Annotated in this window: 58 protein-coding genes, 1 tRNA gene, 1 pseudogene and 1 riboswitch (1 of these 61 only partly in view); of the genes and pseudogenes, 29 read left to right on the forward strand and 31 right to left on the reverse strand. The window is 67.7% G+C overall.

The genetic code is table 11. The features are described from left to right. From ACE3OG_RS12595 to ACE3OG_RS12630, 8 genes and pseudogenes are all read left to right on the forward strand, one after another. Window positions 1–109 (forward strand): annotated as a pseudogene (locus ACE3OG_RS12595) (IS5/IS1182 family transposase); the annotation flags it as partial. Window positions 110–137: 28 nt separating this feature from the next. Further along, on the forward strand, window positions 138–341 hold the full coding sequence (locus ACE3OG_RS12600) for a helix-turn-helix domain-containing protein (RefSeq protein ID WP_374309328.1): 204 nt from the start codon (window positions 138–140) through the stop codon (window positions 339–341). Beyond that, complete coding sequence (locus ACE3OG_RS12605; RefSeq protein WP_374309161.1) at window positions 338–2605, forward strand: DUF5906 domain-containing protein; 2268 nt, start codon at window positions 338–340, stop codon at window positions 2603–2605. Before ACE3OG_RS12600 ends, ACE3OG_RS12605 begins: the two co-directional genes overlap by 4 nt. Window positions 2606–3340: 735 nt before the next feature. Then, on the forward strand, window positions 3341–3856 hold the full coding sequence (locus ACE3OG_RS12610; protein WP_374309163.1) for a hypothetical protein: 516 nt from the start codon (window positions 3341–3343) through the stop codon (window positions 3854–3856). Next, window positions 3822–4103 carry a hypothetical protein gene (locus tag ACE3OG_RS12615; protein ID WP_374309165.1) on the forward strand — a complete coding sequence of 94 codons (282 nt, stop codon included), beginning with the start codon at window positions 3822–3824 and terminating at the stop codon, window positions 4101–4103. Before ACE3OG_RS12610 ends, ACE3OG_RS12615 begins: the two co-directional genes overlap by 35 nt. A gap of 110 nt (window positions 4104–4213) precedes the next feature. Further along, entirely contained in the window at window positions 4214–4453 is a 240-nt protein-coding gene (locus ACE3OG_RS12620; RefSeq protein WP_374309167.1) for a hypothetical protein, read from the forward strand. 152 nt (window positions 4454–4605) lie between these two features. Continuing rightward, window positions 4606–5352 carry a hypothetical protein gene (locus tag ACE3OG_RS12625; protein ID WP_374309169.1) on the forward strand — a complete coding sequence of 249 codons (747 nt, stop codon included), beginning with the start codon at window positions 4606–4608 and terminating at the stop codon, window positions 5350–5352. A 3-nt stretch (window positions 5353–5355) separates the two neighbouring features. After that, on the forward strand, window positions 5356–5610 hold the full coding sequence (locus ACE3OG_RS12630) for a hypothetical protein (protein ID WP_374309171.1): 255 nt from the start codon (window positions 5356–5358) through the stop codon (window positions 5608–5610). Between the two features lie 20 nt (window positions 5611–5630). On the opposite strand, the gene ACE3OG_RS12635 is transcribed toward ACE3OG_RS12630, so the two are convergent. Then, window positions 5631–5978 (reverse strand): helix-turn-helix domain-containing protein, encoded by a 348-nt coding sequence (locus tag ACE3OG_RS12635; protein WP_374309173.1) that lies wholly within the window; start codon window positions 5976–5978, stop codon window positions 5631–5633. A gap of 130 nt (window positions 5979–6108) precedes the next feature. Here ACE3OG_RS12635 and ACE3OG_RS12640 point away from each other — a divergent pair, with 130 nt between their 5' ends. Together ACE3OG_RS12640 and ACE3OG_RS12645 are read left to right on the forward strand one after the other, a co-directional pair. Beyond that, window positions 6109–6399 carry a hypothetical protein gene (locus ACE3OG_RS12640; RefSeq protein ID WP_374309175.1) on the forward strand — a complete coding sequence of 97 codons (291 nt, stop codon included), beginning with the start codon at window positions 6109–6111 and terminating at the stop codon, window positions 6397–6399. Window positions 6400–6533: 134 nt separating this feature from the next. Then, the gene (locus tag ACE3OG_RS12645) at window positions 6534–6992 is read left to right on the forward strand and encodes a DUF2786 domain-containing protein (protein WP_374309177.1); all 459 of its coding nucleotides are present in this window, start codon (window positions 6534–6536) and stop codon (window positions 6990–6992) included. Here the strand turns inward: ACE3OG_RS12645 and ACE3OG_RS12650 are convergent, their stop codons facing one another. From ACE3OG_RS12650 to ACE3OG_RS12670, 5 genes are all read right to left on the reverse strand, one after another. After that, window positions 6993–8183: a GIY-YIG nuclease family protein gene (locus tag ACE3OG_RS12650; protein WP_374309179.1), complete on the reverse strand. Its 1191-nt coding sequence runs from the start codon at window positions 8181–8183 to the stop codon at window positions 6993–6995. Further along, window positions 8176–10245, reverse strand: coding sequence for a DEAD/DEAH box helicase (locus tag ACE3OG_RS12655; protein WP_374309181.1), 2070 nt, complete (start codon window positions 10243–10245; stop codon window positions 8176–8178). Before ACE3OG_RS12655 ends, ACE3OG_RS12650 begins: the two co-directional genes overlap by 8 nt. Further along, window positions 10242–11021: a hypothetical protein gene (locus ACE3OG_RS12660; RefSeq protein WP_374309183.1), complete on the reverse strand. Its 780-nt coding sequence runs from the start codon at window positions 11019–11021 to the stop codon at window positions 10242–10244. The genes ACE3OG_RS12655 and ACE3OG_RS12660 overlap by 4 nt, the downstream gene beginning before the upstream one ends. Beyond that, window positions 11018–13786 (reverse strand): class I SAM-dependent DNA methyltransferase, encoded by a 2769-nt coding sequence (locus ACE3OG_RS12665; protein ID WP_374309185.1) that lies wholly within the window; start codon window positions 13784–13786, stop codon window positions 11018–11020. The genes ACE3OG_RS12660 and ACE3OG_RS12665 overlap by 4 nt, the downstream gene beginning before the upstream one ends. 33 nt (window positions 13787–13819) lie before the next feature. Further along, window positions 13820–13896 (reverse strand) — tRNA-Arg (locus ACE3OG_RS12670). 457 nt (window positions 13897–14353) lie between these two features. Between ACE3OG_RS12670 and ffh the strand changes: the two genes are divergently transcribed. Genes ffh through ACE3OG_RS12685 form a run of 3 tightly spaced genes read left to right on the forward strand, consistent with a single transcriptional unit; the run spans window position 14354 to window position 17400 of the window. Further along, complete coding sequence (ffh, locus tag ACE3OG_RS12675) at window positions 14354–15979, forward strand: signal recognition particle protein (protein ID WP_374309187.1); 1626 nt, start codon at window positions 14354–14356, stop codon at window positions 15977–15979. A gap of 53 nt (window positions 15980–16032) precedes the next feature. Continuing rightward, complete coding sequence (rpsP, locus tag ACE3OG_RS12680; RefSeq protein ID WP_374309189.1) at window positions 16033–16395, forward strand: 30S ribosomal protein S16; 363 nt, start codon at window positions 16033–16035, stop codon at window positions 16393–16395. Between the two features lie 21 nt (window positions 16396–16416). Beyond that, window positions 16417–17400: an asparaginase gene (locus ACE3OG_RS12685; protein WP_374309191.1), complete on the forward strand. Its 984-nt coding sequence runs from the start codon at window positions 16417–16419 to the stop codon at window positions 17398–17400. On the opposite strand, the gene ACE3OG_RS12690 is transcribed toward ACE3OG_RS12685, so the two are convergent. Beyond that, on the reverse strand, window positions 17373–17942 hold the full coding sequence (locus tag ACE3OG_RS12690; RefSeq protein WP_374309193.1) for a DUF4142 domain-containing protein: 570 nt from the start codon (window positions 17940–17942) through the stop codon (window positions 17373–17375). The two genes, ACE3OG_RS12685 and ACE3OG_RS12690, sit on opposite strands and share 28 nt — an antisense overlap. Before the next feature lie 141 nt (window positions 17943–18083). Here ACE3OG_RS12690 and ACE3OG_RS12695 point away from each other — a divergent pair, with 141 nt between their 5' ends. Further along, window positions 18084–18482 (forward strand): cupin domain-containing protein, encoded by a 399-nt coding sequence (locus ACE3OG_RS12695; RefSeq protein WP_374309195.1) that lies wholly within the window; start codon window positions 18084–18086, stop codon window positions 18480–18482. Window positions 18483–18491: 9 nt separating this feature from the next. On the opposite strand, the gene ACE3OG_RS12700 is transcribed toward ACE3OG_RS12695, so the two are convergent. From ACE3OG_RS12700 to fabI, 4 genes are read right to left on the reverse strand one after another with little or no spacing between them, the layout of a single operon-like run. Next, the gene (locus ACE3OG_RS12700; RefSeq protein ID WP_374309197.1) at window positions 18492–19691 is read right to left on the reverse strand and encodes an acetate/propionate family kinase; all 1200 of its coding nucleotides are present in this window, start codon (window positions 19689–19691) and stop codon (window positions 18492–18494) included. Further along, window positions 19688–21103, reverse strand: a complete 1416-nt coding sequence (locus tag ACE3OG_RS12705) for a bifunctional enoyl-CoA hydratase/phosphate acetyltransferase (protein ID WP_374309199.1) — start codon at window positions 21101–21103, stop codon at window positions 19688–19690. The genes ACE3OG_RS12700 and ACE3OG_RS12705 overlap by 4 nt, the downstream gene beginning before the upstream one ends. Next, window positions 21100–23478, reverse strand: a complete 2379-nt coding sequence (locus ACE3OG_RS12710) for a DUF3141 domain-containing protein (protein ID WP_374309201.1) — start codon at window positions 23476–23478, stop codon at window positions 21100–21102. Before ACE3OG_RS12710 ends, ACE3OG_RS12705 begins: the two co-directional genes overlap by 4 nt. A gap of 53 nt (window positions 23479–23531) precedes the next feature. Further along, complete coding sequence (fabI, locus tag ACE3OG_RS12715; protein WP_374309203.1) at window positions 23532–24356, reverse strand: enoyl-ACP reductase FabI; 825 nt, start codon at window positions 24354–24356, stop codon at window positions 23532–23534. Window positions 24357–24577: 221 nt separating this feature from the next. Between fabI and ACE3OG_RS12720 the strand changes: the two genes are divergently transcribed. From ACE3OG_RS12720 to ACE3OG_RS12735, 4 genes are all read left to right on the forward strand, one after another. Continuing rightward, window positions 24578–24874 (forward strand): hypothetical protein, encoded by a 297-nt coding sequence (locus ACE3OG_RS12720; protein ID WP_374309205.1) that lies wholly within the window; start codon window positions 24578–24580, stop codon window positions 24872–24874. Between the two features lie 100 nt (window positions 24875–24974). Further along, window positions 24975–25640, forward strand: a complete 666-nt coding sequence (locus ACE3OG_RS12725; RefSeq protein ID WP_374309207.1) for a TetR/AcrR family transcriptional regulator — start codon at window positions 24975–24977, stop codon at window positions 25638–25640. 13 nt (window positions 25641–25653) lie between these two features. Further along, entirely contained in the window at window positions 25654–26523 is an 870-nt protein-coding gene (locus ACE3OG_RS12730) for an aminotransferase class IV (RefSeq protein WP_374309209.1), read from the forward strand. A 192-nt stretch (window positions 26524–26715) separates the two neighbouring features. Then, the gene (locus tag ACE3OG_RS12735) at window positions 26716–27462 is read left to right on the forward strand and encodes a ComF family protein (RefSeq protein WP_374309211.1); all 747 of its coding nucleotides are present in this window, start codon (window positions 26716–26718) and stop codon (window positions 27460–27462) included. Between the two features lie 6 nt (window positions 27463–27468). On the opposite strand, the gene ACE3OG_RS12740 is transcribed toward ACE3OG_RS12735, so the two are convergent. Together ACE3OG_RS12740 and ACE3OG_RS12745 are read right to left on the reverse strand one after the other, a co-directional pair. Then, window positions 27469–28131: a 3-oxoacid CoA-transferase subunit B gene (locus ACE3OG_RS12740; RefSeq protein WP_374309213.1), complete on the reverse strand. Its 663-nt coding sequence runs from the start codon at window positions 28129–28131 to the stop codon at window positions 27469–27471. Between the two features lie 22 nt (window positions 28132–28153). After that, window positions 28154–28858, reverse strand: a complete 705-nt coding sequence (locus tag ACE3OG_RS12745; RefSeq protein WP_374309215.1) for a CoA transferase subunit A — start codon at window positions 28856–28858, stop codon at window positions 28154–28156. A gap of 160 nt (window positions 28859–29018) precedes the next feature. On the opposite strand from ACE3OG_RS12745, the gene ACE3OG_RS12750 reads away from it, so the two are divergent. The 3 genes from ACE3OG_RS12750 to ACE3OG_RS12760 are packed head-to-tail and all read left to right on the forward strand — an operon-like array spanning window position 29019 to window position 30396. Beyond that, the gene (locus ACE3OG_RS12750; RefSeq protein ID WP_374309217.1) at window positions 29019–29897 is read left to right on the forward strand and encodes a methyltransferase domain-containing protein; all 879 of its coding nucleotides are present in this window, start codon (window positions 29019–29021) and stop codon (window positions 29895–29897) included. Further along, window positions 29894–30202 (forward strand): DUF4424 family protein, encoded by a 309-nt coding sequence (locus tag ACE3OG_RS12755; protein ID WP_374309219.1) that lies wholly within the window; start codon window positions 29894–29896, stop codon window positions 30200–30202. The genes ACE3OG_RS12750 and ACE3OG_RS12755 overlap by 4 nt, the downstream gene beginning before the upstream one ends. A 17-nt stretch (window positions 30203–30219) precedes the next feature. After that, window positions 30220–30396, forward strand: coding sequence for a DUF4424 family protein (locus ACE3OG_RS12760; RefSeq protein WP_374309221.1), 177 nt, complete (start codon window positions 30220–30222; stop codon window positions 30394–30396). 13 nt (window positions 30397–30409) lie between these two features. On the opposite strand, the gene ACE3OG_RS12765 is transcribed toward ACE3OG_RS12760, so the two are convergent. Then, window positions 30410–31150, reverse strand: a complete 741-nt coding sequence (locus ACE3OG_RS12765; RefSeq protein ID WP_374309223.1) for an SIMPL domain-containing protein — start codon at window positions 31148–31150, stop codon at window positions 30410–30412. A 91-nt stretch (window positions 31151–31241) separates the two neighbouring features. Here ACE3OG_RS12765 and rlmN point away from each other — a divergent pair, with 91 nt between their 5' ends. Then, window positions 31242–32447 carry a 23S rRNA (adenine(2503)-C(2))-methyltransferase RlmN gene (gene rlmN / locus ACE3OG_RS12770; RefSeq protein ID WP_374309225.1) on the forward strand — a complete coding sequence of 402 codons (1206 nt, stop codon included), beginning with the start codon at window positions 31242–31244 and terminating at the stop codon, window positions 32445–32447. Between the two features lie 9 nt (window positions 32448–32456). On the opposite strand, the gene ACE3OG_RS12775 is transcribed toward rlmN, so the two are convergent. From ACE3OG_RS12775 to ACE3OG_RS12785, 3 genes are all read right to left on the reverse strand, one after another. Next, entirely contained in the window at window positions 32457–33479 is a 1023-nt protein-coding gene (locus tag ACE3OG_RS12775) for a hypothetical protein (protein ID WP_374309227.1), read from the reverse strand. A 239-nt stretch (window positions 33480–33718) separates the two neighbouring features. After that, a complete protein-coding gene (locus ACE3OG_RS12780) occupies window positions 33719–34264 on the reverse strand; it encodes a disulfide bond formation protein B (RefSeq protein WP_374309229.1) in 546 nt (181 codons plus the stop codon). 7 nt (window positions 34265–34271) lie between these two features. Then, window positions 34272–34853, reverse strand: a complete 582-nt coding sequence (locus tag ACE3OG_RS12785) for a YqaA family protein (protein ID WP_374309231.1) — start codon at window positions 34851–34853, stop codon at window positions 34272–34274. Window positions 34854–35049: 196 nt separating this feature from the next. Here ACE3OG_RS12785 and ACE3OG_RS12790 point away from each other — a divergent pair, with 196 nt between their 5' ends. Continuing rightward, window positions 35050–35604, forward strand: a complete 555-nt coding sequence (locus ACE3OG_RS12790; protein WP_374309233.1) for a hypothetical protein — start codon at window positions 35050–35052, stop codon at window positions 35602–35604. 19 nt (window positions 35605–35623) lie between these two features. On the opposite strand, the gene ACE3OG_RS12795 is transcribed toward ACE3OG_RS12790, so the two are convergent. Beyond that, on the reverse strand, window positions 35624–36826 hold the full coding sequence (locus tag ACE3OG_RS12795; RefSeq protein ID WP_374309235.1) for a pyridoxal phosphate-dependent aminotransferase: 1203 nt from the start codon (window positions 36824–36826) through the stop codon (window positions 35624–35626). Window positions 36827–37132: 306 nt separating this feature from the next. On the opposite strand from ACE3OG_RS12795, the gene ACE3OG_RS12800 reads away from it, so the two are divergent. After that, window positions 37133–37354, forward strand: coding sequence for a hypothetical protein (locus ACE3OG_RS12800; RefSeq protein ID WP_374309236.1), 222 nt, complete (start codon window positions 37133–37135; stop codon window positions 37352–37354). 136 nt (window positions 37355–37490) lie between these two features. Here the strand turns inward: ACE3OG_RS12800 and dapB are convergent, their stop codons facing one another. Beyond that, window positions 37491–38303 carry a 4-hydroxy-tetrahydrodipicolinate reductase gene (gene dapB / locus ACE3OG_RS12805; protein ID WP_374309237.1) on the reverse strand — a complete coding sequence of 271 codons (813 nt, stop codon included), beginning with the start codon at window positions 38301–38303 and terminating at the stop codon, window positions 37491–37493. A 182-nt stretch (window positions 38304–38485) separates the two neighbouring features. On the opposite strand from dapB, the gene ACE3OG_RS12810 reads away from it, so the two are divergent. The 5 genes from ACE3OG_RS12810 (at window position 38486) to ACE3OG_RS12830 (ending at window position 41598) form a co-directional block, all read left to right on the forward strand. Continuing rightward, on the forward strand, window positions 38486–39430 hold the full coding sequence (locus tag ACE3OG_RS12810) for a metallophosphoesterase (protein WP_374309238.1): 945 nt from the start codon (window positions 38486–38488) through the stop codon (window positions 39428–39430). Window positions 39431–39446: 16 nt separating this feature from the next. Next, a complete protein-coding gene (locus ACE3OG_RS12815; RefSeq protein WP_374309239.1) occupies window positions 39447–39800 on the forward strand; it encodes a cupredoxin family copper-binding protein in 354 nt (117 codons plus the stop codon). Next, the gene (locus ACE3OG_RS12820; RefSeq protein ID WP_374309240.1) at window positions 39797–40468 is read left to right on the forward strand and encodes a sigma-70 family RNA polymerase sigma factor; all 672 of its coding nucleotides are present in this window, start codon (window positions 39797–39799) and stop codon (window positions 40466–40468) included. Before ACE3OG_RS12815 ends, ACE3OG_RS12820 begins: the two co-directional genes overlap by 4 nt. After that, on the forward strand, window positions 40465–41241 hold the full coding sequence (locus ACE3OG_RS12825; protein ID WP_374309241.1) for an anti-sigma factor: 777 nt from the start codon (window positions 40465–40467) through the stop codon (window positions 41239–41241). The genes ACE3OG_RS12820 and ACE3OG_RS12825 overlap by 4 nt, the downstream gene beginning before the upstream one ends. A gap of 114 nt (window positions 41242–41355) precedes the next feature. After that, window positions 41356–41598, forward strand: a complete 243-nt coding sequence (locus ACE3OG_RS12830) for a hypothetical protein (protein WP_374309242.1) — start codon at window positions 41356–41358, stop codon at window positions 41596–41598. 155 nt (window positions 41599–41753) lie between these two features. On the opposite strand, the gene ACE3OG_RS12835 is transcribed toward ACE3OG_RS12830, so the two are convergent. The 12 genes from ACE3OG_RS12835 to ACE3OG_RS12890 all read right to left on the reverse strand — a co-directional run. Beyond that, on the reverse strand, window positions 41754–42953 hold the full coding sequence (locus ACE3OG_RS12835; RefSeq protein ID WP_374309243.1) for a PHB depolymerase family esterase: 1200 nt from the start codon (window positions 42951–42953) through the stop codon (window positions 41754–41756). A 55-nt stretch (window positions 42954–43008) separates the two neighbouring features. Further along, the gene (locus tag ACE3OG_RS12840; RefSeq protein WP_374309244.1) at window positions 43009–43428 is read right to left on the reverse strand and encodes a CopG family transcriptional regulator; all 420 of its coding nucleotides are present in this window, start codon (window positions 43426–43428) and stop codon (window positions 43009–43011) included. Window positions 43429–43752: 324 nt separating this feature from the next. Continuing rightward, on the reverse strand, window positions 43753–45309 hold the full coding sequence (gcvPB, locus tag ACE3OG_RS12845; RefSeq protein WP_374309245.1) for an aminomethyl-transferring glycine dehydrogenase subunit GcvPB: 1557 nt from the start codon (window positions 45307–45309) through the stop codon (window positions 43753–43755). Between the two features lies 1 nt (window position 45310). Then, complete coding sequence (gene gcvPA, locus ACE3OG_RS12850) at window positions 45311–46651, reverse strand: aminomethyl-transferring glycine dehydrogenase subunit GcvPA (protein WP_374309246.1); 1341 nt, start codon at window positions 46649–46651, stop codon at window positions 45311–45313. Between the two features lie 51 nt (window positions 46652–46702). Next, complete coding sequence (gene gcvH, locus ACE3OG_RS12855; protein WP_374309247.1) at window positions 46703–47083, reverse strand: glycine cleavage system protein GcvH; 381 nt, start codon at window positions 47081–47083, stop codon at window positions 46703–46705. Then, window positions 47083–48213: a glycine cleavage system aminomethyltransferase GcvT gene (gene gcvT, locus ACE3OG_RS12860; RefSeq protein ID WP_374309248.1), complete on the reverse strand. Its 1131-nt coding sequence runs from the start codon at window positions 48211–48213 to the stop codon at window positions 47083–47085. The genes gcvH and gcvT overlap by 1 nt, the downstream gene beginning before the upstream one ends. Window positions 48214–48397: 184 nt before the next feature. Continuing rightward, window positions 48398–48489: riboswitch (glycine riboswitch) on the reverse strand. A 109-nt stretch (window positions 48490–48598) separates the two neighbouring features. Further along, window positions 48599–49261: a hypothetical protein gene (locus ACE3OG_RS12865; RefSeq protein ID WP_374309249.1), complete on the reverse strand. Its 663-nt coding sequence runs from the start codon at window positions 49259–49261 to the stop codon at window positions 48599–48601. Between the two features lie 157 nt (window positions 49262–49418). Then, window positions 49419–50735 (reverse strand): glycosyltransferase family 2 protein, encoded by a 1317-nt coding sequence (locus ACE3OG_RS12870; protein WP_374309251.1) that lies wholly within the window; start codon window positions 50733–50735, stop codon window positions 49419–49421. A gap of 180 nt (window positions 50736–50915) precedes the next feature. Continuing rightward, entirely contained in the window at window positions 50916–51740 is an 825-nt protein-coding gene (locus ACE3OG_RS12875) for an SDR family NAD(P)-dependent oxidoreductase (protein ID WP_374309253.1), read from the reverse strand. Then, window positions 51737–52168, reverse strand: coding sequence for a MaoC family dehydratase (locus ACE3OG_RS12880; protein ID WP_374309255.1), 432 nt, complete (start codon window positions 52166–52168; stop codon window positions 51737–51739). The genes ACE3OG_RS12875 and ACE3OG_RS12880 overlap by 4 nt, the downstream gene beginning before the upstream one ends. Beyond that, a complete protein-coding gene (locus ACE3OG_RS12885) occupies window positions 52168–52587 on the reverse strand; it encodes a hypothetical protein (RefSeq protein ID WP_374309257.1) in 420 nt (139 codons plus the stop codon). Before ACE3OG_RS12885 ends, ACE3OG_RS12880 begins: the two co-directional genes overlap by 1 nt. After that, window positions 52584–53772, reverse strand: partial view of a beta-ketoacyl synthase gene (locus ACE3OG_RS12890; RefSeq protein WP_374309259.1) — the 3' portion only. 32 nt of this gene lie beyond the right edge of the window; 1189 of the gene's 1221 nt are visible here — the last part of the coding sequence; its start codon lies beyond the right edge, outside the window — the gene reads right to left on this strand; its stop codon occupies window positions 52584–52586. Before ACE3OG_RS12890 ends, ACE3OG_RS12885 begins: the two co-directional genes overlap by 4 nt.

The following is a 53772-nucleotide window of genomic DNA, read 5'->3' on the forward strand; positions in this document are numbered from 1 at the left end:
CTTCAACAAGCTCAAGCACTTCCGCAGGTTCGCGACACGCTACGATCGACGCGCCAACCTCTATCTCGCATTCATCCACCTCGCCGCAATCGATCTATGGCTGCGTTGAATGTGGATTCGCCCTAGTCGAGAGCACGCTGCGGCGCGTTCTCGATGCCCATAGCCGCTCTCCCTGGCACGACACGGAGTCGGCCGCAGCCTATATCGGCTGCGAGCCGGGAACGCTGAAGACCTGGCGCGCTCGCGGCGGAGGTCCGCACTATCACCTCATCAACAGCAAGTCCGTTCGCTACCATCGCGACGATTTGGACTCCTTCGTGCGTGGGGAGGACAACCGATGAGCGACGTTCTGGAAAACGAGAACGGGCGCATCGGGGAGATCGATGCGCCCGCATATGCTCGGGAGAAGAATGCCGGGTTCGACGCCGACGTTGTTGAGAATGCCGAGGTCGGCACTTCCGAAACGCCGTCGTTCCAGGATGCGAGCTATCTCGACGCCCATGCGGAAGCGGGCCATGAGTTGATCCCGATCGACGGCAAGGTGCCTGTCGAGCGCGGATGGACCAAGGCCGAGCCGATGAACCTGGACAAGGCCAGGGCGCGGATGCGTGCCGGCAAGAATGTCGGCGTGAGGCTGCGCGCGGCCGATCTGGTGATCGACGTCGATCCGAGGCACTTCGAGGACGGCGACGACCCGGCGGCCCGGCTCTGGAAGGATTTTGTCCTTCCCGAATGTCCTTTCGTGAGGACCGGAGGCGGCGGCTTCCACTTCTACTTGCGCAAGGCTGACGACATCGAGGTCGTGGACAGGCTTGCGGCCTATGCCGGCATCGAGTTCAAGTCGAAGGGTCGGCAGGTGGTTGCGGCCGGCTCGATCCATCCCGATACCGGACTCATTTATGTGCTCGATGATGACGTGCTTGCTCTGACGCTTTTCGAAGCGCCTGAGGCGACCACGGCGCTCCTGGACGCGATCGGGAAGCCGACCGTCGAGGCTTCGGGCGACGAACCTGGCGCGATCGATCCCGAGACCTTGGCCGAATGGCTGGAGTCGGTCGATCCGACCGAGTTCAAGGACCAGAGGAAGTGGCAAGACATGATGATGTCCTGCCACCATGCGACGGGCGGCGCCGGCGCTGACGAGTTCATTGCCTGGAGCACGTCGGACCCCGATTATTCCAACCATGATGAGGTCATCCGGCGGCGTTGGAACACGCTCAGCGCTATTCCGAACGGGATCACGGTCAGAACGCTGATCGCTCACCTGCCGCAGGAGAAGCGGCGTGAGGCGGTCGAGCGCATCAACAGGGCCACCGCGCTCGACGATTTCCCCGACGACCTCAACGCCGAGCCGGACAAGCCGCGGTCGGTGTGGGACGATTGGGTCTTTGTCGCCGATGCGATGCAGTTCGTGCGGCGTGACGACGGCAAGAAGTACCGAACCGACCAGTGGAAGGCGCTCTATGCCGGTCTCAATCCCGATGGCGAGGTTCTGAACGCCATCTGGAAGGGTCGTGTTCCGATGCGCAAGTTCGAGTCGCTGGTCTATCTGCCCGAGAAGGCGGAGTTCCCGGACGGCGAGAGCGGCAATCGCTACAACATCTGGCGCAAGGACGGGGTCGAGGCGATGTCGGGAGACGTGACGCCCTTCCTAGTTCACATGGCCTATCTGTTCCCTGACGAGAAGGACCGTGACCACGTTCTCGACTATCTCGCTCTGCTGGTGCAGCGGCCTGCCGACAAGATCCACTTCGCGCTGCTCATCCGTGGAGCACAGGGAACCGGCAAGAGCTGGATCGGCCGGCTGATGGAGAAGATCGTCGGCAGCCGAAACACCGTTCGGCCGTCGAACGAGGAGGTCGTGTCGCACTGGACGGCGTGGATGGAGGGTTCGCAGCTTGCCGTCATCGAGGAGTTGATGACGCTCGGGCGCAAGGAGGTGGCGAACCGGCTCAAGCCGGCGATCACCGACCCGACGATCAGGATCGAGGAGAAGAACTGCTCGCTCTACTCGATCCCGAATTGCCTGAACTTCATCAGCTTCACCAACCACGAGGATGCCCTGCCGATCGAGCACGGCGACAGGCGTTGGCTTGTTGTGTTCTCGCCGGCGAGGCCGAGGGACAGCGCCTACTACCATGGCCTGTTCGAGTTCCTGGACGGAGACGGCGCTGCCTGCGTCAAGCACTGGCTGCTGAAGCGGAAGGTCGCCTTGAACCCGCATGGCGTGGCGCCGTTCACGGCCGGCAAGGAGGCGATGCGGCGCCTGTCGATCGGCGATGCCGAGGCGTACCTGCTCGAATTGTTCGAGGAGCGGCAGCCGCCCTTCGACTTCGACCTGGTGCGTGTCGATGAACTGGTCGATGCCGTGCCTTCGGCGTTGCGTGGTCGCTCGAACCTTCGGGCTCGGGTGTCGAAGTTCCTGAAGGACGAGATCGGCGCCGTCAGCCATGCCCGCTACACCAAGGCCGACAGGAAGCGTCCTGCCTATCAGCTATGGTCGGTTCGCAATCATGACATCTGGGACAACATCGGCGCTTCCGGCAGGATCGACGCCTACATGGCCCACGTCTCGGATGACGTGCTTGACGAGTTCAAGAGGTAGACAGGGGCGACAGCCGGTGGATGGCCTTCGTCGTCCACCGGCTGTCGCAATAAAATCAGCGCCTTAGGCTCTGAGTAGACAGGTAGACAATCGATTTTCAGGTTATGGCAGGATGGATAACGTTGGATCGACGAAGGGCACGGCAGCATCGGCGTTATGAACCTTTATGTCTTCGAAACGTCGAGAAAGCTCTGTCTACCTGTCCACCTTCACGCCTGAAGAACACACGCGACACGCAGGCCCCGTGGGCCTCGCGCGCGTGGCACAGTCAGTCAGCGGTGGTCATGGAAGCCTTCGACGACATCGGCCCTGGGAAGACGCAGGAAAAGGCATCGAAGCTGTCCTGGAGCTCGGCAGGATGCCAGAGCATCTAATTGGTGATCGGAAAGCCTGAGTCCCAAAGGTGAGTCCGATCAAGGGCATGGCCGTCGTTGCCATCCAAAGTACCGGACCAGGCACCGGGAATGCCTCTGTAGTGTTCGCTGGTGATCGACCGCCTGGAAGGGCGTGAGGCAATCATGTCTGACGATTGCAGCAGCATAACGGTGGGATGAAAAACTCACTTCCCGATGGAAGGGCGCCGGCGTCCTGTGATTGCCGCCGGCACAACGGCCCTTCCTTTTGAAACCGGGCCGGCGCCTTCCATCTCTGAAAAATATGCCAGGCAATTGCTGGCGTCCCGCACGCTCCGCAAGCTGCATTTTTTTGCGTGAGGAGCGCAAGGGAAAGTCGGTCATGACCACGAAAGCAAAGAGCCGGGCGCTGGAGACGCGCGACATCCGCCGCCCGGCCATGGATCGCAAGTGGTCGCCGGCCATTGAGGCGCGCGTGCTCGACATCGTCGCCAGGACCGGATCGCCGAAGACGGCAGCGAATGCCACTGGCGTGTCGGCTGCTACGATCCACGACCACCGCAAGCGCGACCTGGAGTTCGGCGCCAAATATGCGCAGGCGATGGATGCTGCGTTTCACAATGTCTTGGGCCGAGCCTTCGAACGTTCGCTTGATGAGGATGAGCCGAGCGATCGATTGATCGAGGTTTTGCTGAAATTCAGGTGGCCCGAGCGGTTGAACGGATTCCTCGCCGTTGTCGGCGATGGCCCTGCCGATACGTCTGGACCAGTCGGCCTCGATCCGCGCGTCATCGCCAGGATGGAGCCGGCTGACCGCAATGCGCTCATCAGCTTGCTGGAAAAATACCTTGATGTCGAACAGCATGGACAGCGACAGCCGATCGTCATCGAAGGCTAGCGCGGCAACGCGGCTGCTTCGCGACCTGATGGCTGCCGAAGATTTAGTCGCGCGGCTTGACGCGACCGCGCCTGAAACCTGCCGACGCCATGGTGGGGCGCAGGCAATGCTTGCCGGCTTCGGCGGTGCCATCACCTGCATCGGCTTCTGGCGCCTGGAATTCGGTGTCGCACCAGACGGTGTTGCACTGTGGGAGGAAATGGCTGCCGAGCACCAAGCCGTTCACCGTGGCAACGCAGGTGAATGAGAAAAGTCAATCATCGTTTGCTCGCACAAACGATGGTCGATTTGGGCTTGACGGCCTGCTGTGGTGCCCCTGCGCACGATGCGCGGGCAAACGGCAAAAGGAGAAGCGCAATGATGACCATGGAAGAAGAAATCGATTTCAACAGGCAGATGGTTGGCAAGACCATAGCTCAGCAGAAGAAGCGGTTTCACCAGAGCGAGTACGCTCTCGACGCTTTTGAGAATCATCCGATCGCCTTGGCCGCGCATGATCTCGTTCTCAAGTGCGGTCTTGCTGTCCAGGAGTTCCTGTATCGCGGTGGTCGCAAGGATCAGGCGATCCTGTTCCTTCGCAAGCTGATGGAGAGTTAGTGCTGGTCCATTTCTGGATCTGATCGTCGCATCGTCATCGCGTCTGGTCTGCTGATGGGCAGGCTGACCGCGATGGCGGTGACGACGATGCGGCTGCGCCGCGCCTGTTCTCGCCTTGGCCTTCGCGTGATGCGGAGCGAAAGGAGAAGAACATGGTGGCCAAGAAAGCGGCCCTTGCGAGCAATTGGCTTTCCGCGACGGATTTGATCCAGCGGCTTGGCCGGGCCAGAGAAAATCGCGATCAGCACGCCAAATTGCTGAATACCCTTGAAGGCCAGGTGACGCAGCGGCGCATCGACGTCGAACGCAGCCTGGCCGACCTTTCTCCCAACGAGCGCAGCAAAATCGTGACCCGCGCCGTCAACGGCCACCGCGCCGAGTTGCGGCGCAAGTCCGCCGACACGCGGCTCGCTCTTGTCCGTGAGGCAGGCCGGTTCCGCGACGAAGTCGCCGCCGTCCGCGCCCACTATCAATCCCCGATACAGTGCTTGATGCGCGAGAGCCTGGGCAGCGAGCGCCGTAGCCGCTTGCTCGGACAGATCGCCAATTCCGGCATCACCGAACTGGCGTCGCTTGCCTCCTTTGCTGCCGCGACCAGGGACAAGGAGTTGGGCGCGGCGCTCTGCACCCGCGTCTCCATGCTGCCGATCCACGACCGCCCCTTCTCCGCGCACGAACTGGCCGACGCCTTGGTGGGCGAGGATCACCGCCGCGTCACGCAGGCGATCCTGGAAACCGAGCGCATCGCGATCGAGACGCTGCACTCCGACTCCGCATTCGAGACCGGCAAGACGAACCTCAGCCGCACCATGCAGACCGCGATCATGCGCCGCGAGGAGCAAGCGGTCGGCGCCGACCTGACCGACCTCGACGCCATCACCGAAAAGAAGGAGGACTGAGTCATGACCACCTATTGCGTATTCGCCGATGCGGAGAACAAGCGCCGCGCCGATCGCTGCAACACGATCGTTGTCCAGGCTGCCGATCCCGACTCGGCTCGTGCAGCCGCCGAGGCCCACATCGGCGCCAATCCCGGCAACCTCGCCGGCTTTGCCGTGGTGGACCTGTCCAGCGCGCCGCCCTTCGTCGTGCGAGGACATCCGCCGCTCGGCGGCGCCAGACAGACTGTCTGGCCGAGCACCATCCATTCGCTTTGATACCGAACGCCTGACAGTACCTAACCCGGCGGCGTCAGCCGTCCCATGAAGGCATCAAGCATACTTGCGGTTCGGGCCAACTGATCCGCGTTCATGTCGGCAAGAACGGCATGAATGTGCGTCAACAGCTTTCCGCGCTCGCCCTTCGGAGTCGCATCATCGCCGGCGCCAAAGAGGGCGAGCGGCGGCAGGCCGAGAGCCAGGGCGATTTTCTCCACCGTGTCGAAGGATGGGGCAGCAACCCCGCGCTCGATCTTGCCGATGGTTTCGATCGATACATCGACCGATTCAGCCAGGCTTTCCTGGGTCATGCCGGCCGCTCGCCGGTGATGGCGCACGTTCGTCCCGAATGCCTGCTTTAGGTCCACCCCTCACCTCCGATTCTTCATGATCGAAGGCAACAGATCGGATTTCGAGGAATCAGAGCTTCTGGTTTTTATATTTACGACTTATAGATTCTTATATAGAAAAATACGGTCTCCAGTTACGGATTTTGTCGTGCCTGAAATCCTGCTGCTCATCTTCAAGTGGGGGCTGGTCGCGCTCGCAGTGTCGCCGATCGTCATCGGCATTGGATGGGAAATCGTGGAGGGCTCGCTCTTGCCCAGGCTGATCCCTCACAAGGAAATCGAGCGGCTGGCCGACGACCTGATCCGGCAATGCCCCTCCGATCCCCAGGAGGTGGCGTTCGTCGAGGAGCACGCCGCCTGGTTCCGGTCGAAGAGCTACGACCAGGGGAAATGGCATCGCGTGCGAAAGCTCATCAGGCAGAAAATGGCCGGCCGCTGACCGCCAGCCGGTCTTTCATCGAGAACCGCTTTTGACCATCGAGCCCTGAAAATTTTCCCGTCCAACCCGGCTCGCAGACTCCCCCGAACGCGACAGCATGGTCCCGCGGCATCCTGCCGCCGGGAGACAGGACCATGACCAAGACGAAGAAGTCGAGCGCGAGAGAACTGCCGCTGGTCAGGCGGCGCATCGCGGCGCTGCTGGAGAAGACCGAGGCCAACGGCTGCACGCCGGGCGAGGCTGACGCCGCGATCAAGAAAGCGCGCGAACTGGTCAGGCAATACAAGCTCGATCCGGGCGCGTTCCGGTGGCCGCAGACACCTTCGGCAACAGAAACCGAGCCGACATCAGAGTCGAAGTCATCGAAGCCGCCACGGGCCGCCGCATCGGGCCGTGGCAAGGGCATCGGCAAACTCGCCGAGCGGCTGATCGTCGAAAATCCCGACTGGTCCCACGCTCAAATTGCAGAGGAAGTGAACCGGAGGATTGAAGAGTCCAAGGCGACGAGCAAATCCGTCAGGTGGTACGCCAGCCAGATGCGCAAACGCGGAAACCGAATACCAAGCAGGCGTAAACAGAAGGCGAGCGCCTAACTAAGCCGCCTTGGCCCTCGTAAGGGATGCAGTTGACGGATCGTATTGGAAATCAACGATCGATCCGTCCCGTATCTTTTCGACAGCTTGGTCGATCACCGGGAGCGGCACCAGGAACCACTCTCTCGGCTTCACGGGATGGCCGAAACGATCCTCGATCGTCAAATCGAGTTGTGCCGGTGCGAAGACACGGTGCAGAATGTTTTCCAGCCGCGTCCTGTTGATATTGAACAGCTTGTAGGTCGCGACGACTTCCACATCCGCCAGTAGGTACGTGGCATCCATTGCGGCATTGGCGACGCGCGTTTCGACCTTGCCCCCCGTCACGCCGATCTTGTGAATCAGTTCGCGATGCGCGGCAACGTCGGGATGCTGCGACTTGCTCTGCAGGACGTAGATCGTTCCGCTTTCCAAATCCTCGTCGTCGGCATCGCCGCCGAACAAAGGACCGGCGCTCGGGTCGGTGATGCGCCGCCCGGCATCGTCGCGGTGCAACGCGCGTTGCAGGGACCGGAGCAGAACGTCGCTCTCCGTTCCGTTGTCGTAGATCACGCGCAGGCGGCTGTCGCGGCGATCATATTCGGTCCTGAACTCGTCGCCGACCTCGGCAACGTAAGCAATCTGGCCACCGACGATGAAAAACTCGCCTTTCTTGATCTCGGCCATGGTCTGGAACCGGCGTGTTTGCCGCACGCCTTCATCCAGTTCCTTCTTCACCTGTTCGAGGATGGGCCTGAAGCGTGCGAAGTCGACGCAAACCGTGCGGTTGGCGATCTCCTCCGCTGCCCGGACTTCGTCGCGCGGCTTCACATGCGTGAGCCTTGTAATGTCCACGCCGTTGGCTTTTTCGACGCCAAGGGCTTCCAGCAAAGCACTATCGTCGCCATCCTCGGCAAAGCCGCCATGGACAGGGCTGAGCATTTCCAAAAGATTGTGCCGGTCGAACTCCTTCAGGAGCGCGCGGCAATCCGGCAATTCGCGAAGGCGGTCGAGACGGACCGCATAAAGCCGCTCGAAAATGTCCCGCTCGTCGCCATGCAGGGGGGGACGCCCATGCTCATCGACAAACTTCAGGATGTCCTCGAAGCCTGCGATGATGCGCTCCTCCTGAGGCGTGCGTGCAGATACCTTCTTCGTCTCGATCGAGACGCCGAGCGCTTCAAGCAGTTCCCTATCGTCCAACTCATCCATTCGACGATCCTGCCGCGTAACGTTGCAAGAAGGCAACGCCCTCGGCCATGCGCTTTTCCCAGGCGTCTGCCGACGTGATCTCGGGCAACCGGCCACGCTCGATCTTGAACTTCAATGCCCGCTTCGCGAGGTCGCGCGCCTCCTCAATGGTCAGACTGACCTTTTTGCCGGCGATGACGGCTGCGACCTGTTTCAGCATCTGCTCACTCATCGATTTGCCGAGGATGGCATAAGCGGCCTCGAACGGATTGATCCGGTCGATCAGATCGATATCAAGATTGCGCACATCCATGGCGAACTTGCGGACGCCGTCGATGAGCGCCGACCCGCCTTTCGTCTCGCCTTTTTCCTCCATCTCGGCTGCAACCGCCTTGGCCTTCTGGGTCAGATTGAGCGCGGCGATGGCGTGCTGGCGAATAGCCTCCTGGTCCTCCTCGCTCAGTTCCGGGTAGCGTTCCTTGACGATCTTGCCCATGCGCACATGGGTCAGTTCCTGAGGCACCGTCTCCTCGTCGAACAGGCCGCGCTCCAGAGCGGTCTTATCCTGCACGAAAGCCGTAATGACTTCGTTCAGGTCTTCCTGGCAGATGCGCTTGGCCTCGTTACTTTGCGGGGTAACAAGCCCGTTGATTTCCATGTGGAACTGGCCGGTCTCCTCGTTGAAACCGACATTGGTGCCGTTCGGATCATAGCCGCCTTCGCCATAGTTGTAGCCGGGCAGCGGGCCGTCCCCGCTGTTTTTCGGCGTGAAATTGAAGCGCGGCGCAAGCACTTGCTCCATCAGGAGGCTTGCTGCGATCGCCTTCAAGGTATCGTTGACGGCATCGACGACAACCTCCTCGCTGGCATCCGGCTCGGCGATCAGGTTGGTGAAGCGGGCGCTTCCCTTGCCGGGCGCGTCGCGGGTAGCGCGGCCGATAATCTGGATGATTTCGGTGAGGCTCGACCGATAACCCACCGTCAGCGCGTGCTCGCACCAGATCCAGTCGAATCCCTCCTTGGCCATGCCAAGCGCGATGATGATATCGACGTGGTCGCGGTCGTTGCGGTGCGCCGGATCCTTCAGCGCGCCGATCACCTTGTCGCGCTTTCCCGGCTCGTCCTCGACGAGGTCGGCAACCTTGATGAGCCTGCCGTCTTTCAACCGAACGCGATGGAAGCCGGTGGCAGGGTCTTCTCCCTCCCACTTACCAAGCGCGTCCATGATCTCGTTCACCTCCTTCACCTTGTCCTTGGTGCTTTCACGGGAGTTGACGTTGGGAATATGAACGATCGTTTTCATCGACGGATCGAGCACCTTCATGATCGCGTCGAGATAGCGCCCGGAATAGAAGAAGTAGCCGATATCGAGCGATTTCAGGTGCTCGTAGCCATTAAGCTGCTCATAGTAAGTATAGGTCACGGTCGCGAATTTTGCCTCGTCCCCTGGCGCCAGCACGGCCTCGGCGTCACCGCGGAAATAGGAGCCGGTCATTGCGACCAGATGCACCTTGTCGCGGGCAATGAAACGGCCAAGTTGCTCGCCAAGCCGGTTGTCGGGACTGGCGCTGACATGGTGGAATTCATCGACCGCGATGAGGCAACCGTCGAACGCCTCGATGCCTAGCTCATCGACCGCAAAGCGAAACGTGGCATGGGTGCAGACAAGCGCGCGATCATTGCTTGCGAGAAACTGGCCGACCGCCTTTACTTTGGATTTCGCGATGCCTGGATTGTCGATGCCCGGCGCATTGCACAGGTTCCATTGCGGCTGCACCGTCCAGTCCCAATGAAAGCCGTGCTTCGACAACGGTTCGTCGGCGAAACTGCCGCCGATCGAGCGCTCCGGCACGACGATGATGGCCTTCTTGATGTTCTGGTTGTTGAGCTTGTCGAGCGCGATGAACATCAGCGCGCGTGATTTTCCCGAAGCTGGCGGCGACTTGATGAGCAGGTATTGCTCGCCCCGCCGTTCGTAGACGCGTTCCTGCATGGTGCGCATCCCGAACTCGTTGGCCTTGGTCGAGTTGCCGGTTTGAGCGGTGCGGAGAGAAACGGAGGGAATCGCGCTGGACGTGGTCATGTATTGCTCGCCTGTTTTGCGTCGGCACGGTCCTTCAAGATGGCTTTCCCAAACCAGTCCGGCACGTCGGTCATTTGAGAATCGAAGACATTTTCTGGAACATCCCGCCAAAATGCCAGGATCGCATCCGAGAATGCCTGGAATTGATCGTCGCTGACCCGGAGATGAGTATGGTCGCGATATTTTGTGTCCGAAAAGGCACCAGTGCCCTTGAACGGGTCATCGAGGTATTTTGGAAATTTATCTCTCAACTCGTCGAGAGATTTTCCGTCACCGTGCTTATAGACATTGACCACAAGCCGGCACTCATCGAGTGCGCGAAAATAACTGGAATTGCGGACATTCCAACCGAAGCATTCCAGCAAATCGGCAATCTGGCCGAGGTCGGCTGACCAAACCTTCGAAGCTGCAATGCCACCGTGATGCCAGTGCCCGATCTCGCGTACCAGCCAATCGCGTAACTGCTTGTCCCATTCGTGGAACATGCCAGCAACGACGCTCAAGCGAGTCTGCTCGTGCATATCGCTCAAGAGGCCGTAGAACTCTATGCTGTGGTCGTAAGCAGCCTCATCGAACTCGCCCGGATCATGCCGGTCTGGATCAAAGCGATGGCTGTTTTGCTCCAGCCATTCCTCGGCGGCTCGGTCGGCGTCGGCGCTAATATCATCGAACTGCGAAAGTAGCCGCTTCCGAGCCTGTTCGACGTAGAACAAATGCCCCTTAATCAGCGATTGCCGAAACGGTCCCCACATCTGGAACAGCACATAACCACTCATGCCGTCGCCGCCTTCCTGGCTTTGGTAGGCTTGCCGGCCGCGGCAGTCATCTTGGTGTAAAGCTCGAACAGCTTTTCCAGCCGCTCGGTGTCGTTCTTGAAGCGGCGGCCAATATAGATGCGCTCCAGTGTTTCGTCGTTACGCTCATGCGCTTCGCGCAAGTCGTCCGGCATGTTCTCGGGATCGTAGAGGTCGGCGATGGTCTTGGGGAAATGCGCCTCGCGCGCCAGCAGAATGTCCTCAGCGCAGCGGGTCAGGTCAGCCTTGTTCTTGTCGGTCAGCGTCGGGACTGGAAAGGTGTTCCAACCAAGTGTCGATGAATAACGAAGGCGCGTCTCCAACTTACCGCAAACGCTCTCCACCCATACGATATGCATCTTTGAAATTATGATCGCCAGTTCCCATAGTTTGGGCGCGTAAACGGCATATGCAGCGTTTGTGACCACGCTATTAGCGTCCAATAAATCAGCGGGTAGATAAGGTCGATTTTCAGATGATGTTGCCGCAACGATGATCGACAGGGTATTTCTGTGAGCGCGCTGCGCAAATTTGTGAGGAATGGCAGCGTACCCGCGTGTCGTTTTCGCTGAGGAGTCATCTCGGAACTTCTTAACCTGCCGAATCCTCTGATCCACCACAGGGATCGATCGCGCCAACGGCAGATGTTCGTCTTCAATCCAAAGGCAGCTCCTGTTTCGATAGTGAATCAATTCTTGAGAGCCCAAGAGGCCCTTCAATAAGGGGCTGATTTCCGGATTTGACTTAACTAAATTTTCGACCTCATCCTGCGTCAATATTAGATTGCCATCATCCCGCGCCATACTCCCCATTACCATTTCGTCGAATTCGGGGTTTATTGGCTCATCGCGCGGGCTTACATATAATTCAGGGCCAGAGACGAGATATGGTGAAATCGATGGCACCGCCCTCATTGTATCTTCTGAGTATAGGTCGCATTTTGTAGGTTTCTTCTTGCTGATCCCAATTATTACGCAATGAACGACGGCGTTATTAGCTGCATTGTTCTTCCACTTAAAATCTTGATGAGCGAAAGAGATATGTAGGTCCTTAGCGTACAGCCGTGACCAAAGATAACTGACTTGCTCACCCTGACTAATTGAATTTGTGGACACGAAAGCGAAAGTCGCATCACAGCTTTCAAGAAATTGGGCAGCTTTGACGAACCAGCCAATTACATAGTCGCAATCCTTGTAATCGTTATGTCCGTTGAAAATCGCAGCCATATCTTCTTTTTGTGATTTTGTCTGCTTTCTAGCGCCTTTGAACTGCGGATTCCCGCAAATATATGTCTCTCCACCCTCGTTCTCGAAATCGATCTGCGCCTGATCGAGCGGTGTGTGAAACAGGTCATCAGCCTGATGTTTCACGCCCGTGCCGGTCGGCGGACAGATGCTCAACCAGTCCAGCCGCAACGCATTGCCACAAGCAATCCAGTTCTCCGCGTCGAGTGGAAGAAAGTCCTGCAATGCCTCTTTCTGACCTCGATACAGAACGTCGCACTGATATTCGGCAATGATGAGTGCGAGACGCGCGATCTCAGCCGGGAAGTCGCGCAACTCGATCCCACGAAAATTGGTCAGTGGAATCTCACTCTTGCGTCCATCCTCCTTGCGTCGTGTGTTGATCTCCACCTCGATGGCCCGCATCTCCTTGTAGGCGATGACAAGGAAATTCCCCGAGCCGCAAGCGGGATCGAACACGCGGATGCGGGCCATACGCTTGCGCAGGTTGAGCAACATGCGGGCATTGTCGCCGGCTTCCTCCAGCTTCGCGCGCAAGTCATCGAGAAAGAGCGGGTCCAGGACCTTCAGGATGTTCGGCACGCTGGTGTAGTGCATTCCGAGTGTGCCGCGCTCCTCGTCCTCGGCGACGGCCTGGATCATCGAGCCGAAAATGTCGGGGTTGATCTTCTTCCAGTCCAGATTGCCGATATGGATGAGGTAGGAGCGCGCGATCTTGGAAAAGCGCGGCACGTCCATGTCGCCGGAGAATAGCCCACCGTTCACATAAGGAAACGCATCGGCCCAGCGCGGAATTTTCGAAGCCGCGCGATCCGGCCCCTTGGTATTCATCGCCTGGAACAACGTGCCAATCACCTCATGGGTGTTCGATGAATCCCGCGCGCTCATTTGATCGACGGTCGCGGTGAAAAGATCATCGCCGATAAAGATATCCGTGCTTTCGGCGAAAAAACAGAAGATCAGCCTCGCCATGAAATGGTTGATATCGGCGCGACGCTGCTCGGTGCCCCATTCGGGGTTGGTCTTCAGCAATTCGACATAGAGCCGGTTCAACCGGCCTGTGGCCTTGATGTCGAACGCACTCTCACGGATTTGCCTGACAGTGGTGATACCGGCCAGCGGCAGGAAGAAACCGAAATGCTCGGCGAAATCGGGATAGGCGCAGACGATGGGCGGGATGTCGGAAACGAGGTCTTCTGCCTCCAACGTCACGCCGTCGGTGGCGAGGATGAACTTGGCCTTGTTCGCCGCCGTCTTGGGACTCGTCCGTAGTTTCGCAAGAGTCGCGCTGACCTGGCCTTCCGGACAGACCGCAATATGGATGTTGTTCCGCTGGAGGACGCCACCTTCCACATCCGATGAGTTGGAGGACGCGCTGCGCAGACGCCTGACGGTCGTTTCCTTGTTGCCGAAGGCGGTGAGGAAGGCGAAGGGAAATTCGGCCGCATCGAACGGCGCCGCCGCCAACTCCGATACCGCTTCCTCGATTTCGACTGCGTTCATCCCCTCGCCCCGCCTGCCGATCCCGCTAGGCGATGGCGTCCCGGAAGGGAGTCGAACCCCTGACCCCAGGTTTAGGAAACCTGTGCTCTATCCAGCTGAGCTACCGGGACAATCTGCCTCGTTTTCGGTGTCTATCCGGTACTCGGCCGAGCCGGACAGCGCCTAAGTTTATGATCCGAATCGCCTTTCCGTTTCAAGAGCGCCCAATTAGGAAACCTGTGCTCTATCCTGCTGAGCTACCGGGAGGCGGACGCCGGCCCGCATGGATTTAGCACGCCGCCGTCCGCGCGACAAAGGGGTTGATGCGCGGCGCGGTCGCTCGCCGGCTTGACTTGCCGCGCGCGCGGGGCGAAAAAGCCCGGCTTCGCGCAGCAAGCTATCTTGCAAGCTATACTTGCGCGCGGAAAATTTCAGGCCGGCCCGCGCTGGAGGCGGACGGCTCACGTCCGGCGGCGCGTTGCGCTCCCGGGCGCGTTTTGCGTTGCACGCGCCGATCTGCGGAAGGGCGCGTCTTCGACCGCCACCTGTCGCCGCGTCCGCTTCGGCTGATTGAGAGAGGATGAACCCATGTTCGAAGGGCTTTCCGAAAAGCTCTCCTCCATCTTCGACGGCCTCACGCGGCGCGGCGCGCTGAGCGAGGAGGACGTCAACCTCGCCCTGCGCGAGGTGCGGCGCGCCCTGCTCGAGGCCGACGTCGCGCTCGACGTCGTGCGCTCCTTCGTCGACAAGGTGCGCGCGCGCGCCGTCGGCGCCAATGTCGTCAAGTCGGTCACGCCCGGCCAGATGGTCGTCAAGATCGTCAACGACGTGCTGGTCGAGACGCTCGGCTCGGACGCCGACCCGATCAACCTCGACGCCGCTCCGCCCGTCGCCATCATGATGGTCGGCCTGCAGGGCGCCGGCAAGACGACGACCGCGGCCAAGATCGCGAAGCGCCTCAAGGAGCAGATGGGGCGCAAGGTGCTGATGGCCTCGCTCGACGTGAAGCGTCCGGCGGCGCAGGAGCAGCTCGCCGTGCTCGGCCGCCAGATCGGCGTCGAGACGCTGCCGATCGTCGCCGGCCAGACGCCCGTGCAGATCGCGGTCAGGGCCGAGCAGGCGGCGCGGCTGCAAGGCTTCGACGTGGTGATGATCGACACAGCCGGCCGCACCCATATCGACGAGGCGCTGATGCAGGAGATGGCCGAGATCAAGGCCGCCTCCCGCCCGCACGAGATCCTGCTCGTCGCCGACAGCCTCACCGGCCAGGACGCCGTCAACCTGGCGAAGAGCTTCGACGAGCGCGTCGGCCTCACCGGCATCGTGCTGACGCGCGTCGACGGCGACGGGCGCGGCGGCGCGGCGCTCTCGATGCGCGCCGTCACCGGCAAGCCGATCAAGCTTCTCGGCGCCGGCGAGAAGATGGACGCGCTGGAGGATTTCCATCCCGCGCGCATAGCCAACCGCATCCTCGGCATGGGCGACATCGTCTCGCTCGTCGAGAAGGCGGCGCAGACGATCGACGCGCAGAAGGCGCAGCGCATCGCCGACAAGATGCGCAAGGGCAAGTTCGACCTCGAGGACCTCTCGGACCAGCTCGCCCAGGTCGAGAAGATCGGCGGCCTCGGCGGCGTGCTCGGCATGCTGCCCGGCATGGCCAGGATGAAGGACCAGCTCGCCGCCGCGCATCTCGACGACCGCATCATCAAGCGCCAGCGCGCGGTCATCTCCTCGATGACGCCGCAGGAGCGGCGCAACCCCGACGTGCTGAAAGCCTCGCGCAAGAAACGCGTCGCCGCCGGCGCGGGCGTCAAGGTCGAGGACGTCAACAAGCTCTTGAAGCAGCATCGTCAGATGGCCGACCTCATGAAGTCGATGGGCGGGGCCAAGCGCGGCGGTGCGATCGGCAAGATGGCCTCGATGTTCGGCCTGCCGGCCGGCGGCATGGGCGGCTTCGGCGGCATGGGAGGCGGGATGCCGCAGCCTTCGCCGCAGGAGATCGAGGCGCTGCAGAAGCAGCTCGGCGGCCTGCCGGGCGCGCCGGCGGCGATCCCCGCCGCGCCGAAGCCGGCTGCGCCGCTCCCTCCCCCGGCCGCGCCGACCCTGCCCGGGCTCGGCTCGTCCCCGCCTTCCGTCGGCGGCGTGAAACTTCCGGGCCTTGGCGGCCCGGGCGGATTTTTGGGCGGGCTCAACCCGTTCGGAAAGAAGAAGTGAGCGCGACGCGTTCGTCGCGCCTCGAACGTCATCCTTTCAATGTGGAGTAAGACATGTCCCTGAAAATCCGCCTGTCGCGCGGCGGCGCCAAGAAGCGCCCCTTCTACAAGGTCGTGGTCGCCGATTCGCGCATGGCGCGCGACGGCCGCTTCATCGAGCGCATCGGCTCGTTCGACCCGCTGAAGGCCAAGGACTCGGCCGACCGCGTCGTGCTCGACGCCGAGAAGGCCAAGGCGTGGCTCGCCAAGGGGGCGCAGCCGACCGACCGCGTCGCCCGCCTGCTCGACGGGCTCGGCGTCGTGACGCGCGAGGCCAGGAACAACCCGGAGAAGGCGCAGCCGAAGAAGAAGGCGCAGGAGCGCGCCGCCGCCGCCGCGGCCGCCGCCGAGAAGGCCGCGGCCTCCGCCGAGGCGTGACCCGCGCGAGCCTGCGCGCAGATGGCTCGCCGCCTGATCGTGCTCTCCACGGGGGGCACCATCGCCATGGCCGCCGCCGCGCCTGAAGCTGGCGGCGATCTGCGATTCAACGCGCATGCGTTGATTGAAGCCGCGCCCGGCCTCGACGCGCTGGCGCGGATCGAAGCCCGCGACGTGCTGGCGAAACCTTCGGCGAGCTTCACGCTCGCCGATCAGGCGAAGATCGCGCGCGCCGCGGAGGAAGCGGCGCGCGAGGCCGACGGCGTCGTCGTCACGCATGGCACCGACACGCTGGAGGAGACGGCGTTCGCGCTCTCGCTGCTCACCCGCGTCGATGCGCCGATCGTTCTCACCGGCGCGATGCGACGGCCGGACCAGCCTGGCGCGGACGGGCCGGCCAATCTGCTGGCCGCCGCCCGCGTCGCGCTCTGCGAGCAGGCGCGCGCGCTCGGCCCGCTCGTCGTCATGGACGACGAAATTTTCTGCGCGCATCTCGTGCGGAAATCGCACAGTTTCCGGCCGCACGCCTTCAGCGCCCATCCGTTCGGGCCGATCGGCCACGTCGCCGAGGGGCGCGTGCGCGTTGTCCTGAAGCCGGCCGCGCTTCCGCCGCAGATCAGTTTCGGGGCCGGCTCCGCCCGCGTCGCCATTCTCGAAGCCGGCGCAGGCTTTTGCGCGGAGACGGCGCTGGCGCTCGCGACCGTCGTCGACGGGCTCGTGCTTTCCCTGCCCGGCGCCGGCCATGTCGCCGCCGACGCCGCCCCCGCGCTCGGGGAGCTGGCGCAGCGCCTGCCGGTCGTCTTCGCGACGCGCACGGGCGCGGGCGAGACGCTCGCCTCGTCCTACGCCTACGCCGGCGGCGAGATCGACCTCATCGCCCGTGGCCTGATCCCCGCCGGTCCGCTCGACGCGCGCAAGGCGCGCGTCGCGCTGCAGCTTCTTCTGTCGGATGGCGCGGACCGCGCGCGCGTCGGCGCCTATTTCGCCATGTTCTCGGCGACCTGAAGCTTGTCGGCCATGTCGAGATGGCTCCGGAGCTCGGGCAGCGTCGCGCTCGCCCACTGCTTCAGCGCCTCGTTGTCGCCGCCCTTGGCGTAACGTTCGAACAGGTCGATGGCGTCCTTATGCGCCTTCACCTGATCGTCCCTGTAGCGCTTGTTGAAATCCGCGCCCGTCAGCTCCTTGAGCGCGTCGAGCTTGCCCTGATGCGAATTGTCGAGCGCGTGCGGCAGGTCGACGTTGATCTTATGATCGGCGATCAGGGTCTTGAGCGCGGCCGTCGTCTTGCCATGCGCCTCGATCATCTTTTCGGCGAAGGCCTGTTCGGCGGCGTCGCCCCGTTGCTTTGCGAGCATGCTCGACTGGATCTCGAACATGTCGCTGATCGCGACCTGACGGACGAAGTCCGGCGTCGAGGGGCTGACGCCGAGCATGGAGTTCACGCCGGTCTTTTCGGTGATCGATTCCGCATGGGCCGCCGGCGCGGCGGCGAGAGCGGCGAAGACGGCTGCGGCGACGAGGCCGGCCGCGGGTCGCAGGGCGTTCATGGCGTTGTTCCTGGGAAGTTGGACATGGCGCCAGAATGCCGCGGCGGGAAACCGGTTCCGGTCCGCCTGCGTCCGTTCGCGGCGAGGCTTGCGCCCACGGGCGCGCCGCTTATCTTCTCCTGGACGTAGGGAGCAGCGGATATGGAAATCAAGCGCGTCGGGTCGCAGCCCTCCAGCGCCGGGCCGGCGGAATATTTCACCGGCGCCGTGCGCGTCGACCCGCTGTTCAGCGCGCCCGAGCCGGCGCGCGTCGCCTGCGCGCTCGTCACCTTCGAGCCCGGCGCGCGCACCGCCTGGCATACCCACCCGCTGGGGCAGACCCTGTTCGTGACGTCGGGCCTCGGCCGCGCCCAGCGCGAGGGCGGCCCCGTCGAGGAGATCAGGCCGGGCGACGTCGTCTGGTTCGCGCCCGGCGAAAGGCACTGGCACGGGGCGGGGCCGGCCACGGCGATGAGCCATGTCGCCATTCAGGAGAAGCTCGACGGCTCGCCGGTGACCTGGCTCGAGCCAGTGACCGACGAGCAATATTCAGGGCGGTGAGGGCGAGCCTCAGGCCGAGGCCGCCCCGTCGAGCAGCGCCAGCGCGTGGCGCGCGAGCATGCCCTCCTCGTCGGTGGGGATGACGAAGACGCGCGCGCGGGAGCGCTCCGACGAAATCACCTGCGCGTCGGCCCGGTTCGCCACACGGTCGAGCTCGACGCCGATCCACTCCATGCCTTCGAGCACGCGCTCGCGCACCTGCCAGGCGTGCTCGCCGATGCCGCCGCAGAAGACGATGGCGTCGATCCCCTTCAGCACGGCGGCGAGGCCGCCGAACTCGCGGCGGATGCGGAACACGAAATATTCGAGCGCCCGCTGCGCCTGCGGATCGTCGGAGGCGAGCAGCTCGCGCATGTCGTTGGAGAGGCCCGAGAGGCCAAGGAGGCCCGAGCGCTTGTAGAGGAGGTCGGCGACCTCTTCGGCGCTCATGCCCTTCTCCTGCATCAGATAGAGCACGACGCCCGGATCGAGCTGGCCGCAGCGCGTGCCCATCGGCAGGCCGTCAAGGGCGGTGAAGCCCATCGAGCTCGCGATCGAATGGCCGTCGCGGATCGCGCACATCGAGGCGCCGTTGCCCAGATGCGCCACGACGACGCGCCCGGCGGCGTAAAGAGGCGCGACCTCGCGCAGCTTGCGGGTGATGTACTCGTAGGAGAGGCCATGGAAGCCGTAGCGGCGCACGCCCTCGTCGTAGAATTCGCGCGGCAGGGCGAAGGTGTCGTTGACGTAAGGGTGGTCGCGGTGGAACGCCGTGTCGAAGCAGGCGACCTGCGTCACATGCGGCCAGGCCTCGCGCGCCCCGACGATGCCGGCGAGATTATAGGGCTGGTGCAACGGCGCGAGCGGAATGAGCGTCTTGAGCTCGGCGAGCACGGCGTCGGTGACGATCACCGGCGCCGCGTGGTTGACGCCGCCGTGCACCACGCGATGGCCGGCGGCGACGACGTTCGCGTCCGGGAAGGCGCTCTGGCGCCAGGCGAGGATGCGGCGCAGCGCTTCGGCGTGGAAGGGCGCGGCGGGATCCTCGTCGCGCTCGGCGCGATGCATGACCTCGCCGGCGCCGTCCTTGATGGTGAGGCGGCGCTTCTCGCCGGCCATCTCGGCGAGGCCGACGGCGAGCGGCGCGAGCCCGCCCGGCGTCTCCTCGATCAGCGAGAACTTGATCGAGGAGGAGCCGGCGTTGAGCGTGACGACGCAGCGCCCGCTCATGCGCCGCCCTCCCCGGCCGCCGCGACGGCGCTCTCGCCAGTCTCGAGCCAGTGGGCGTAGAGCACGGCGACGGCGCAGGAGAACAGGCGCGAGCCCTCGTCGTCGGCGCGGCTCGTCAGCATCACCGGCGCCTTCGCCCCAAGCACGAGGCCGGCCCCTTCCGCCTGCGCGGCGTAGGTGAGCTCCTTGGCGAGGATGTTGCCGGATTCGAGGTTGGGCGCGACGAGCACGTCCGCTCTGCCGGCGACGAGCGAGGTGAGGCCCTTGGTGCGCGCCGCCGAGACGCTGATGGCGTTGTCCATGGCGAGCGGCCCGTCGACGACGCCGCCGACGATCTGGCCGCGCTCGCTCATCTTGGAGAGCGCGGCGGCGTCGAGCGTCGACTGGATCTTCGGATTGACGAGCTCGACCGCCGACAGCACGCCGACCTTGGGCTTGACGAGGCCGAGCGCGCGACCGAGGTCGATGGCGTTCTGGACGATGTCGACCTTCTCCTCGAGCGTCGGCGCGATGTTGATCGCGGCGTCGGTCACGAGCAGGAGGTTCGGCAGGCTCGGCGCGTCCATGACGAAGACATGGCTGATGCGCCGCGACGTGCGCAGCCCGCCCTGCGACTTCACCACATGGCGCAGCAGCTCGTCCGAATGCAGATGGCCCTTCATGATCGCCTTGGCCCGGCCGAGCGTGACGAGCTCGACGGCGCGCGCGGCCGCCGCGTCGTGGCTCGCCGCGTGCTCGATCTCGACGCCCGACAGATCGGCGCCGAGCGCGCTCGCGAGGGCGCGGATCTTGCCCTCGTCGCCGATCAGGATCGGCTTGACGAGGCCCTCGCGCGCGCCGGCGAGGGCGCCGAGCAGCGCGTTCTCCTCCTCGGGGGCGACGACCGTGGTCGGCAGCGCGGGCAGGCCGGCGCAGGCCTCCAGCATCCTTTGCATGTTGCGATGGCGGGCCACCACGAGGTTCGGCGGAACGACGTCGTTGACGATGCGGCGCTCGGCGGGCGCGCGGACCTGCGCGAGGCCGTCGGCGATGAGCGCGCCGGCGCGCTCGACCCGCGTCGCCAGCACGATGGTCGCGGGCGCGCGCCGCTCGGTCACCTCGACGCTGACGGCGAGCTCGTCGCCGACCTCGGCGCGCTTGTGGAAGCGCAGGCTCTGCGCCTCGTAGATCGTGCCGGGCCCCGGCAGCAGATTGCCGAGCACGGCCGAGAACAGGGAGCCGATCCACATCGAAGGCGCCGCGGCGATCCCGTCATCGGCGTCCTTGCCGTTCGGCATGGGCGGCAGGTTGAGCGGGTTGAGGTTGCCGCTGACATGGGCGAAGACGAACAGGTCGTCGGGGGTGACGACGCGCGTCGTCGAGGCGCGGTCGCCGACGGCGATCTCGTCGAACAGGCGGTTGGAGAACGTCATTTCGCGGCCTCGGCGGTTTCGAAGGTCGGCATGGCGCGCGCGGCGTCGCGCTCGACCGGCAGGGCGCCCACGGGCGCGCCGAACTCTGCGCGCAGCCGTCCGACCATGGCGAGCGTGCGCTCGCTCATCTCGGCGGGATCGCCGACGATATAGGCGATGAGATCGAGCGCGCGCTTGCGGTCCGCCTCGTCCCGGATGAGGTCGGGCAGCGTTCGGAGCGCAGCTTCAGGCTCGAAGTCGACGATCAGCGCCTGCTGGTGGATGATGCGGGCGCGTCCTTCCTCGCCGAGGCTGGCGAACGGCTCGACCGTGCGCAGCGTCGCGTCCGAGCGCTCGAGACGGGACTGGCGGACTTCGCCGCGCGAGCGCGCCAGCAGGATGAGGACGCGGATCACCGCCTCGGCGAAGCCGCCGCGGTCGATCTCGGCGAGCGCGGCGCGAACGTCCGGCAGCTCGCGCAGCGCGTCGCCGACGCCGCTCCGAGGCGCCGGCTGCTCGGGCGCGGCGAGGCGGGCGAGCAGCGGATTGGCGTAGACGGCGAAGAACAGCCATTCCTCGCCGGCGCCGCGCAGGGCGCTCCAGAAATTCATCGACGCCTCGACGGCGCTCGCGAAGATCCCTTCGGTGACGAGGAAGGGATTGTCCGGCTCGGCCTTCCGGCGCGCCGCGCGGACCGCCTCGGCGAGCGGCTTGACGGGCGCGACGAACGGATTCTTGCCCGACAGCAGCGTGCGGCGCGCGCGCAAGGGATGGGCGCGCGCGAGCGCCCGCGCCAGAGCCGGCGAGGCGACCGCCTGAACGGCGGGCTGCAGCAACATCTCGTAGAGGTCGACGCCGAACTCGGAGAGGCGCGCGACGACTTCGAAGGGGGTCTCGTCGTCGTCCGCGTCGTCGTAGGCGGCGAGGTCGCTGAGGCGGCGCTCCTCGAAGCCCGCAAGGTAGCGCGCTTCGCCCTGCGCCGGCTCGAGCTGCTCGATCTGCATCTCGTAGAGGCCGGGCGAGAGCGCCTCGATGGCGTCGAGCAGGCCGACGATGCGGTCATGCTCCTTCAGCGCCACCTTGGCCGAGACGAAGATGCCGAGGTGGCCGATCTCCTCATGCACGATGTAGATGATCTTCTGGCCGCGCGCGCGGATCTCGCGCTCGTCGCGATAGACCTTGGCGATCCAGCCGAGCGCCTGCGGCGGCGGGGTGATGTCGTCGCCCTTCGACGCGAACACCACGACGGGCGAACGGATGTCGCGCAGGTCGATCGCGCCGAGGCCGCCGAGCCGCGCCGCGCCGCGCTCGAGCCGGTCGCCGATGAACAGGTTCTCGACGATCCAGCGCATTTCGGCGGCGTTCATGTTGTAGAATGACGACCACCAGCGCTCGAACGCCGCAAAGCGCGGGCCCTCCGTGTCGGCACTGGCGAAGACGTTGTAATATTTCATCCACCAGGTGTTGCCGGGGTTCATCTCCTCGAAGTTGAGGACGAGGTTCGCGCCGTCGAACTGGCCGTTGTTGAGATCGCACAGCATCAGCGTCGAGGCCGCGCCGCCGACGAGCCCTCCCTTGTAGCGCAGCGGATTCTCGCCGCGCCGCCCGCCCCAGTAGCTGAGCGGCGCCCCGTTCAGCACGATCGGCCCGGTGACGTAGGGGTTCGCCGCGGCGACGAGGGCCGCGGCCCAGCCGCCCTGGCAGTTGCCGAGCACCGCGGGGTTCGGCGCATGCGGATGGCGGGCGGCCACCTCGCGCACGAAGGCGCCTTCGGCGGCGCACACGTCCGCGAGCGTCTGGCCGGGCTCGGGGTCAGGAAAGAAAATGACGAAATAGACGGCGTGGCCATGGGCGAGCGCGACGCCGACCTCGCTGTCGAACTTGAAGCCGCCGATGCCGGGACCGTGGCCGGCGCGCGGATCGATGATCATGAACGGCCGATGGTCGGGATCGACCGGCGCGCCGTCGGGGGGAATGATGCGCACGAGGGCGTAGTTGACCGCCCGCTCCATCTTGCGCCCGTCGATCAGCGTCTCGTAGTCATAGACGAGGACCGGGCGGCGCTCGCCCTCCATCTGCGCGTTGAAGGCGTCGCCGACCTCGCGCATGATGTCGAGGAACAGGACGCCGCGCTGCGCCGCGTCGACCGCGTAGGCGTAAAGGTCGCGCGCGAGGCGCTCGGGCGCGCGCCGCTTCGACCAGACCTCGCGCAGCCTCGCCTGAAGGTTCTTGGCGACGGCGTTCTGCTCGGCGCCGATGCGGCGCGCGTAGCCGGTGCGCAGATCGTGGAGCGAGCGAGACAGCGCCGCCGCCTCGTCGAGGCCGCGGCTGAGGCGCTCTCCCTGGCGAGCCCATAGCGGCGCGGCGGGCGCGAGGCTGGTGAGAGGCTTGTTCATGTCGCTCGTCCTTCGTGGCTCGGTTCGGGCGGCCTCCCGCGAGGGCGCGGGCGTCAGGCGATGATGTTGAGGCCGGCGTCGACGTAGATCGTGTCGCCGGTCATGCCGGAGGCGGCCTCGCTGACGAGGAAGGCGACGACGCGCCCGACCTCGGCGATGTCGACGAGCCGGCGGCTCGGCGCGCGCTCTACCGCCTGCTCGATCAGCTCGTCGAAGGCGGCGATGCCGCTCGCCGCCCGCGTCTTGAGCGGGCCGGGCGACACGGCGAAGACGCGCACGCCCTTGGCCGCGAGCTCGGCCGCGGCGTAGCGCACGCTCGCCTCCAGCGCCGCCTTGACCGGCCCCATCACGTTGTAATTGTTCACGACCTTGTCGGCGCCGTAGTAGCTCATCGTCAGCAGCGCGCCGCCCTCGTCCATCAGCGGCTCGGCGAGCCGGGCCATGGCCAGGAACGAGTGGCAGGACACCGCCATGGCCTGCATGAAGCCCTCGCGCGAGCAGTCGATCACTCTTCCGTGAAGATCGTCGCGCGGCGCGTAGGCGATCGAATGGATGACGAAGTCGAGCCGGCCCCATGTCCGCCGGACCGCCTCGAACACGGCCTCCATCTCGCCCGGCTTCTCGACGTCGAGCGGCAGGATCAGCTCGGCTCCCAGCTCTTCCGCCAGGGGACGCACGAAGCGCTCGGCCTTTTCGTTGAGATAGGTGATCGCGAGATCCGCGCCGAGCGCGCGCAGGCTCGCGGCGCAGCCGTAGGCGATGCTGTCGGCGTTGGCGACGCCGACGACGAGGCCCTTGCGCCCGCGCAGCATGTCGCCGACGCGCGTCTCCGGCGCCCAGGCCAGCGGAAAGGAGTCGCGATCGAAGGCGGACGTCATGAAAGTCTCCGGCGAAGGGCCCGTGATATGGCGATGCGACGTCTTATCCGCGCGCTGCGACGGAAAGGCGACGTTCGCATCCGCCAAAAATTTATCGCATGTCTTTATTGCAATGCAATAAAGACGGATTCGCGGCCCGACCGGAAATCATGAACCCCAAGCGGCGACGGAGCGTTGACGAGATGCGGCGCAAGCGCCGCCGCTTCGGAGCCCTTCGACCCATGCTCACCACCGGACGTCAACTCGCCGCAGCCCGCGCGCTGCTCGGCCTCGACCTCGCCGCCCTCTCGCGCTCGAGCGCGCTGGACGAGAACGTCCTCAAGGCCATGGAGGACGCCGGCGAGCGGATCGCCGCCCCGCGCGAGCAGGTCGCCGCCGTCGAAGCCGCGCTCGAGAAGGCCGGCGTCGAGCTTCTGGGCGACGGACGCCCGGGCGTGCGGCTGCGCGAGCCCTACGACGGCGCCGACGCGATCGAGGTCGAGGACCTGACGGCGGGCAACGACGGCGGCGCCGGCTAGGACCGGGCGCGCGCGGTCATTGCCCGCGGAGCGGCTCGCCATTATCCTGATCATCCAATAGTCGCGCGGCGACCCGGCGCGCCTTCAGGAAAGGATTGGAATGGCGAGATATGAAAAGGGCCACAAGGCCGAAACGCATGGCCGCATCGTCGACATCGCCGCCCAGCGCTTTCGCGCGGAAGGCGTGGACGCGGTCGGCGTCGCCTCCCTGATGAGCGACGCCGGCCTCACCCACGGCGGCTTCTACGCGCATTTCGCGTCCAAGGAGGCGCTGGTCAAGGAGGCCGTCCTCGCGGCGCTCGCGTCTTCGCCCGCCTATGGCGAGGACGCCGACGCCCCGCTCGACCTGCCCGCCTTCATCGACCATTATCTGTCGCCCGCCCACCGCGACAAGCCGGGGCAAGGCTGCGCCGTCGCAGCGCTCGCCGCCGAGCTGCCCCGCCGCATGCGGGCGACGCGGACGGCCTTCGCCAAGGAGCTGAACCGCCTGATGGCGCGGATCGCCTCCGCCCTGCCCGACAAAGACGCGCCGGAGGAGCGGCTCGCGCTCGCCTACCGGCTTTACGGCGATATGTCCGGCGCCCTGCAGCTCGCCCGCGTGGCGGTCGACAAGACGCTTTCCGAACGCATCCTGAAGCAGGCCCGCGAAGCCGCCCGCGTGCTCGCCGGCTGTCCCGCGCAGGCCGAGAGGCCGCAGAAAACGCCGGCGTCCCGGAGCCGGACCCCGCGCCAGCCCGCCAAAAAGCCGCGCGCGGCGCGCGGCTGAGCGCGCCAGAGACATGACGAGCGTCATTCCGGCGCAGGCCGCGTCATACTGGATCGACGGCGAGCTTTGCGCGTCGCCGCGCGTTCCGTTCGACCTTTCCGACCGCGGGCTGACGCTTGGCGACGGCGCGTTCGACACCGCCTTCGTCCTCGACGGCCGCGTCTTCCGGCGCGAAGCTCATCTCGGGCGCCTGCTCGGCGCGCTCGAGACGCTCGGGATCGAGGGCGCTGGCGAGCGCGCGCGCCGCTGCATGGACGATCTTGCGCCGCATGGCGCGCGTCATGTGCTGCGCGTCGCCGTCACGCGCGGCCCCGGCCTGCGCGGCCTGCTTCCGGCGGGGCCGGCGGCGCCGACCGTTTTCGGCGCGCTGACGCCCTTCCCGGCGGACTCTTTCGGCCCACGCCTGCGGCTCGACGTCGCCGCGATCCGGCGCAACGAGAGCTCTCCCCTCTCGCGCCTCAAGACGCCCGCCTATCTCGACGCGGCGCTCGCCCTGCGCGAGGCGGCGCGGCGCGGCTGCAACGAGGCGCTTTTTCTGAACGGAGCGGGACGCGTCGCCTGCGCCAGCATCGGCAACGTCTTCGCGCTTTTCGGCGCGCGGCTCGCGACGCCGCCGACCGGCGACGGCGCGCTGCCCGGAATCATCCGCGGCTTCCTGCTCGAAGAGGCCGGCGCGCTCGGCCTTGAGGCGCAAGAGCGCCCGCTCACGCTCGAGGAGCTTCGCGCCGCCGACGCCGCGTTCATGACGAACAGCCTGCGCCTGATCGCGCCGATCGATTCGATCGGCGGACATGAGCTCGCGACGCGCGGCGCGGGCGTCGTGAGCGCGCTGCAGGACCTGCTGCGGCGGGCGATCATCGAGGAGTGCGGCGCGTCGCCCTGAGCCGTCGCCATCGGCCGACGCGCCGGGCTTCGCGCTTCGGGCGAGCTTCCGGCGAGAAACCCGCGCAAGGCGGTGGGAAACTCGCACGCCCGGCGCCAACATTGCGGCCGACTTCATAATCCGCGGAGCCGGACCCTGACGATCCGCACGCTCGACGACGTCCCACGCTTCGCCCGCGCCGCCTCCGGCGCATTGGCGGCGCGCGCGGCGTCGGCGCTCGCCGCTCTCGGGCGCGCTGGCTTCGATCTCGTCTATCCGCCGTCCTGCCTCGCCTGCCGGGCGGCGACGTCGAGCCATGGCGCGCTCTGTCCATCCTGCTGGACGCGGATGCGCTTCATCGAGCGGCCGATCTGCGAGCGGCTCGGCGCGCCGCTGCCCGTCGATCTCGGCGGCGAAGGGCTCCTGTCGCCGGAGGCGGTCGCCAATCCGCCCGTGTTCGCGCGCGCGCGGGCGGCCGCGCTATATGACGACGGACCGGCGCGCATTCTCGCGCATCGGCTCAAATATTACGACCGGCTGGAGATCGCGCGGCCGCTCGGCGCCTGGATGGCGCGGGCGGGGGCCGACATTCTCGCCGACGCCGATTTCCTCGTCCCCATCCCGCTGCATCCGCTGCGTCTCTTCACGCGGCGCTACAATCAGGCGCAGGCGCTGGCGCTGGCGGCCTCGGAGCGATGCGGCGTTCCGGTCGACCCTTTCTGCCTCGTCCGCGTCAAGGCGACGAAGCCGCAGGTGCGGCTCACCCGCACGCAACGCGCGCTCAATCTTCAGGGCGCGTTCAAGGTCGAGCCGAGGGCGGCGGCGCGGGTCGAGGGCGCGGCGATCGTGCTCGTCGACGACGTGATGACCTCTGGGGCGACCGCCAACGCCGCCGCCCGCGCGCTGTTGCGGGCGAAGGCGCGGCGCGTCGACGTGCTGACCTTCGCGCGCGTCGCCTGAGCGGGCTCAGGCCGCCTCGGCCTCAAGGCCCGGCGAAACCTTGAAGCCGGCGACCGTCTTGGCCTTGATCTCGTCGACCGAGACGCCCGGCGCGAGCCGCGCCAGCGTCATGCCCGAGCCGCCCTCCTTGTCGATGTCGAAGACGGCGAGGTCGGTGATGACGCGGTCGACGACGGCCGAGCCGGTCAGCGGCAGCGTGCATTCATGCAAGAGCTTCGACTGGCCCTTGGCGACGTGCTCCATGACCACGACGACGCGCTTGACGCCGGCGACGAGGTCCATCGCGCCGCCCATGCCCTTGACCATCTTGCCGGGGATCATCCAGTTGGCGAGGTCGCCTTTCTCGGTGACCTCCATGGCGCCGAGGATGGCGAGGTCGATGTGGCCGCCGCGGATCATGCCGAAGCTGTCGGCCGAGGAGAAGAAGCTCGTCGTCGGCAGCTCGGTGATGGTCTGCTTGCCGGCGTTGATGAGGTCGGCGTCCTCGTCGCCCTCATAGGGGAACGGCCCCATGCCGAGCATGCCGTTCTCGCTCTGCAGCTGCACCTTCATGCCGGGCGGGATGAAATTGGCGACGAGCGTCGGAATGCCGATGCCGAGGTTGACGTAATAGCCGTCGCGCAGCTCACGGGCCGCTTCGGCCGCCATCTCGTCCCGGGTCCAGGCCATCAGACTTCGCTCCTTGATCTGTTCAGGCGGCGCGCGGACGCGTGGTCCGCTTCTCGATCATCTTCTCGACGTTGGGCGTGTGCACGATCCGCTGCACGAAGATGCCGGGCGTGTGGATCTCGTCCGGGTCGATCTCGCCCGCCGGCACGAGATGCTCGACCTGGACCACCGTGACCTTGCCGGCGGTCGCCATCATCGGATTGAAGTTGCGCGCCGTCTTGCGATAGACGAGATTGCCTTCCGTGTCGCCCTTCCAGGCGTGGACGAGCGAGACGTCGGCGACGATGCCGCGCTCCATGACGTAAGCGTGGCCGTCGAACTCGCGCGTCTCCTTGCCTTCCGCGATCAGCGTGCCGACGCCGGTGCGCGTGAAGAAGGCGGGAATCCCGGCGCCGCCGGCGCGGATGCGCTCGGCGAGCGTGCCCTGCGGATTGAACTCGAGCTCGAGCTCGCCGGAGAGATAAAGCTTCTCGAACAGCTTGTTCTCGCCGACATAGGACGAGACCATCTTCCTGATCTGCCGCGTCTCGAGGAGGAGGCCAAGCCCCGCGCCGTCGACGCCGGCGTTGTTGGAGACGACGGTGAGGTCCTTGACGCCCGAGTCGCGCAGCGCCTTGATGAGCTCGCCCGGGATGCCGCACAGGCCGAAGCCGCCGCAGCACAAGGTCATGCCGTCGTTGAGGACGCCGGCGAGCGCGGTGTGGGCGTCGGGGAAAACCTTGTTCATGCGGGCGGAAGCCTCCTGCGTGCGCGCCCGCGGCGGGCGCAGGCCAGTGCGGCGCGGCCCTTTTGACGCAGCCGCGGCGCCACTATAATCAAGCCCGGAAAATGATCCAGCGGCTTTTCGCGCTGCGGCGAAAACGGCCGACGGTCAACGCAGGCCAGGCGTGACGGCTGATCCCCTCTTCGACCGCGCCCTCGCGCGACGCAACCTCGCCCGCGCCCTGCGCGCCGGCGCGCAGGATTTTCTGCTGCGCCTCGCCGTCGAGGGGATTTGCGACCGGCTCGCCCTGGTCAACCGCGGCTTTTCCGCCGGTCTCGACCTCGGCACGCCGACGCCCGCGCTCGCCGAGGCGCTGAAGCCCCGCATCCTCGCGCGCATGGCGCCGACGCCGGAGACGGCGGGCGGCGCTCCGCTCAATCTCGTCGGCGGGGAGGAGGCGCAGCCCTTCGCGCCCGAGCGTTTCGACCTCGTCGTCAGCGCCCTCGCGCTGCAGGGCGTCAACGACCTGCCCGGCGCGATGATCCAGGCGCGGCGGGCGCTGAAGCCCGACGGGCTGTTCCTCGCCTGCCTCGTCGGCGGGCGCAGCCTGCACGAATTGCGCGCCGCCCTCGCCGGCGCCGAGGCGGAGCTTTACGGCGGCGCGAGCCCGCGCGTTGCGCCCTTCGCCGACGTGCGCGACATGGGCGCCCTGCTGCAGCGCGCCGGCTTCGCCCTGCCCGTCGCCGACGCCGAGGCGACGCTCGTGCGCTACGGCGATTTTTTCGCGCTGCTCGCCGACCTGAGGGCGATGGGCGCGGCTAACGCCCTTTTCGCGCGCGCGCGCAAGCCGGCCTCGCGCGCCCTGTTTTTGCGCGCGGCGGAAATTTACGCTGAAAAATTCGCCGATCCGGACGGGCGCCTGCGCGCCACTTTCGAGCTGATCTATGCGTCCGGCTGGGCGCCGCACGAGAGCCAGCAAAAGCCGCTGCGGCCGGGCTCGGCGCGGATGCGGCTCGCCGACGCGCTGCGCGGCGCATCGGCCGGCGAAGAGCCGGAGCCGTGACGGCGCGCGCCGCCGCGGGCCTCGTCGTCGCGCTGCTTTCGGCGGGCGGCGCGCGAGCCGACGACTCGATGGCGGAGCTTTCGCTCGACGGAAAGCCGGCCGCGCTCGATTTCGTCGAGCAAGCGGTCTTCAGAGGCGAGGACGTCACGGCCCGCCTCGCGGCGCTCGGGATTCCGCTGAACCGCTTCGCCGAGGGCTTCGACGCGGCGCTCGCGCGGCTGCCGAAGGCGCAAAGGGACAAGCTCGTCGCCGACGGGCTCCTTCTCGACCGGTCGGCGGGCGTCGGGGAATCGGCTACGCGCTGAAGACCGGCGCGAACTGGATGGGGCCGATCGGCGACTTCCGCCTCGCCGTCGACAAGGGAAAGGCCGATTCGCTCGTCAGCTTCTGCGCCGAGGGCGTGAGGAAAATCTCGCCGACGCAGTTCGAGGTCCGCCGCAAGGACTACACGCCCGACGCCGGCCTCGACATTCTGATCCTCGACTGGGCGGAGCGCTGAGGCGCCGCGCGGCCTATTGCGCGATCTCCCAGACGACCTCGACCTCGACGGAGAGCCGCTCGACGCCGGGCTCGAGCGGGATCGCCGCTGCGGCCTCGTCCGCCTTGGCCATACGCGCCATGGCCATCGGCGCTGGACGCGGGGCCCCGCCCGGCGCGATGGACAGCACGCGGCCGAGCTTCAGGCCGAGCCCGTCGACATAGGCCTGCGCCTTGCGGCGGGCGTCGCGCATCGCCTCGCCGCGCAGCGCGTCGAGCCGCGTCTCCCTCTGATCGACGTCGAACTTGACGCCCGAGAACTCGTTGGCGCCCTTGGCGATCCAGCGCTGCGCCAGCTCGCCCGCCTGCTCGACATGGCGAAGCCGCACGCGGATCTCGTTGCGCGCCTCATAGCCGCGCAGCTTGCGCCCGGCGCGCCGCCCCTGCGGGTCGATCGTCTCGTCATAGACCGGGCTGAGCGAGAGCCCGAGCGTGCGGACGTCGCGCGGCTCGACGCCGGCGGCCTTGACGTCGGCCATCACCGCCTGCGTCGCCGCCGCGTTCTCGGCGGACGCCTCGGCCGGCGTCTTCTTCTCGGAGACGACGGCGAAGGTCAGGATGGCGAGGTCGGGAACGACCTCGGCGCCCGCCTCGCCCGTGACGGCGATCGAGGGAACCGCGTCGCGCAGGGGAATGAACGATTGCGCCATGGCGGGCGCGGCGGCGCCGGCGAGCGCGAGGGCGAGAAAGGCCGCGTGAAGGTTCGAAAGCGTCATCGGGCTGGCCTCGGGGAGCGGGACGAAGGAAAGCGGCGGCGCGGACGCCGCGCCGATGGAGAAAGCCGCGTCGGCGTGGTAAGAGGAAAAGATGACCGAATTGGAACCTGTTCAGGCGGACGGCGGCCTCGCCTCGTCCGCCGCGCCTCTTCGCGCTGAAAAGCCCTCGCTCGCCGGAGCGACGCGCGAGGGCGTCGGCGCCGCGCTCGCCGACATCGGAACGCCGCAGCGCGAGATCCGCATGCGGTCGGCGCAGCTCTGGCACTGGATCTATCATCGCGGCGCCTCGTCCTTCGACGAGATGCTCAACGTCGGCAAGGGGCTGCGCGGCGCGCTCAAGGAGCGTTTTTCGCTCGCGCGGCCCGAGGTCGTCTCGGAGCAGATCTCCCGCGACGGCACGCGCAAATGGCTGATCCGCCTCGCTCCGGTCGACGGGCGCGACCGCGGCGCCGAGATCGAATGCGTCTACATCCCGGAGGCCGACCGCGGCACGCTCTGCGTGTCGAGCCAGGTCGGCTGCACGCTCACCTGCTCCTTCTGCCACACCGGCACGCAGAAATTCGTGCGCAACCTGACGACGGCGGAGATCGTCGGCCAGCTTCTCGTCGCGCGCGAACGGCTCGGCGATTTTCCCGGCCGCGCGCCGCCTGCGGACGGCGTGGTCCCCGGCGAAGGCGCGCGCTTCATCTCCAACGTCGTGTTCATGGGGATGGGCGAGCCACTCTACAATCTCGGCCATGTCGCCGACGCGATCGGGGCGATGTCGGACGGCGAAGGGCTCTCCCTGTCGCGCCGGCGCATCACCGTCTCGACGGCCGGCGTCGTCCCGCGCCTGCCCGAGCTCGGCGAGCGCACCGGCGCGATGCTCGCCATCTCCCTCCACGCAGTGCGCGACGAGCTGCGCGACAGGCTCGTGCCGCTCAACCGGAAATATCCGATCGCCGACCTGCTCGCGGCGTGCCGCGCCTATCCGGGCGCCTCCAACGCCCGGCGCATCACCTTCGAATATGTGATGCTGAAGGGGGTCAACGACTCTCCCGCGGAGGCGCGCGAGCTGGTGCGGCTCCTGAAAGGCCTGCCGGCGAAGATCAACCTGATCCCCTTCAATCCCTGGCCCGGCTCGCCCTACGAATGCTCGGACGACGCTACGATCGGGCGGTTCTCGCAGATCGTCTTCGACGCCGGCTACGCCAGCCCCGTGCGCACGCCGCGCGGGCGCGACATCCTCGCCGCCTGCGGCCAGCTCAAGAGCGAGACCGAGAAGCTGCGGGCCCGCGCCCTGCTCGCCGCCGACTGAATCCGCGCCTCACTCGGCCCGCAGCGCCGCAGTCAGGAGCTGGGGCGCGTCGAGCGCCGAGACGAGGCGCATGTTGGACTGCGCGGTCGGGCGGCGCGTGAAGCGCTCCAGCGCCTCGCGCAGGACCTGCGCGACCTTGATCCCCATTCCGAACGGGAAGTCGGGATTCGTGCTGTGCCATGCGTTGGGAACGACGTAGTCGGCGTTGACGTCGGGCCGTGAATTGAGCGCGCCGAACCAGTCGAGCGCGCCCATCACGTCGATGACGTTCTGATAGGGCGGCGGCATGCCGATCATGGCGCCGATGGTGACGATGCGCGCCGTCGAGGCGAGCCGCGCCGTGCGCATGGGATTTTCGGCGGCGAGCGCGTAGAGCGCCTCCGACAGCACGAGATTGCCCTTCGAATGGCCGACGAGGAGATCGGCCGGGAAGCGTTCGTCCGCGAGGAGCGCGATGAGCGTCTCGGTGTCGCGGCTCGTGCGCGCGGGCTCGTTCTCGTCGGGCCGCTCCTCGCTGCGCGTGAAGCGCTTGGTCGCCTCGTCGAGCGGCTCGAAGAAATGACGGATGGAGTTGAGGGCGCCGAACCAGAAGAAGCCGCCGAGCGCCTCGGTCAGCGCGTCGGAGAGGCCATAGCCCGAGATCACCGCCGCGGCCGGCCGCCCGATGGCGTCCGCGACGTTGCGCGCGAAGCCCGCCGCGCCGAGCGCCGTGCCGCCGACGCCGGCGACCGTCAGCGCCCCGACGTCCTCGCCCGCCGCGAGGAAGTCCTCGGCGCTCAGGTGGAAACGGATCAGGCCCTCGCCGGTCGGCGGCGCGACGAGGATCGCGCCCTCGCGCGCGAGCCAGAAGGAGAGGTTGGGGATTTCGTCCACCGTGACGGCGTCGACGTCATAGAAGACCGCGTCGAGCGCGGCGTTGCGCCGCTGCAACGGGTCGAGAACCGCGGAGCGGAACGGATTGTCGACGAACTTCTCGGGCAGCGCCCCGAAGCGTCCGAGTTGGACGGCGCTCAGCGTCGCGAATGAACTCACCGCGAAAATCCTCCATACATATTTTTCACGATGCCTTAATCAGCCCGGCGAGAAAAGCTCGTCCGGCGCCGAAGCGGCGTCGAAGCGCCGCCGCTCGACCTCGTTCCTGCGCGGCATATGGCCGCGCCGGAGGAGGCTCCGCGGACGGAGCTTTCTCCTCAGGCGTCGGGCGGCGCTTCGACGCCGCTCCTCAAGGCGCCCGGCCTCGCCCGTAGCGCACTGCAATTCCTGCATCTTCTCTAGGGCGCGCGTCCCGCCCCGGCGCCCTCTTGCGGAGCGGCCAGCGCCCGCGTCGCGCCGAGACCGGCGACGAGCGCCAGCGCGGCCGAGATCGCCGCGTTCCAGACGGCGAGCGACAGGCCCAGCACATGCAGGGCCGGCGCGTCGCAGCGCACGACCTTGACGCTGCGCAACTGCGTCAGAAAATCCTCGACCGAGCCGGCGCCGTCGAGCTTGCCCGTGCAATCGGCCGGTCCCGGCCAGAAGCCCCATTCGACGCCGGCGTGATAGGCGCCGAAGAGGGCGCTGGCGGCGAACAGCGCGGCGAGGGCCGCGAGCAGCCAGCGCGCCGGACGCGGAAACCCAGAGCGCGCGAGGCCGAAAGCCGCGCCGGCGAGCGGAACGCCGACGTAATAGGGAATGCGCTGCTTGAGGCAGAGCTCGCAGGGCGCGTAGCCCATCGCCTCGAAAATCCACGCGCCGGCCAGCGTCAGCGCGGCGGCGGCGAAGACGAGCGCGCCGGCGCGGGCGGGGTCGAGACGGAGGGAAGGACGAAGGGCCTGCATCGCGCCCCTACACCGAGCGCCCGGCAATCCAGAAGCCAAGCACGACGATGGCGAGCAGGATCATGAGGAACCAGCCGAAATATTTGTCGAGCAGCGCCTTGATCGGCTCGCCGTAATATTTGAGCAGCACGGCGAGCGCGAAGAAGCGCGCGCCGCGGGTGATGAGGCAGAGCAGGACAAACAGCGGCAGATTGTAGAGGAGCAGGCCGCTGACGATGGTGACGAGCTTGAAGGGGATCGGCGTGAAGCCCTTGACGAGGATCAGCAGCCAGCCCCATTGGCCGTAGAGGACGCGCAGATCGTCGACGCGCGAGCCGTAATGGTAGAGGTCGATCAGCCACTTGCCGAGCGTCTCGTAGAGCAGCGCGCCGATGGCGTAGCCGAGCAGCGCGCCGAGCACGGAGCCGACGGTGCAGATCGCGGCGTAGGTCCAGGCGCGGGCCGGCCTCGCGATCGACATCGGCACCAGAATGGCGTCGGGCGGGATCGGGAAGAAGGAGCTTTCCGCGAAGGCGATGACGAAAAGCGCGGTCGGCGCGTGGCGGCTTTGCGCAAGCGAAAGCGTCCACTCATAGAGCTTCTTGAACATCGGTCGGCCGAAAAGCGCCGCGGCCTTCAGGCGTTCGCGAGAAAGGCGCGGCGAGCGGAGGATGCGCCCCTCTGAGGCGGCGCAGGTGTAGCCGCTTCGCCCGCGCGTTGTCCAGTCGCGGGGAATTGGCCTCGGCCTTGCCTTCTCCTTGGCCTTTTCGTCTATGCTGCGGCGCATGGACGCGAAAGAGGGCCCCATGCTGCGCGGCGGACGGACGCGGGAGGACGAGGCGAGCGGCCGAGGCCGGGGCTGCGCCGACGCCTTCGCGCGGCTCGAGCGCTTCAACGCCGCCCTGCTCGCCGCCGACAGCGCCACCGCGCTGCTCGAGCGCTGGTGCGGCGGCGCGGTGGCGGCGCGGCGCGCCTCCGGCGGGCTGAAAGCCGCCACGCGGGCGCAGCGGGCGCGGCTCGAGATTGGCGTCAATGAAGCGGTGCTCTACCGCGCCGTGACCCTCGCCAGCGCCGCGAACGCGCTGTGCGAGGCGCAGAACTGGTACGTTCCGCACCGGCTGGGCGCCGACGTCCTCGCCGTTCTCGACGCCAGCGACACGCCGTTCGGGCGCGCCATCGCCGGGCTGCGCCCGACGCGCGAGACGCTCGGCGTCGAATTCCTCATCGACCGGAAGCGTTTTCCAAGCGCGCCCGACGCGCCGGCGCTGCGCCACCGGGCTTTGGTGCGCGACGCCTCGGGCCGCCCCTTCGCGGAGGTCGACGAGGTCTATCTCTGCGCGATCCTCGCCTTCGAGCCTTAGCGCCGCGCGACGCCGACGCTCAGTCGAGGCTCGCGCAAAAACGCTGGATCTTCGCGCAGGCGTCCTCGAGCAGCGCCGTCGAGGTCGCATAGGAGATGCGGAAATTGGGGCCGAGGCCGAACGCCGAGCCCTGCACCACAGCGACGCCTTCCGCCTCGAGCAGCTCCGAGACGAAATCCTCGTCGGTGGCGATGGTCTTGCCCTGCGGGGTCTTCCGGCCGATCGCGTCGGCGCAGGACGGATAGACGTAGAAGGCGCCCTCCGGCGTCGGGCAGCGCAGATGCTTCGCCTGGTTGAGCATGGAGACGACGAGGTCGCGGCGTCCCTCGAAGACCTTGCGCCGCTCGCCGATGAAGTCCTGCGGGCCGTTGAGCGCCTCGACACAGGCCCATTGCGCGATCGAGCAGGCGCCCGAGGTCTGCTGGCCCTGCAGCGTCTCCATGGCCCGTATGAGCTCGGCCGGCCCGCCGGCGAAGCCGATGCGCCAGCCGGTCATGGCGTAGGATTTCGAGACGCCGTTCATGGTCAGCGTGCGGGAGGCGAGCTTCGGCTCGACCTGCGCCGGCGTGACGAAATCGAACTCGCCGTAGACGAGATGCTCGTAGATGTCGTCGGTCAGGACCCAGACATGCTCGTGGCGCAGAAGGACGTCGGTCAGCGCCTTCATCTCGTCGCGCGAATAGGCGGCGCCGGAGGGGTTCGAAGGAGAGTTGAGGAGAACCCATTTGGTCTTCGGCGTGATCGCGCGCTCGAGCGCGTCGGGACGCAGCTTGAAGCCGTCCTCAAGGCGCGTCTCGACGGCGACGGGCCGCCCGCCGGCGATGAGGACCATGTCCGGGTAGCTCACCCAATAGGGCGCGGGAATGATCACCTCGTCGCCCGGATTGACCGTGGCGAGGAAGGCGTTGAACAGGATGTGCTTGCCGCCCGTGCCGACGATGATCTGCGATAGCGCGTAGTCGAGCCCGTTCTCGCGGCGGAACTTCGCGGCGATCGCCTCGCGCAGCTGAGGAATTCCGGCGACCGGGGTGTATTTCGTATCGCCGCGGCGGATCGCGGCGATCGCCGCCTCCTTCACATTGTCGGGCGTGTCGAAATCCGGCTCGCCCACCGAGAGCGAGGTCACGTCGCGGCCCTGCGCCCTGAGGTCGCGCGCCTTCTGCGTGACCGCGATGGTCGCGGAGGGCTTCACGCGCCCGAGGGCGTCGGCGATGAACGGCATGGGTTCGGGCTCCGGCGGTTGTCGGCGGGAGCATTAAGCGCCAATCCCCGGCGAAACAATCCCACGACGCCCGGGCCGGCGCGCGGCGCCGGCTTCGACGCCGCCGCGCCTGTTTCCGTTAACCTATTAACCCTGAAACCTTTTCGCCGGACTCCACGTTGCCGCGTCAAACGCTTCTTTACCGGCTCCGCCCTATTTGAGCCGCAAATCGCGCCACGTGCGGCCTCGCACGCGCGTCGCAGGTTGGAAGCGGCATCTTGGCGCAGTGAGAACGGCGACAGGGCCGATGGAGGCTGGAGCGCGGCTATGTCTATCGCGAACTATTTCGACGACGGCCGCGACGCCGGCTTCGTGCGCAGCTACGATCTTCAGTCGGCGCGGCGACAGCTGCAGGTGTCGCTGACGCTGGTGGCGGTGATGACGCTCGCCGTGCTCGCGCTTGCGCTCATGACCGGATTCGGCGCGAAGACGTCCGGCGCGCAGCCGGCGACGGCGCGCGGCGTGGAGATTCGCGTCGCTCAATCGTGACTGGACAAAAATTCCAACTTTCATCAAACTGACAAATGAACTTCCTAAAGGCCCCCGGGAAGCTCGCTTCAAAGGCCGCGCTTCGCAAGAGGCGCGGCCTCGTCGTTAGCGGCGGCTCGACGTCGGCGCCGCCGCTTCAGCCGCCGAGCCCCAGCACGTCGCGCATCGAATAAAGGCCCGCCTTCCGGTCCCTGCCCCACAACGCGGCCTTGAGCGCGCCGCGCGCGAAAATGGCGCGGTCCTCCGCGACATGGGAGAGGCCAAGCCGCTCGCCGGCGCCGGCGAAAATGACGCTGTGCTCGCCGACCACCGTGCCGCCGCGCAGCGTCGCGAAGCCGATCGCCCCCTCGGGGCGGGGTCCGGTATGGCCGTCGCGCGCGCGCACCGCCTTTTCCGAAAGATCGACGTGCAGGCCCCTGGCGGCGGCCTCGCCGAGCAGCAGCGCCGTGCCTGACGGCGCGTCGACCTTGCGGCGATGATGCATCTCGACGATCTCGACGTCGAAGTCGGGGCCGAGCGCCCTCGCCGCCTGCTCGACCAGCGCCGCCATGACATTGACGCCAAGGCTCATGTTGCCCGAGCGGACGATCACGGCGTGCCGCGCGGCGGCGGAAAGGCGCTGCAAGTCGTCGGCGGAGAATCCCGTCGTGCCGATGACGTGGACGACGCGGGCCTGCGCCGCGAGCGCCGCGAGCTCGAGCGTGCCTTTGGGCGAGGTGAAGTCGAGGATCCCGTCGGTGTGAACCACCGCTTGCAACGGATCGTCGGTCACCGCGACGCCGAGCGCGCCAAGGCCTGCGAGGTCTCCCGCGTCCCGGCCGAGTTCCGGCGAGCCCGCCCGCGCGAGCGCGCCGACGAGGCTGACGCCCTTCGCCTCGGCGACGACGCGGATCAGGGCGCGGCCCATCCGGCCCGGCGCTCCGGCGACGACGAGGCGCATCTTGGTCATCGAACATCTCCTTCGCCGCGCCGGGCGATCTCGAGCGGCGCGCGACTTGTTAGGCCGGCCGGGCCGCCCCCGCAAGGCCGCGGTCCGCCGCGAAATTCGCCGCCGTCGGGAATAAAGGCGCGCCTCGCGCCGTCTTCGCTTCCTGAAAGGGGCGCGTCGCGCCCCGAAGCGGAGAAACGGCGATGCGGGACGGGAACAGGGGAACGGCGGGCGAGGGCGGCGTCGACCGGCGCGGCTTTCTCGAGTGCATGCGATGGGCCGGCGCCGGCCTCATATGGACGGCGGGCGGCGGCCTGCCGCGCGCGGCCCTCCTCGGCTCGGCGCTCGCCGAGCCCGCGCCGTTCTCCTTCGCGCAGATCAGCGACAGCCATATCGGCTTTTCGAAGCCCGCGAACCCCGACGCGCGCGCGACGCTCGTCGAGGCGATCGACAGGATCAGGGCGCTGCCGCAGGCGCCCGACTTCATGATCCACACCGGCGACGTGACGCATCTGTCGAAGGCGCAGGAGTTCGACGACGCGGAACAGATCATCAAGAGGGCCGGAATTCCCGTCTTCTATGTTCCGGGCGAGCATGACGTCATCGACGAGGACCGCGGAAAGCTGTTCCTCGCGCGCCACGGAGAGGGTTCGCAGGGCGCCGGCTGGCGCAGCTTCGACGCGCGGGGACTTCATTTCATCGGCCTCGTCAACGTCGTCGATCTGCAGGGCGGCGGGCTCGGCGCCCTGGGCCAGGAGCAGCTCGACTGGCTCGCGCGGGACGTCGCCGGCCTTTCGGCGTCGACGCCGATCGTGGTGTTCGCCCATATTCCGCTGTGGCTCATCTATCCGGACTGGGGCTGGGGCACGGCCGACGCGGCGCAGGCGCTCGCCCTGCTCGCCCGCTTCGGCTCGGTCACGGTGCTGAACGGCCATATCCATCAGATCATGCAGAAGGTCGAAGGCAAGGTCGCCTTCCATACGGCGCGCTCGACCGCCTTTCCGCAGCCGGCGCCGGGCGCCGCGCCCTCGCCCGGTCCGATGCTGGTTCCGGCCGGAGAGCTGCGCAAGTCGCTCGGCGTCGCGAGCGTGACCTTCAGGCGCTCGGACGAGGCGCTCGCCATCGTCGACACGCCGCTCGAAGGCTAGCCGCATGAGGGCCGTCATGACCTATCGCAACGACGGGACGCCGGCGCTCCGGCGCCTCATATGCGGCGGCGCGCTTCTCGCCTGCCTCTGCGCGGCCGGCGGCGCCGCAGCGCAGGAGGCGAGCGTGACGATCGACAATTTCTCCTTCAACCCGCAGGAGCTCGTCGTCGCGCCGGGCGACCGGGTGACATGGATAAATCACGACGACATCCCGCATACCGTCTTCGGCGCGGCCGAGGGGCTGCGCTCGGGCCCGCTCGACTCGGACGAGCGCTTCTCCTTCACGTTCGCCGCGGAAGGCGAGTATGCGTATATCTGCTCGCTTCATCCGCATATGGCGGGAAAGATCATTGTGAAAGGGCGCAGATGACCGCCTGCCTCGCCATGGACCGCGCTGGCGGCGCGGCGGCGCCCCGGCGGGCGGGCGGGCTCCAGGCGCTCGCCGCCGCCGGAGCGTTCATTCTGGCGCAGGCGGCCGCCGCCTTCGCGCGCGCGAGGCCCGAGGCCGGGCTGAAGGGCGCCGAGCGCGAGCGCTTCCGCCTGTTGGTGCTGCCGCATCTCGACGCGGCCTACACGCTCGCGCGCTATCTTTCGCGCGACCCCGACGCGGCGCAGGACATCACGCAGGAGGCGTTCCTGCGCGCCCTGCGCGGCTTCGCCGGCTTTCGCGGAGAGGCGGCGCGGCCCTGGCTGTTCGCCATCGTCCGCAATTGCTGCCATGACTGGCGCGCCCGCCGCGGCGCCGCGGCGCAGGCGGAGAACGACGGCGTCGAGGCCGTCGCCGACGAGGCGGACGACCCGGAGGAGAGCCTATTGCGCGCGGGCGTCTCCGACGGCGTGCGCCGCACGCTGTCGCGCCTGCCGGAGGCGTTCCGCGAGGTTCTCGTGCTGCGCGAGATCGAGGATCTGTCCTACCGCGAGATCGCCGAGGTCGTCGGCGCGCCGATCGGCACGGTGATGTCGCGCCTTTCGCGCGCGCGCCAGCTGTTCGGCGAGTTCTGGCGCGGCGAAGACGCCGACGTGGGAGAAGCCCCGTGAGCGCGCCGCAATCTCCCTGCCCCGGCCGGGAGGCCGCGCTGGAAGCCCTCCTCGACGGCGAGCTCGACGTCCAGCACGCGGTGGAGATCGAGCGCCATGTCGAAACCTGCCCGGGCTGCGCCGCCCATATCGAGGCGCGGCGCGCGCTCCGCGCGTTGATCGGCGCGCGCGCCCCCCGCTGGCGCGCGCCCGACGCGTTGCGCGCGAACGTCCTCGCCGCGATCGAGGGCGAGCGCGGACGCGGCGCGCGACCTGCGGCGCTTCTCGACCGGCTCGGACGCTGGAGCCTTCTCCCCTCGGCGGCCCTCCTCGCCGCCTCCCTGACGCTCGTCATCGGCCCGCTTCAGCGCGCGAGCCCGCTGCAAGGCGAGATCGTCGCAAGCCATGTCCGTTCGCTGCTCGCCGACCATCTCACCGACGTCGTTTCGTCCGACCGCCATACGGTCAAGCCGTGGTTCGCCGGCCGGATCGATTTTTCTCCCCCTGTCATAGACCTCGCCGCGCAGGGCTTTCCGCTGCGCGGCGGGCGGGTCGATTATCTCGACGGCCGCACCGTCGCCGCGCTCGTGTATGAACACGGCCGCCACGTCGTGAACGTGCTGGTCTGGCCGGCGGCGCCGGGCGCGGCGGACGCGCCGCCCGTCGAGACGACGCGCGAAGGCTTCAACCTGCTTGGCTGGACGCAGGGCGGCCTCACGTTCTGGGCGATCTCCGACGCCGCGCCGCAGGAGCTGCGCGCGCTCCAGCAGGCGTTTTCCGCCACGTCCCGGTAGAGTCGGAGCGCAATAAAATCTGCGCGGCGACCAGACGACGGGGAATAAAACATGGTCCATCTCGGTCTCTATCACAGTTTCGCAAGCAACTTGATGGGAGATGGAGAGAAGACAATGAACACAGCGATTGGATTGAGCCTCGGCCTCGCCCTTCTCGCCTCCGGCGCCGGCGTGGCGAAACCTCTCGACCCGGCGCATCGCGCGCATGCGCCGCGCGAATACTACGGCATCGTCAGGCAAGCGTCGCCGGAAGGCGTCTCGACGTCGCGGCTCGGCGCTCCCTCCGGCGGGACGATCGGCCGGGAGGACGCCGCGCGTCCCTTCGCGCCCGAAGGCCCCGACAATGTCTCCGATTGAACCGGCTCGCGCCGATCGTTCGTGAGCTGGAGCGCGTTCGCGATCCCGGACAGGTCGAGCGCGCTCCAGACCCATGTCGAGATCGGCGCGAACCGTTCCCGCTCCGGGCGCGCCATCAGGCGCCCGAAGCGGCGTTCCGCATGCGGTTTCTGAATTCAGTCCATGAAGAAGCGCAGCATCTCCCGCGAGGCGTCAGGTCCCGCGGGATCGGTGTAGGAGCCCTCGGGATAGCCGCCCGACCAGGCGTGGCCGAGGCCGGGCATCGACCAGTATTCGACCTGCGGCGCGCCGCTCGCGTCGGCGATGACGATGCGCTCGTAAGGCGCGCCGCCGGCGGTTAGCCCGCGTTCGACGGTTTCGCGCGCGCCCTCGATCCCGGCGCGGGCGACCGAGACGATCGTTTCGGCGTTCGCGGGATGCACCGTCCGGTCGGCCCCGCCCTGGAACACGATGGTGCGCACGTTCGCCTGCGGCGGCTCCGTCCCCTGAAGGGTCGCGCCGTGCTTCATCGCGGCGAGCGCGGAGGGAAAGTCCGTCGCCGCGCCGCAATGCAGGCCGGAATGGATCCCGACGGCCTTGTAGAGGTCGGGATAGGCGACGGCGAGGATCGCGGCCATGGCGCCGCCGGCCGACATGCCGGCGACGAAGACCTGCTCCACGTCGACCGGAAAATCCTCCATGATCTCGCGCGTGACGCCGGCGATGATCGCCGGCTCGCCCGACTCGCGGATCTGGTCCTTGGCCTTGAACCAGTTCCAGCAGCCCATGTGATTGGAGCTCGAGGACTGGCGCGGATAAGCGACGAGGAAGCCGCGCTCCTCGGCGAGCGCGTTCATGCCGGTGCCGAGCGCGAAATCGTCGGCGTCCTGCGTGCAGCCGTGCAGCATGACGACGAGCGGCATGGGCGCGCCGCGCGCCGCAGCGCTCGGAACGAACAGCTTGTAGCGCCTTGAGCCCGCCGCGCATGAGAAGGAGCGGTTGACGAAGCGCGCGCCCTGCGCGTCGGCGGGGGCCTCCGGCGCCGGCGCCTCGCCGAACAGCGTGGCGGAGACGCGCTCGCGCAGGACGTCGAGGGCGGCGTTGACGCCGAGCCCGGCGCCGACCGCGTCAAGCGTCGCGCCGAAGCTCGAGGCGAAGCCGCCGTCAGAGGCGGCCGGCGCGGCGGAGTCGATCGGCGGCGCGGCGGAGGCCGAAACGACCGTCGCCTGCGGTTCGAAAGGGCGCGCGGCCGGCGCCGACGCCTCGCGCGGAGCGGCGCCCAGCGCCTCCTGAATCACGCGGGTCGCTTCGTCGGGACGTTGGCTCGCGGTGAGCGCGACGGCCTTGCGCAGCGCGCCATCGAGTACGGTCTTCATTGCTCCGGTCCCTTTCGAAACTGCGGCCAGAAGCTGCCCTGAAATGTCGCCCATCTCAGCGCAGCCTGTCGGCGAGCGCGGCCTTGACCGCCTTGCCGGCCTGGAGCGTCCCAAGCACCGTCAGCGACTTGATGGTCGCGCAGGCGAGCTCGGCCGGGACGTCCGCGGCGATGATCGCGAGGCCGATGACGTTGACGCTGAGCATCTCGCCGGCGGCCTGAACTTTCTCCAGATCCTCCCTGCTGTAATGCCTCAGCCCGACCTCGAGGGTCTCGCGCACCATGGTCCGCCTGACCTCGTCCGCATGCTGCCTGATCTCGTTGCGGATCGCCGTGCGGATCAGGTCGGTCCGGTTGGAGTAGAAGCCCTCCCTGACGAGGAGGTCGATCTGGCCGAGATCCACATGCCCGAGATTGATGGTGATCTTTTCGCTGTCCGGGGTTCTGTCCCGTAGGCGCACGATCTCGGCTGTCATGGTCCCCTCCATCCATATGGATGGTATATGGATGGATTCTGCTTATTTTGCAACTGCGAAATGCAAACGCCGCCGTCCTCGCTCTGGTTCAGCCCACGCCGGCGGCGAATTCGTGACAAGCATGTCAATTTTGGCGCCGCCGGCGCAACATCTCGTGACGACGCCGCAAGCCGCGAGAGCACGGACGATGCTAGTGAGCTTTTGGTGAACGGAAGGTGAAGAAGCGCACCGCCGGAGGCGGCGCCGGCGGCGGACGCGAAAAAGCGGGACGGCGCAGCCGTCCCGCTTCGTCGGAAGCGACCTGAAATCAGAAGGGAAGCGGAGTCACCCGCCCGAAGGCGGCGTCCATTTCAGGATCGGCTTGCGCGCCGCCCGCGTCTCGTCGACGCGTCCGCGCGGCGCATGGCGCGGCGCCTGCGAAAAGCGCTCCACGTCGCCCTCGAGCGCGCTGAAGGCGAGGTCGCGCAACGTCGCGACGAAAAGGTCGAGCGAGGCCTTGCTCTCGGATTCGGTCGGCTCGACCAGCATCGCGCCATGGACGACGAGCGGGAAGTAGATCGTCATCGGGTGGTAGCCCTCGTCGATCATCGCCTTGGCGAAGTCGAGCGTCGAGACGCCGGTCCCCTTGAGCCACGCCTCGTCGAACAGGACCTCGTGCATGCAGATCTGGTCGCCGAACGGCTGCGACATCAGGTCCTTGAGGCTGGCGCGCAGATAGTTGGCGTTGAGCACGGCGTCCTCGGTCGCCTGCGCCATCCCGTCGGAGCCGTGCGAGATCATATAGGCGAAGGCGCGCACGAACATGCCCATCTGGCCATGGAACGCCGCCATGCGGCCGAACGACCGCGAGCCGGGCTCGACCTGCTCCACGAGGGCGATCCGCTCCCCGTCGCGGCGCACGAAGGGGATCGGCGCGAAGGGCGCGAGGCGGGCCGAGAACACCACCGGGCCCGCGCCCGGGCCGCCGCCGCCGTGCGGCGTCGAGAAGGTCTTGTGCAGGTTGATGTGCATGGCGTCGACGCCGAGGTCGCCGGGCCGGACTTTGCCGACGAGGGCGTTGAAATTGGCCCCGTCGCAATAGAAATAGGCTCCCGCCGCATGGACCGCCTCGGCGATCTCGACGACGTCGCGCTCGAACAGGCCGCAGGTGTTCGGGTTGGTCAGCATGAGCGCCGCGACGTCGGCGCCGAGCCGCGCCTTCAGCGCCGCGAGGTCGACGCGCCCGTCGGCGCCGCAGGGAACGACGCGGGCCTCGAAGCCGACGAGCGCGGCGCTCGCCGGATTGGTGCCGTGGGCGGAATCGGGCGCCAGCACGACGCGACGCGAGGCGGCTTCGCCGCGCGCCTCGATCGCCGCCTTGATCGCCATCATGCCGCAGGCCTCGCCATGCGCGCCGGCGCGCGGCGACAGCGCCGCCGCCGCCATGCCGGTCATCTCCATGAGCCAATGGGCGAGCTCGTCCATCAGTTCGAGCGCGCCGCGCACGGTCGAGGCCGGCTGCAGCGGATGGACGTCGCAAAAGCCCGGCAGCCGCGCCGCCGCCTCGTTGAAGCGGGGATTGTGCTTCATCGTGCAGGAGCCGAGCGGATAGAGATTGGCGTCGATCGAATAGTTCTTCTGCGACAGCCGCACGTAATGGCGCACCGCCTCCGGCTCGCTGAGGCCCGGCAGGCCGATCGGGTCCGCGCGCTCGAGGCCGCCGAGGCGGTCGTCGAAGGGCGCCGGCTCGTCGAGGTCGACGCCGGTCGTCTCCGGGCGGCCGATCTCGAAGATCAGCGGCTCCTCGAAGCTGAGGCCGCGGGCGCCGGAGAAACCGCGCGCGGCGGCGAAATCATCGGCGAATTCGTTGCGCGCGAGGGGCAGGCGTTCGGGCTTGTTCATGTCAGGCGATCTCCCTCAGAGCGTTCGCGAAGGCGGCGCGGTCCTCGTCCGTGTTGACCTCGCTCGAGGCGACGAGCAGCAGATCGTCGAGATCCTCGCCCGGCCATAGCCGCGAGACGGGGACGCCGGCAAGCACGCCCTTCTGGGCGAGATGCTCGACGATCTCCGCCGCGGGACCCGGCACGCGCACCGTGAATTCGTTGAAGAAGGTCCTGTTGAGCACCTCGACGCCGAAGATTCCCGAAAAGCGCTCGGCGAGGTCGACGGCGTTGGCGTGGTTGATGCGGGCGAGCCGGCGCAGCCCGGCCTCGCCGAGCAGGGTCAGGTGGATCGAGAAGGCGAGGCTGCACAGGCCGGCGTTGGTGCAGATGCTCGAGGTCGCCTTCTCGCGCCTGATGTGCTGCTCGCGCGTCGACAGCGTCAGCGCGAAGGCCCGCCGCCCCTCGACGTCCACCGTCTCCCCGGCGAGGCGGCCGGGCGTTTGCCGCACATATTTCGAGCGCGTCGCGAACAGCCCGACATAGGGGCCGCCGAAATTGAGCCCGACGCCGAGCGACTGGCCCTCGCCGGCGACGATGTCGGCGCCCATTTCGCCGGGCGCCTTGACGAGCCCGAGCGAGACGGCCTCGGCGACGACGGCGACGAGCAGCGCGCCCCTGGCGTGGGCCGCGGCGGCGATGGGGGAAAGATCGCGCAGATTGCCGAAGGCGTCCGGGTTCTGCACGACGACGCAGGAGGTCTCCTCGTCGATCGCGCCGGCGAGGTCTTCGGTCGCGAAGACGTCGACGGGAAGGCTCGCGGCCTCGGCGCCGCTCATCGCGCAGAGCGTGCGCACGGACGCGGCGTAATGGGGATGCAGCGCGCCCGAAAGCAGCGCCTTGCGCCGTCCGGTGATCCGATGCGCCATCAGCACGGCTTCGACGCAGGCCGTCGAGCCGTCGTACATCGAGGCGTTGGCGACGTCCATGGCGGTCAGCGCCGCGACCTGGCTCTGGAACTCGAAGCTCGCCTGCAGCGTGCCCTGCGAAATCTCCGGCTGGTAGGGCGTGTAGCTCGTCAGGAACTCCGAGCGCTGGATCAGATGGTCGACGCTCGCCGGAATGTGATGCTTGTAGGCGCCGGCGCCGACGAAGAACGGGACGGCGGACGCCGGCAGGTTGCGGCCGGCCATGTCGGCGAGGAGCCGCTGCGCCTCCATCTCGCCGCGCCGCTTCGGCAGGTCGAGCAGGCGCGTCAGGCGCTTGTCTTCGGGGATTTCATGAAACAGCTCCTCGATCGAGGAGACGCCGACGCGCGCCAGCATGTCGGCGCGGTCTTCGGACGTGTGGGGCAGATAGCGCATGGAGTTCCGATCAAGTTGCGGTTGATCTTTGGCGGCCGCGCGGTCGAATGGTCAGTCGAGCGTCTTCACGAAGGCCGCATAGGCGTCCTCGTCCATCAGGGCGTCGATCTGCGACGGGTCCGACAGGCGCAGCTTCAGGAACCAGCCGGCGCCGGCCGGATCCTCGTTGACGAGCGCCGGCGTCTCCTCGAGCGCCGCGTTGACCTCGATCACCTCGCCGGAGGCCGGGGCGTTGACGCCGCTCGCCGCCTTGACGCTCTCGACGACGGCGGCCTCGGCCCCCTTCTCGACCCTGGCGCCGATTTTCGGCAGCTCGACGAAGACGACGTCGCCGAGCTGCGACTGGGCGTAGTCGGTGATCCCGACGACCGCCGCGCCGTCCTCGGCGAGGCGGACATATTCATGATCGCGGGTGAAGCGCAGGCCTGGCATCAGACTTCCCTGACATAGCGGTGAGGAACGAAAGGAAGGGCGACGAGGCTCGCGTCGAGCCTGCGTCCGCGCGCGAGAAGGGCGACGCGCGCGCCGACGCGCGCCTCCCCCGTCTCGACATAGCCCATGGCGATCGGGCGCGAGAGGCTCGGCGCATAGCCGCCCGAGGTGAGGACGCCGATGGCGCGCCCGTCCGGCGCCTCGACCGCCGCGCCCTCGCGCGCGGGCTGACGTCCCTCGACGAGGAAGCCGACGCGCTTGCGCGACGGGCCCTCGCTCAAGGCCCTGGCGACGCGCGAAAAACCCGGGAAGCCGCCCTCGGCGCGCCGGCGCCGGGAGATCGACCAGGCGAGGCCAGCCTCGACGGGATCGGTCGAGGCGTCAATGTCGTGGCCGCACAGCGGCAGGCCCGCCTCGAGCCGCAGCGAATCGCGCGCCCCGAGCCCGATCGGGCGCACGCGCGGGTCGGCGAGCAGAGCGCGCGCGAACGCCTCCGCGAAATCGGCGGGCAGGGAAATCTCGAAGCCGTCCTCGCCGGTGTAGCCCGAGCGCGAGACGAAGAGCCGGCGCCCGCCCGCCTCGAAATCGCCGCCCGTCATGAAGGCGAGCTTCTCGACGCCGGGCAGATGGGCGCGCAGCGCGTCGGCCGCCTGCGGCCCCTGCAGCGCGAGAAGGGCGCGATCCTTGAGCGGGGTCAGCGCGAGGGCGGGCAGCGCGGCGCGTATATGGGCGAAATCGACGCGCTTGCCGGCGGCGTTGACGACGAGCAGCAGGCGCTGCGCGCCGCCTGCGTCGGGCAGGCGCGTCGCCATCAGATCGTCGAGGATTCCGCCCGCCTCGTCGAGGAGCTGGGTGTAGCGCATGCGGCCCGGCGCGAGGCTGCGGAGGTCGCCGGGAACGAGACGCTCGAAGGCTTCGAGCGCGCCTTCGCCCTCGAGCAGGGCCTGCCCCATGTGCGAGACGTCGAACAGGCCGGCGCCGGCCCGCGCGTGCAGATGCTCGGCGATGACGCCGTCCGGATACTGGACGGGCATCTCATAGCCGGCGAAGGCGACGAGGCGCGCGCCGAGGGAAAGATGGAGATCGAAAAGGGGAGTGCGCGCGAGCGCGCCGGCGTGCTCGACAGTCATGCGACCTCGACGAAGCAAAAACGGGACGCGCGGTCGCCCGCGCGATGTTTCTGCCCCCTCTGTCCTTTGACCTGAGAGCGTTCCCTCGACGCCTTGGCGCCATCCCGCAGGATGACGCCCGAAGCTGCGGCGAGGCTGCCTCCTTCGGTGGAGCCTTCCGGGGAAGACCCGCTTTCCAGAGCGTCACCTCCCAGCGGTCCTGGGGCCTGAGCGATTCCGGGGGCGGTTGCGCCTTCGGCGCCGGCGACATGCGCCGGACTCTTCCGCTAGGAGGAAATGACAGGATTTATATTGAGGCCGCGCGCCCCGTTGTCAACGCCGGCCGCGCCGTCCCCGACTTAAGACGTAGGCGGTCCGCGTCTGCGCGGACGTCGACGTCTCCTGGTCAGCGCTTCTTGCGCGGCGCCGCGCCGGCCGCCTTCGCGCCCGCCTCGTCGAGACCGACCTTGATCGTGTAGTCGTCCTCGGCGTGGTCCTGGGTGTAGGGCGCGAGCAGCGGGTCCGTCACCACCGAGAATTCGGCCTCCGCCTCGCCGGCGGGAATCGTCGCCGTGGCGTGAAACAGCTTGCTGACGATGACGTCGTTGTCGCGGTTGTTGACCACGGCGACGCGCACGGGAACGGAGAAGGAGCCGGGCTGGCCCGCGGGGCCGAGCAGCACATGGCCGGCGACGCCGACCTTGAAGGCGATCTCGTCGCCCTGCATCGCGCATTCGCGCACGGCGTCGGTGATGGCGATCTGGCTGCGCAGGTTCTGGTTGGTCTGCGGGGTTCCGGCGTAGGACTGGATCGCCGCCGTGCCGTCGAGCACGATGATCTCCGGGCAGAACAGCTTGCGTCCGCCCGATTCGCGCGCCTTGCCTTCGGCCTTCTCCTTCTCGGTGTGGTAGGTGAAGAACTCCTTCCAGTCGAAGGAGTGGAACCCGTCCAGCCAGCCTTGCGCGTGAAGCTGCGACGCGCCGGCGAGGAGGCTGGCGAGCACGAGCGCGGCGGCTGGAAAGCGCGCCGCGCGCCGCGCGGCCGGCGCCGATTTCATGCACAGCTGCATCTTCGCGTTTCCTCGTTTCGTGTTTCCGGCTTCACATCCTTGCGCGCCGCGGCGAAAGCCTGGCGCGCAGATCAAAGCGGCGGATTTCAAACGAAAACCCGGCGCTTTTTCGGCGCCGGGCGTCGGATTCGAGCGCCGCCGCGCGGCGGGCGCGGCCTCAGATGCGCGCCGAAGGCTCGCTTGCGGCGGGAAGGGCGACTGATTTCGGAGTCCGCGTCCAGGTGTCCTCGCCGCCGAAGACGGTCTTCAGGATCGAGGGCGCGTTGGACAGGCTCACGAAGATCATGAGCGGGGTGAGCGAGGCGAGCGTCGCGAGATAGCGCGAGGCGGAGCCGCGGCGCAGCACGAGATAGGGGGTCAGCGTCATGCCCACCGCCACCACGGCGATGAGGGCGGCGATCATGCCGATCACCGGCGCGTAGGCGGCGGCGTCGCCCTGGCGCAGCAGGATGCTGGCGGACATCGAGCCGATGGCGACGGCGGCGCAGGGGTAGAAGGTCTGCACCAGAATGAGCGGCATGGCGGAAATCTTGCGGCGCAGCGGCCAGTCCGACTCCCAGACCTGCTTCATGAGCTTGCGCGCCACCTGCACGAAGCCGTTCGACCAGCGCCGCTGCTGCACCCGCCAGTGGCGGACCTGGTCAGGCACGAGGCCGGGAACGGCCGGCTCCATGGCGAACAGCCCGCGCCATCCGGCGAGCTCGGCGCGCACGGTGAGGTCGAGGTCCTCGCACAGCGAATCGGAGGACCAGCCGCCGGCGGCCTCGATCGCGGCGCGCCGCCACACGCCGGCGGTGCCGTTGAACTGGAACAGCCAGCCGGCGCGGTAGCGGGTCGCCTGCTCCAGCACGTAATGGGCGTCGAGCATCAGCCCCTGCGCGCGCGTCAGCCAGTTGGAGCCGGCGTTGGCGAATTCGCAGCGCGACTGGATGAAGCTCGCGCGCGGATCGGCGATCAGCGCCGGCATGACCTTGCGCAGCCAGTTCGACGGCGGACGGAAATCGACGTCGAGGATCGCGACATAGGGCGCGGTCGACTGGGCGAGGCCGACGGCGAGCGCGCCGGCCTTATAGCCCGAGCGGTCCGAGCGGCGCAGGTGATGGACGTGGAAGCCGCGGTCGCGCATCTCGCCGACCACGCGGGCGGCGGCGGCGACGGAAGCCTCGTCGGTCGAATCGTCGAGGAGCTGGACGTGTAGCCGATCGCGCGGCCAGTCGAGCGCCGAGGCGCAGCGCAGCGCGCCGACCACCGTCTCGGGCTCGTTGAAGACGGGTATCTGCACCAGCACCGACGGCAGGTCGGCGTCGGTCAGGATCAGTTGGCGCAGCGGCCGGCCGAACGGGCGCCCGCGCATCTTCTCGAAGACGTTGATCCCGATGAGGGCGATGAAGCCGCCGGCGACGAACACGAGGCCCGCGACCGAAACGGCCAGCACGGAGTCGCTCGCAAGCGTCAGAAGGTTGATGAAGTCCAAAACGCGCTCCTGCGGCCCTCGGCCTTCTTCTGGAGGGGGAGGCCGTCGAGCATGGTGATCGCGCGAATCCGGGCTTCGGAACAAGCAAAGTTTTGCAACAGATTGTTGCAGGACTTGAGACTCGTGATAGCGAAAAATCTTAAGCTTACCAAGGCCTTAAAAGGGCCTTATTCGCCTAACTCAAGCTTGCTCGCGCGGCGGCGCAACATCTCCCGCCTCCCGCTCGGCGATGTGCGGCGCCTTGACGCTTATCCGCGCGAAGATGCGGTCGACGAGGCGCGCCGGCAGCACGCGCGACAGGCGCGTCGCGGCGTAGAGCGCGAGGGGGAAGGCGATCGTCGCCCTGCCCCGGTCGAGGCCGCGGCGAATGATCCGCGCCGCCTGCGCGTCCGACATCTCGAGCGGCTTCATCGTCTCGATCGAATCGTTGAGCGGCGTCTTGACGAAGCCGGCGACGATCAGGCTGACCGTGACGCCCGCGCGCTCCAGCCGGCCGCGCAGCGATTCGGCGTAGGCGTGGACGCCCGCCTTGGACACGCAATAGGCCGGAGCGTAGGGAAGGCCGCGCAGCCCGGCCATCGATCCGACCATGGCGATCTGGCCGCGCCCGCGCGCGCACATCGCGCCAAGAAGCGGCTCGACGGTGTTGAGGACGCCGTAGAGATTGACCGCGAGCAGCGCCCGCGCCGCCTCGGGATCCTCGTAGAGCTCGCCGGGCTCGAGGCCCGTGGTGACGCCGGCGTTGGCGACGACGAGGCCGATCTCGTCCCTTGCGTCCTCGGCGCGCAGAAAGCTCTCCATGGCGGCGCGGTCGCGCACGTCAAGGCGCGCCGCGACGACCTCGGCGCCCTTTTCGCGCGCGGCGGCGGCCGCCTGCGCGAGCCGGGCCTCGTCGCGGCCGACGAGGACGAGCCGCGCTCCCGGCCCGGCGTATTCGAGCGCCAGCGCGCGGCCGATGCCGCTCGAGGCGCCGGTGACGACGACGCGGCCGCGGCGCGCCGTCATTTCGCGAGATCGTCCCGTGCGGAAACCTCGCCGAGCACGGCGAGCTCGCCGTTTTCGCCATGGGCCGTCACGCGCAGCAGCATCTCGTCGCCGGGAGCGGCGGGCGCGCGGGCGACGCGGCCCGTGACGCGCACCGCCCCGCCGACGGCGATCGGGCGCAGGAACTTCGCCGAGAGGCGCAGGATCTCGACGCCGGGGCGCCAGCGGCGCAGCGCCGGCTCGAACAGACTCATCATCAGGACGCCATGGACCGGCGGCGCGTCGAGACCCGCGGCGACGGCGACGGCGGGATCGAGATGGAGCGGATTGTCGTCGCCGGAGGCGAGCGCGTAGGCGCAAAGGCGCGCCGCGTCGATCGGGCCGAACCAATGCTCGCCGATCCGCTCGCCCGTCTCGACCGACCGGGCGTCGTCGATCAGCGCGCCCATCAGGCGCGTCCGGCGTCGACGAGGCGCAGCACCGTCTCGAAGCCGGCGCAGGGCGCGGGCTCCTCGCCCTCGAAGATGGCGCAGGAGACGGTCAGGCGCTCCGGCGCGCTCGTGCGGCGGAACTCGAAGTCGAGCCGGTAGTCAGCGTCCCGCCGCAGGGCGCGCTCGTAGGAGAAGCTCTGGCCCTCGTGCACGGGCAGCACGCCTTCGCCGCCGAGCATGGCGGAAAGGCTCGGGCGCACCTGCGGCAGGGTCAGCCAGCGGAACGGATAGGTCGCGGGAAGGCCGTCCGCGCCCAAGCCGTCAACGCGATCGTCGAGGCAGGCGGCGCGGAAGGCCTCCACCGCCGCCGTCTCGGCGCGCACGCGCACGCCGTCGAGGCGCAGGACAGCCGGCGAGCCGGCGTCCCGCCCGCTCACGCCGCCGCCTTGCGCACGACGAGGCTGGCGTTGACGCCGCCGAAGGCGAAGGAGTTCGACAAGGCCGCGTCGATGCGCATGGGGCGCGCCTCGTTCGGAATGGCGTCGACCGGGCATTTCGGGTCCGGATCACGCCAGTTGATCGTCGGCGGCGCGATGTTTTCGCGCAGCGCGCCGACGGTGACGACGAGCTCGAGGGCGCCGCCGGCGCCGAGCCCATGCCCGTGGATCGGCTTGGTCGAGGAGATCGGCAGCCGCGGCAGGCGCGCGCCGAAGATCCGTCCGAGCGCCTCGGCCTCGGTCGCGTCGTTAACCGTCGTGCCCGTGCCGTGGGCGTTGACGTAGTCGATCGCCCCGGGCTCGAGCCCTGCGTCGACGAGCGCGAGGCGCATGCATTCGGTCGCCCCCACGACGTCGGGACGAACCTGATCCTTGGCGTCGGCGGTCGTGCCGTAGCCGGCGAGCTCGGCGAGGGGCTCGGCGCCGCGCGCGCGCGCGGCCTCCTCGGCTTCGAGGATGAACACCGCGGCGCCCGCCCCGAGAATCATGCCGTTGCGCCCCCTGGAGAAGGGACGGCAGGCGTCGGGGGTGAGCACGCGCAGCGCCTCCCAGGCGAGCATCGAGCTGTTGGTGACGCAATCCTCGGCGCCGCCGACGATGGCGCGGTCGACCATGCCGGCGCGGATCATCTGCGTCCCGAGGCCGATCGCCTGCGTCGCCGAGGAGCAGGCGCTGGCCACCGCGAAGCACGGGCCGGTCGCGCCGTAGCGGATCGAGACGTTGCAGGCCGGCGAGGAGGGAATGAGCTTCGGCACGGTGAGCGGGCCGGGCCGGCCCTGCTCGACGAGGACGAGATGCAGCCCGTCCTCGAGCGTGTGCATGCCGCCGACGCCGGTGCCGATGATCGAGGCCGTGCGTCCGCCCATGCGCTCACGGCGCGACAGGCCCGCCTGCGCGACCGCCTCGTCTGCGGCGACGAGCAGATAGGTCGTCACCGGGTCGCAGAACGGCAGCAGCTCGGGCTCGAGATGCGCGCTCGCGTCGAAGCCCTGCACCTGCGCCGAGATCTTGATGCGGCCGCGATAGGGGCGCACGAACTGCGTCTCGCGGACGCAGGAGCGCCCGTCGCGAGCGGCGCGCCAGAGCGCCTGCGCGCCAACTCCCGCCGCCGACACCGCGCCCATG

Origin of the sequence: Methylocella sp. (assembly GCF_041905455.1) — a bacterium.
Taxonomy (GTDB): Bacteria; Pseudomonadota; Alphaproteobacteria; order Rhizobiales; family Beijerinckiaceae; genus Methylocapsa.

Coding starts and splice junctions, on each gene's coding strand:
- ACE3OG_RS12605 (WP_374309161.1), top strand. CDS start 338: ATGAGCGACGTTCTGGAAAACGAGAACGGGCGCATCGGGGAGATCGAT.
- ACE3OG_RS12610 (WP_374309163.1), top strand. CDS start 3,341: ATGACCACGAAAGCAAAGAGCCGGGCGCTGGAGACGCGCGACATCCGC.
- ACE3OG_RS12615 (WP_374309165.1), top strand. CDS start 3,822: ATGGACAGCGACAGCCGATCGTCATCGAAGGCTAGCGCGGCAACGCGG.
- ACE3OG_RS12620 (WP_374309167.1), top strand. CDS start 4,214: ATGATGACCATGGAAGAAGAAATCGATTTCAACAGGCAGATGGTTGGC.
- ACE3OG_RS12625 (WP_374309169.1), top strand. CDS start 4,606: ATGGTGGCCAAGAAAGCGGCCCTTGCGAGCAATTGGCTTTCCGCGACG.
- ACE3OG_RS12630 (WP_374309171.1), top strand. CDS start 5,356: ATGACCACCTATTGCGTATTCGCCGATGCGGAGAACAAGCGCCGCGCC.
- ACE3OG_RS12645 (WP_374309177.1), top strand. CDS start 6,534: ATGACCAAGACGAAGAAGTCGAGCGCGAGAGAACTGCCGCTGGTCAGG.
- ACE3OG_RS12650 (WP_374309179.1), bottom strand. CDS start 8,183: ATGGATGAGTTGGACGATAGGGAACTGCTTGAAGCGCTCGGCGTCTCG.
- ACE3OG_RS12655 (WP_374309181.1), bottom strand. CDS start 10,245: ATGACCACGTCCAGCGCGATTCCCTCCGTTTCTCTCCGCACCGCTCAA.
- ACE3OG_RS12660 (WP_374309183.1), bottom strand. CDS start 11,021: ATGAGTGGTTATGTGCTGTTCCAGATGTGGGGACCGTTTCGGCAATCG.
- ACE3OG_RS12665 (WP_374309185.1), bottom strand. CDS start 13,786: ATGAACGCAGTCGAAATCGAGGAAGCGGTATCGGAGTTGGCGGCGGCG.
- ffh (WP_374309187.1), top strand. CDS start 14,354: ATGTTCGAAGGGCTTTCCGAAAAGCTCTCCTCCATCTTCGACGGCCTC.
- rpsP (WP_374309189.1), top strand. CDS start 16,033: ATGTCCCTGAAAATCCGCCTGTCGCGCGGCGGCGCCAAGAAGCGCCCC.
- ACE3OG_RS12685 (WP_374309191.1), top strand. CDS start 16,417: ATGGCTCGCCGCCTGATCGTGCTCTCCACGGGGGGCACCATCGCCATG.
- ACE3OG_RS12690 (WP_374309193.1), bottom strand. CDS start 17,942: ATGAACGCCCTGCGACCCGCGGCCGGCCTCGTCGCCGCAGCCGTCTTC.
- ACE3OG_RS12695 (WP_374309195.1), top strand. CDS start 18,084: ATGGAAATCAAGCGCGTCGGGTCGCAGCCCTCCAGCGCCGGGCCGGCG.
- ACE3OG_RS12700 (WP_374309197.1), bottom strand. CDS start 19,691: ATGAGCGGGCGCTGCGTCGTCACGCTCAACGCCGGCTCCTCCTCGATC.
- ACE3OG_RS12705 (WP_374309199.1), bottom strand. CDS start 21,103: ATGACGTTCTCCAACCGCCTGTTCGACGAGATCGCCGTCGGCGACCGC.
- ACE3OG_RS12710 (WP_374309201.1), bottom strand. CDS start 23,478: ATGAACAAGCCTCTCACCAGCCTCGCGCCCGCCGCGCCGCTATGGGCT.
- fabI (WP_374309203.1), bottom strand. CDS start 24,356: ATGACGTCCGCCTTCGATCGCGACTCCTTTCCGCTGGCCTGGGCGCCG.
- ACE3OG_RS12720 (WP_374309205.1), top strand. CDS start 24,578: ATGCTCACCACCGGACGTCAACTCGCCGCAGCCCGCGCGCTGCTCGGC.
- ACE3OG_RS12725 (WP_374309207.1), top strand. CDS start 24,975: ATGGCGAGATATGAAAAGGGCCACAAGGCCGAAACGCATGGCCGCATC.
- ACE3OG_RS12730 (WP_374309209.1), top strand. CDS start 25,654: ATGACGAGCGTCATTCCGGCGCAGGCCGCGTCATACTGGATCGACGGC.
- ACE3OG_RS12740 (WP_374309213.1), bottom strand. CDS start 28,131: ATGGCCTGGACCCGGGACGAGATGGCGGCCGAAGCGGCCCGTGAGCTG.
- ACE3OG_RS12745 (WP_374309215.1), bottom strand. CDS start 28,858: ATGAACAAGGTTTTCCCCGACGCCCACACCGCGCTCGCCGGCGTCCTC.
- ACE3OG_RS12760 (WP_374309221.1), top strand. CDS start 30,220: ATGGGGCCGATCGGCGACTTCCGCCTCGCCGTCGACAAGGGAAAGGCC.
- ACE3OG_RS12765 (WP_374309223.1), bottom strand. CDS start 31,150: ATGACGCTTTCGAACCTTCACGCGGCCTTTCTCGCCCTCGCGCTCGCC.
- rlmN (WP_374309225.1), top strand. CDS start 31,242: ATGACCGAATTGGAACCTGTTCAGGCGGACGGCGGCCTCGCCTCGTCC.
- ACE3OG_RS12780 (WP_374309229.1), bottom strand. CDS start 34,264: ATGCAGGCCCTTCGTCCTTCCCTCCGTCTCGACCCCGCCCGCGCCGGC.
- ACE3OG_RS12785 (WP_374309231.1), bottom strand. CDS start 34,853: ATGTTCAAGAAGCTCTATGAGTGGACGCTTTCGCTTGCGCAAAGCCGC.
- ACE3OG_RS12790 (WP_374309233.1), top strand. CDS start 35,050: ATGCTGCGCGGCGGACGGACGCGGGAGGACGAGGCGAGCGGCCGAGGC.
- ACE3OG_RS12795 (WP_374309235.1), bottom strand. CDS start 36,826: ATGCCGTTCATCGCCGACGCCCTCGGGCGCGTGAAGCCCTCCGCGACC.
- ACE3OG_RS12800 (WP_374309236.1), top strand. CDS start 37,133: ATGTCTATCGCGAACTATTTCGACGACGGCCGCGACGCCGGCTTCGTG.
- dapB (WP_374309237.1), bottom strand. CDS start 38,303: ATGACCAAGATGCGCCTCGTCGTCGCCGGAGCGCCGGGCCGGATGGGC.
- ACE3OG_RS12810 (WP_374309238.1), top strand. CDS start 38,486: ATGCGGGACGGGAACAGGGGAACGGCGGGCGAGGGCGGCGTCGACCGG.
- ACE3OG_RS12815 (WP_374309239.1), top strand. CDS start 39,447: ATGACCTATCGCAACGACGGGACGCCGGCGCTCCGGCGCCTCATATGC.
- ACE3OG_RS12820 (WP_374309240.1), top strand. CDS start 39,797: ATGACCGCCTGCCTCGCCATGGACCGCGCTGGCGGCGCGGCGGCGCCC.
- ACE3OG_RS12830 (WP_374309242.1), top strand. CDS start 41,356: ATGAACACAGCGATTGGATTGAGCCTCGGCCTCGCCCTTCTCGCCTCC.
- ACE3OG_RS12835 (WP_374309243.1), bottom strand. CDS start 42,953: ATGAAGACCGTACTCGATGGCGCGCTGCGCAAGGCCGTCGCGCTCACC.
- ACE3OG_RS12840 (WP_374309244.1), bottom strand. CDS start 43,428: ATGACAGCCGAGATCGTGCGCCTACGGGACAGAACCCCGGACAGCGAA.
- gcvPB (WP_374309245.1), bottom strand. CDS start 45,309: ATGAACAAGCCCGAACGCCTGCCCCTCGCGCGCAACGAATTCGCCGAT.
- gcvPA (WP_374309246.1), bottom strand. CDS start 46,651: ATGCGCTATCTGCCCCACACGTCCGAAGACCGCGCCGACATGCTGGCG.
- gcvH (WP_374309247.1), bottom strand. CDS start 47,083: ATGCCAGGCCTGCGCTTCACCCGCGATCATGAATATGTCCGCCTCGCC.
- gcvT (WP_374309248.1), bottom strand. CDS start 48,213: ATGACTGTCGAGCACGCCGGCGCGCTCGCGCGCACTCCCCTTTTCGAT.
- ACE3OG_RS12865 (WP_374309249.1), bottom strand. CDS start 49,261: ATGCAGCTGTGCATGAAATCGGCGCCGGCCGCGCGGCGCGCGGCGCGC.
- ACE3OG_RS12875 (WP_374309253.1), bottom strand. CDS start 51,740: ATGACGGCGCGCCGCGGCCGCGTCGTCGTCACCGGCGCCTCGAGCGGC.
- ACE3OG_RS12880 (WP_374309255.1), bottom strand. CDS start 52,168: ATGGGCGCGCTGATCGACGACGCCCGGTCGGTCGAGACGGGCGAGCGG.